This window comes from Nocardia mangyaensis, assembly GCF_001886715.1.
In the GTDB taxonomy this organism is placed as follows: domain Bacteria; phylum Actinomycetota; class Actinomycetes; order Mycobacteriales; family Mycobacteriaceae; genus Nocardia; species Nocardia mangyaensis.
Genome location: NZ_CP018082.1, coordinates 3,046,876 through 3,103,280, shown reverse-complemented (window position 1 = coordinate 3,103,280; position 56,405 = coordinate 3,046,876). Strand labels below are relative to the sequence as shown.

The window sequence follows — 56,405 nt, the reverse complement described above, 5'->3', positions numbered from 1 at the left end:
TCCCTCGCGCAACTGCTCCATGCCTCATCGAACCTATTAGGCTATGCAGGACAAACAGACCTCGCGTCGTTGGCTCTGCTGCGCGCCGATGTGCTCGCAGCCGAGAGCGGTGACAGCCTGACCCGAGCTGCGATTAAGGGCTCGCAATCATGGCTGCTAGCGAAGAACAGCATGTACGACGATGCCGTTGCCTACGCTGAGCACGCTGCCGCCGAAATAGAGCCCCGACTGTCCTCGGCTACGCCCCGCCAAATTGCCATCTGGGGAGAGCTGCTCTGCTACGCCGCTTTCGGCGCATCCCGGGCAGGAGACTACCGGGAAGCGCAGCGGTTCCTACGCCTGTGCGACGCCGCCGGGAGCCAACTCGATGACGTGTACACAGGCAGGCCCGAGGTCTCCAACGTGTTCGGGCGCACGTCCGCCGCCAGCTTCGGAGTCATCAATGAAACCGTCGCCAGTCGCCCGCGCGAAGCCCTGAAGCTCGCCGCAGCCGTGAGCGGCGGAGGCACCGGAATACCCCCAACCCTGCAAAGCCGTAGGCTGCTCAACGTTGCCCAGGCTCACATCCACAATCGAGAGGACGACGCCGCAGTCGATACCCTCCGCGATGCATACATGATGGCACCGGAATTCGTTTCCCGAATTCCACTATTCCGAGCGCTGACCAACGACCTCAAAGGTCGGCGGGGCCTGCAAAGGCTCGAACTCGCAGCGCCGCCGGACATATCGAAACTCTCAGACGACCTGTAGGAATCCAACTTTGATTGTCAATCCCGCCGCTTTCACAGTCCTCTGCTTCGGCGACTCCAACACATTCGGTCAGCCCGACGAGGGTCGCGGGCGGCTACCATCTGACGCGCGCTGGACCGGGAAGCTCCAGCAGATCCTCGGAACCGATTACGCTGTAATCGAGGAGGGGCTAGGTGGTCGCACAACCGATTTGGACGATCCCGACCGCGATGACAGGAATGGCCGGAAGTATTTTCAGCCGTGCCTGCGCAGTCATTCACCGTTGGACATGGTGGTGGTCATGCTAGGAAACAATGACCTGAAAACAAAATTCGGCCGGGGAATAGAGGATGTTGCCGCAGCGCTCGAAGGGTATATCGACAACATAGAGGCAACGGCGTGGACCCGAAGCGGCGGAGTACCTACCGTTCTCCTGGTAAGCCCGATCCATCTCGACGACAGCCAACCAGCGTTCACCGAAGAGAGTTCAGAATACGACGCCGAATCAGTACGCAAATCCCGCGACCTTGGTGTCGCGATACACCGCATTGCAGAAAGACGCGGAGCATTGTTCGTGGACGCAGCGTCAGTAGCGCGCCCGGGCCTCGACGGCGTCCATCTCAGCTCTGACTCGCACGAACAGCTTTCCAAGCTGATCGCCCAAACGATCTTGGGCTGAGACAGTTTCAACTGCCAGGTAGGGCTGCGACGCTCTCGCCCCTAATCGATGGACGGGGGCTGCCGTTCGTGCTGCCCGCCACGAATCCGCCCGATTGGACGATTCGCGCTGGTCAGGTAGTACGCACCAATAGAACGTCAGCCGGTACCGGCGCGAAGGCCAGCGATGTGTCCTTTTTCGAGGACGCAACTGGCCCCGGTACCCCGTGTCCTGCCGCTTCTCCAGGAACCCTATGTCGGAATGTCCCGGAAGTTCGGCGATCGGCCCCTACCAGACGCTGCGCCGCTCCTTCCCGATGGTAATTCCGCGCGGGCTGTATCGGCTGATCGAGTTCAGATGTGCTGGGCTACACCGCAGGACGCGTCCAGTGCAGTCCGGTGTGGTCGAGTTCGGGTTGGTACTGGGCTTGGAAGGGGACGCCGGAGGCGATGCTGTTGGTGAGATCGGCGAGCATGGCACTCAGGGAGGCCCAGGTGGGTGGGTAGTCGTCTGCGGTGTCTTTGCCGAACTCGGTGATACAGCCTTGTAGCGGGCCGGGTCGGGTGTCGCAGATCAGCATGGTGCCGTCGCGTTCTGCGATCGGGATGAATTGCGGGATGAACTGACCGGCCTCGGAGCTGGCCGGCGCTTGCGCGTAGGCATCGGGAGAGGTCCGGCCGTTCACGAGGTCAGGGTCCTCTGCGGCGAGGTCTGCCCAGATTTCGCACTGCATGGCATGAATGTCGATCATGTGGTCGAGGCCGAGCAGTGTCATGCTGGGCAGCAGTTCAGCGGCTCCGCCGCCGTCGTGCAAAGAGAACCATTCACGCAGTTCGGCGGGCCACTCGACGCCTGTGCGCTGTTCGGCATCGACCACGGCTTGTGGATGCGCAGCGGGGCGGACAAGCTGCACCCACGTGTCGGGGCTACTCGCCACGATTGTGTCGCGCAAACGTGCCCACTGGGCGTTTATCGAGGTCGCAAGGGTGGCCGAGACCGGCGGCCGGTTCGTCGGCGAATCAGCCGCGGCAGGCGTTGTGGTGAGCACGCTGTCCGGGTCGGGATGCCGACCGCGATTTGACAGGCGTCGCGCGTATTCGTCCACATCGAATGTGTCGCTGTGCTTGATCTGGGTGAGGGGGGTCCGCTGCGTGGTGGGCCATAGCTGGATCGCGATCGCTACGTCGTTGCGGTTCCGAGCCCGGCCTCGGGCGCTGACCCTGATCCGGTGCAACCCACTGGGCAACGGTAGGAGTGGATCGAGTTCCGGCGGCCGTATGTGAGACAAGGTGGTTCGGGTCAGCATCGCGGAGGTGCCGAGTTCGATCGCCCCTTCCTCGACGGTCTCCCACTCGTCGAGCTCTGACATACTCGGCTCGACGGGGCTCGACCCGATCCCTAGCTGAATGAATCCGTGGGTCCAGCCGACCCATATCTGAGCATTCTCGTTGCCTTTGAAATCCCGCGTGATTCCCAGTAGTGACCCAGCTGCGGCGCTGTCGATCATCGGCGGCCACTCATAGTCGGAGGGTTCGATGTACAGCGCAGCCTCACTGAGTTCGATGGTCTGCCACTGCAACACGGTAGTTCCGTCCTCGACGTTTCGTTCGGTCATTTGCGGTCCATGCTGCGGACGACCCGGTCACCCAACGGCCGTTCCAGATCGATGATGAGGAAGCCACGTTGCCCCGTCAACGGCTCCTGCTGGCACGGCTCCGTCCCTTTGCGCAGCCCGCGAGACAGAGTGACATCAACCGATCCCGGCGTTTCGACAGCGCTGATGTCGTAGCCGTAGCTCGGGCAGTCCCGAAGTTCGAACGGAAGATGCACCGCCAGCTTCGTATCACCATCGTCGAGATCGTAGGACTCGAACGTCATCACCTGAACATTCTCGAGATCGGCCGATCGTGGCAACAGAAGCGGCCTACCTTTGGCGTCGCGGGGTGCTGGCACTGCCACCAGTGCCCACGACGCCTCGGGAACCTGAGAAGGTGTCGCAGCGGGACCCGACGTGGCAGTCACGGCCGTCTGCGTAGCCGGTCCAACCTGCTCGTCTGCCGAACAACCGAGCACGCTGACGCTCAGAGATGCCGCGAGGAGTCCGGCGACGAGGACGCCCGGTTTCGTGTGGAATTTGGCCACTACGACCCCTGTACGTTGATGTGGAACGGATCGCCGTCCCGGATCCGGTTCTTCGTATAGAACCAGCTCAATAGGGATCCGGCGGACGAGTTCTGGCTAGCGGAAATGTTGCACACGCTGAACCCTGAAGTGACGTGAATCGACGAAGGGTCCGCCACGCTATGGAGTCCCGCGTCGTTGATCAAGCACGGCGGGTTCGTGTAGGTGCGACCGTAGGAGTTCAATACCGCTCCTTCTCTGGTCGATGCCATGGGATATTCGTCGCAACTCTTTCCGGTTGGCCGCGGGCCGGTGACGACGCCGCAGGAGGCGCGCCGGTGGTCGTCGATCGCCGACTTCGCTGTTTCTCGGTGGAGTGGATTGGCGCCGTAAGCTCCTGGAAGTCCCGACCGCTGCGCGGCGCTCACGTGAGCATTGTACTCCGGATAGGATTGCGATGATGTGTAGTCCAGCACTGGGACGACGTCGGTGAATGCACATCCCTGAGTGTTGCGAAGGAAGGGTGCAGCGTCACAACGAACCTGGGGCGCGAATGCGAAGGATCCGCCGGGCGCGACATCTGGGGATTCGATTACGACCTGCCAGTCGGAGTCCATGTGCAATGTCTGCGAGGGTTGCGTAAAGACAAACGGATTGGCAGCGAGAGAGATAGTCGTCCCCGTCGATACAAGTTGAGTCACCCGCCGAGACCCTGTATATGCGCACGGCTGGATGCCGATGAAGCAGTTGTATTGGAATGTCAGGGCAGCGCCGACGCCTTTCCCGCTCACTCCGGTGACGGCGAAAATCGAATTCGCGGCCCAGTCTGTCTTGTTATATTTCAAGGAAAGGTTGCGTTCCCACTTTCCCGACACCGAGCCGACTTGTTTTCCATCTTTGTCCATGGCGCGGAATTCGACGGTTGCTTGGTATATGCAGCCATACGTCGAGTTGCCGTGCCAATCGGCTTGTCCAGTAGGGTCGGGACCGATCGACTCGCAAAAGTCTGGCACTCCCGGCGGAGTACTGATATCGGCTGGCGCATTGTTGAACTGTGCAGGTATCAGCCCGCCTACAGTCTGCGTGGGCCTAGCGGTGGTGCGCGTTGGCGGCGGTGTGGACGACCCGGGAGGCTGCGACGTCCCGGGCGCAAGCGCTGGCGTCTTGGTCGCCGATGCGGTGGGCGACTTGCTGACCGTCCCGGAGGGTGACGGACCAGGCGTCGATCTCGGGGGTGTCGTCGCCGTTCCGGACGGCGGAGTAGAGGGATCGCCGGGGACCGCACGCGGATCGACCTGCGCTGGTGCAGCGACTGGTCCACTCGTGGAGATGCACCATGTGGTCTCGGTCGACGGGAGGTTCCCGCCGCGGATTAAAGCCTCGAACGAGTTGCAGTCCAACATTTTCGCAACGTCACCGAGCGGGTCGGCGTTCGCCTCATCCGATGGTTGCGTAGAGTTGTTCGCAGATATCCCTTGAGCCCAAACAATGGGCAGTTTGACCGGGATCTTCGCAGCCGGGATCTTGCCCAGCGCGTGGGCATCGAGTGCACACGGATCGGTGCCACAATTCGGTTGTGCATCCCAGGTGATGTCGTCGTCGCCGGACCAATCGGACGGGAAGCCATACGGCTTCCATATGATGTGACCGTCCTGAAAGTCTTGCTTCATGCCGTCTTCGAACGGGTACTCGTCCGTGACCGGAAGTCCGTAGGTTCCATTTTCATACCCGGCGGCCACCCAGGTTTGCCAAATTTCACCGTTGACAGCGTGAGCCCCTGTACTTCCCGACCAATAGATCTCACCTCGCTGAAAATGATTGCCTCGACTATTCCTACCTCCACCGAACTCCCGTGACGTTGGGTAACCGAGAGAACCGGATTCATATCCCTTCTCGGCCCATTTGTCGAGAATGGCACCACCGATCTGATTGGCGTGTCCCCCGCTGACGTTTGGGTGCCAGTAGATCGCGTTGTGCGTGTTCGAGAAGAACTGATATTTTCCCACACCATCCGGGGCAGTGCGTTCTTCGGTGGTAGCTTCGCCGAAGAACGCAAATCCGCCTGCCTCATTGTATTCCTGCAGAATAGCGCCCTGGATCGGATATCCAGCCTGCGCGGGTACTGGAACCATGATCGTGGCAGCGATCGCTGTTGCGACAGCAGCGATCGCCCCGCCAGTTCGAACGCGATGCCTTCGGAGACCGATCCGACCACATAGACGAGCAGAGCTCAGCACAAAACACCCCCGAGTAGGTTGGGCGGGAACGGCTTGAGAGGCGTAACTCGATTCCCATCAGGGTGGTCCAGCTGGTCCCCCGACTAACCGATCAACACGTAACGATCCGGTCACAGCGGGGCGATCGTGCCGACTCACCCGTTGGGTCATTTCCGTCGGCCGCACAGTTACGGGAAGGCTCACAGATTCCAAATTGCAGCATTTCCGCTGGCCAAATAGTATGCACTAATAACACGTCAGCCGGGGTGGGGGTGTCCTGGTACACCTGGTTGGAACAGGGCCGCGACATCAAGGTCTCGGCTCAGGTTCTCGACGCGATCGCCGATGCCCTGCGCTTGGACGCGCATGAACGCGCGCATCTGTATCGGCTCGCCGGGCTCAATCCGCCGCCCGCCGATCCTCGAGCGGTCGGTCCGCTCGATCCGAAACTGCATCGCCTTTTGGAAGGTTGGTTGCCCCGACCGGCCTACATCTTGGACAGGCACTGGGGTCTGGCAGCGGTGAACAGCATGGCGCGAACCGTCTTCGGGTTCAGCGGCCGCGACCACAATTGTTTGGTGGCGTTTTTCACCAGCAGTCGCTACCGTGCCGCGTTCACCCATTGGGAGCAGGCGGCGCCCGACGTGGTGGCACGTTTCCGCGCGGACGCGGGCAAGCATCCGGCGGACCCGCAATTCCAGCGGCTGGTGACCCACCTCAGTGCGATCAGTACCGAGTTCGCGCGGATTTGGGCCCAGCACGAGGTGACCGAGACGGGGCAGGGCCGCAAGTTCGTCACCCACCCGCACGTCGGCGAGATGGTCTTCGACTACACCCGACTGCCCCTGCCCGACCATCCCGGCCATTGCCTGGTCCTGCACAACCCCGCACCCGGCACCGAGACCGCGGACCGGTTGGACCTTTTGACGCGCGAGCACCGGCCGGTCGGCTGAGCGCGCGGCTGCTCCGTGGTGGTGCCACACCCATGATCAACTCGCTCTGTTGCCGGGCCGGCACCGCCCGCAGGCTGTGTTCATGACTCGATTCAACGACAAGATCGCACTGGTCACCGGCGGAACAAGCGGCATGGGCATGGCCACCGCGCGACAACTGCTCGGCGACGGAGCACGGGTTGTCATCACGGGGCGGGACCAGGGTCGGCTGGACGCGGCGGTCGCGGACCTGGGCGGGCGAGCGCTCGGTGTCGTCGCCGACGTCGCCGACCTGTCGGCGCTGGACGCGCTCATCGATGCGATCCGGGAACGGTACGGCCGGATCGATATCGTCTTCGCCAACGCCGGGGTGGGGGTGTTCAAGCCGAGCGCCGAGATCACCGAGGACGATTTCGATCAGGTGGTAGCGGTCAACTTCAAAGGGGTGTTCTTCACGATCCAGAAGGCGTTGCCGCTCATGCCCGCCGGCGGCGCGGTCGTCATCAATGCCTCGTGGACCCTGCACCGGGGCGTCGACGTGCTGTCGCTGTACTCGGCCACCAAGGCCGCCGCCCACAACCTGTCCCGCACCCTGGCTGCCGATCTCGCCCCGCGCGGTATCCGAGTCAACTCGGTCAGTCCCGGCTACATCGACACCCCCATGTACCCCGAGGCCGAACTCCCGGAGCCGGTGGCCGCGGCGAGCAGAGGCCGAGTCCCGGCCCACCGCTTCGGCCGCGCCGCCGAGGTAGCCGAGGTGGTGGCCTTTCTGGCCTCCGACGCGGCCGGCTATGTCAACGGCCAGGATCTGATCGTCGACGGCGGCCTCGTCAGCTCCATCCCCGCCTGATCGGAGTCGCGCCGGTCGGCGGTGACACACCGCGCGACCGGTGTCGTCGGGGACGTCGAGACATGTTCACCCGGCCGACACGGGCACCCTTACCTGAGGGCTACCCCTTCACGAGTTGTGACAAAAGTGTGACGGCAGTGTCGCCGGTGAAGTGCGCCCGGAAGTGCCGGGCCGGAACTGATTCGCCTGCTGACCCCAGGTATCGACGGGGCCCCACCGGCGTTCGGGCACCGCCATAACGGCGTCGCCGAACTCTGCGAGCCAGAGCTGATTTCGCTACCGTCGCGCTTGTGGCGGCGCAGCCCACGCCACGGACCGGTATCGACGCCGGGTTCGCCTCGAAGGGCCGATAGTTCATTGCGCAACCGGGCACCGTCCCGGTGGAAGGACACACATGGAGAACACACCCGTGCTCGAATCAGCCGGCACCGGCGTGCCGCCGCAATCATCCTCGGTCGCGACCATGATCCAGCTACTGGCCGGCTTTCAGATCTCGCAAGCACTGTACGTGGTGGCCGAACTGGATATCGCCACCCACCTCGACGCCGGGCCCCGGACCATCGATGATCTCGCGGCCACCTGCGGCGCGCGACCCGAGGTGTTGCGCCGGCTCGTGCGGAGTCTGGCCCCGCTCGGGATCTTCCGCGGGTCGGACCAGGACACGGTGGAGACCACGCCCCTCGGCGCCATTCTGTCCACCCAGCGGCCCGATTCCCTCCGAGATATCGCCCGGTACTGGATGGAGACGCACTACCTTCCGTTCAGCGAGCTGCTGAACACCGCCCGGACCGGCACACCGGCGGCCCAGCGGTATCTGGGGCAGCCCTTCTTCGATTGGGTCGTCGCGACCCCCGGCATGGCAGAGTTGCAGAGCCAGGCGATGGCCGGTCTAACCGGCGGGCTGCGCGACCGGATGTTCGAGAACTACCGCCTTCCCGCAGGCGATATCGTCGCCGATATCGGCGGAGCCGACGGCACTATTCTGGCCCGCCTGTTGCGTTCCGAGCCGACTCGCCGCGGAATCCTCTTCGACCTGCCCGAGATAGTCGAGACCGCACGCAAGAAGCTCACAGAGCTCGGGATGACCGATCGCATCGACACTGTTTCCGGGGACTTCTTCGAGTCCGTACCGTCCGCCGATGTCTACGTGCTGGCAGCGATCATGCACGACTGGGACGACGCCTCCTGTATCCGTATCCTGCACTCCATCAAAAGTGCCGCGGCGCCAGGCGCGCGGGTGGTGCTGATCGAGGGTCTCGTTCCACCCGGCGACGAACCGCACGCCACCAAACTGATCGACCTGACCATGCTTGGCATGAACACCGGCAAAGAACGCAGCGCCACCGAGTTCGCGGAGCTCATCGCCGCCGCCGGGCTCACCCTGGATCAGATCGTGTCCACGCCGGAGCAGTACTCGTTCATCGAGGCGCACATCCCGTAACGGATCCCGGCTCACGACAGGGCCGCAACGACCTCGCGGTACGCGCCGATATCGGCGAGCCGCCCGTCCTCGACGGGCCAGGCGACCTCTTCACGGCCCGGAGGTACGCCCAGGCGTGCGCGCGCTCCCGGTCCCGTCGGCCGTGGCCGCGAGTACCTGGCGGGCGAGAGTTGTGTCCGCCAGGTATGTCGCGATCGACAAGGCGAGCCGAAACCATGTTGCGTGCCGGTCATCGCGCGTAACGATAACGCCGGACTGCGGCACTGAGCACCATGACGGATTTCGACGACCTGCGTGCCCTGTTCATCAACTGCACCCTGAAGCGGTCTCCCGAACCCAGCCATACCCAGGGACTCATCGACGCTAGCGCAGCGATCATGGCGAAGAACGGCGTGCGGGTCTCGCAGATCCGCGCGATCGACCACGAGATCGCCACGGGCGTCCAGCCCGATATGTCGGCGCACGGCTGGGCTGTCGATGACTGGCCGGAGCTGCAACGTCAGGTGATGGATGCGCACATACTGGTTTTGGCCGGGCCGATTTGGTTGGGGGACAACAGTTCGGTGATGAAAAGGGTCGTCGAACGGTTGTACGGGAACTCGGGACTTCTCAATGACCGTGGTCAGTACGCCTATTACGGCCGTGTCGGCGGTTGCCTGCTGACCGGTAACGAGGACGGTGTCAAACATTGTGCGATGAACATCCTGTACAGCCTGCAACATCTCGGCTACACCGTTCCGCCGCAGGCCGACGCGGGATGGATCGGCGAATCCGGGCCGGGGCCTTCCTATCTGGACCCTGGCTCCGGCGGGCCGGGTAACGACTTCACCAACCGCAATACCACCTTCATGACGTGGAACCTCATGCACCTGGCTCGTCTGCTCGCGGAGAGTGACGGCATACCTGCCCGCGGTAACCAGCGCACAGAGTGGGACGCGGGTTGTCGATTCGACTTCGAGAATCCGGAGTACCGGTGAGCGCCCCAAACCGAATGCGGGACAAGGCATCATGGGTATCGGCTTCTCTGGCCTGATCTCGGCCGAGCACAGCATTCCATGCTGCTGCTCGCGCGCGGGGCGAGACCGGCACCACACAGCGTCGCTGTGCCGTCCGGAGCCGGCGCCTCTCGTGGCACCCCCGATATCCGTGGTGCCGTTCCCTCCGGCTACACCGTTCGTGCCGATCCAGGAGACCGGACAGCGACGACTCGAACGGAGTCTCGCGTTCGATCAGCGTGACCAGTGTCGGAATGCCGTCAACAGGTCCGCGCGTACGTTCGCGGGCAGCGTCTCGGGCGGTGGTAGTTCGCCGACGAGTGCGATGGTTTGCCGGAACTGCGCGATATAGGTTTCACATCCGTCGCATTCGGCGAGGTGCGCAACGACGCGTTGCTCGGTGGCCGGGTCCAGCGCACCTTCGAGAAATGCCGTGACCAGTTCGACCAACTCGTCACAATTCATCGCTGCACCTCCTCGGTCGCGCCGAAATACCTCTCCAGTCTTCCACGCACGACTGCTCGGGCACGATGCAGGATAACTCGCTGGTTGCCGGGCGAGATGTCGAGCAGCTCGCAAACCTCGGCGGAGGAGTAGCCCTCCATATCGCGCAGCACGAGCAGGACCCGGCTCCGCTCGGGAAGGCCGGACAGCGCGTGTCCGACCACGCGCATGATCTCGGCACGTTCGGCGGCCTACTCGGGTTCCGACCACCGCTGCGGTTCGTGGCCGGCCCGCCAATGGCCCGGATAGGGATCATCGGCCGCACGAAACCGGCCCGACTCGACAGGTTGCCCGTCGTCCGCACCGCCATGACGAGGCTGTCGCGGCCCACCCTGTTCTCCTCGATACGCGCCGTCTCGAGCACTCGATGCCCTGTCCGACCGACTATTTCATCGAAAAGCTTCGGGGTCGAAGGGCTCGCTGTCCGGCCCGGCGGTCGGCGCCGAGTCGGGGGGGACGTGCACAACCGGGGATCCCGGAGCTGTATCGCGCAGCCGAATCCGGGAGATTACCAAGGGATCACGCAGAGCGGCGGACGCCGTCCGGGCGAGGCACCCGTTGAACTCCGGTGTGCCTTCGTACGAGGGCGCGATGGGGTGGGGAGGGTCATGGCCGGTGCTTCCTTCGAGACGGAATCGGATCGCCGAGGCGCGTAACGAATCGGGCGGGTCCGGGGTCGATACGAGTAGTTGCCGACCAATGGTGCCGATCGGCTACCGCGTGACACCACCCGAATGGAGCAGCCCGAATGACCGAGCACAACCGCCCCACGCCCGCGCCGCCACCACCACCTGCCGAGCGAGAACAGAGCCCACCCGGATCCGCGCTGCTGCTACCCGGCGTCGTCGCAGAACAGATCTCGCCCGCGCGTTCGGCAGCCGTGGCGTCCCGGGTCGGCATCGCGCTCGGCATCGCCGTCACGATCTGTTTCGTCACCGGACTGATCAGCCACTGGGTCCAGCATCCGCCCGCGTGGTTCTGGTGGCCGGCCAACCCGGTCTGGCTGTATCGGTTCACCCAGGGCGCGCATGTGGTGGCGGGGGTGGTGGCGATTCCGCTACTGCTGGTGAAGCTGTGGGCGGTATTCCCGCGCCTGTTCGCGCGCCCCCTCATCGGGAACCCGCTGCACCTGCTCGAACGCGGCTCCATCGCCGTACTCGTGGGGTCGATGATCTTCCAGCTGATCACCGGCCTGTTCAATACGGCCCAGTTCTATCCCTGGAAGTTCTTCTTCACCACCACCCACTACGCGATGGCCTTCGTCTCGTTCGGCGCGCTCGCCGTCCATCTCGCGGTCAAACTCCCGGTAGTACGTTCCGCGCTCGCCCGGCCGGACACATCGACCGCGGGATCGCCGCCGGACGAGGCCGGTATCGCCGGCCGCCGCAGCGTGCTCGTCGCCGCCGGCGCCGCGGCCGTCGTCGCCGGGGTGGCAATCGCCGGGCAGACGGTGCCGATACTTCGCCGGATCTCGGTCCTCGCACCGCGTAGCGGCGACGGGCCGCAGGGGCTCCCGGTGAATCGCACGGCGAACGAGGCCGGCGTGTCGGAGCTGGCCCGGTCTGCCGGGTACCGCCTGCAAATCATCGTGGGCGACCGGACACACCGGTTCACCTACGCCGAACTGGTGGCCCTGCCCCAGACCGAAGCCGAGATTCCGCTGGCGTGTGTGGAGGGCTGGAGCGCTTCGGCACACTGGTCCGGTATCCGGGTGCGGGATCTGCTCGCCGCGGTGGGCGAATACCGCGGCGGCGACGTCGAATTCCGTTCGCTCGAACCCAGCGGGCTCTACAACCGCTCACTGCTACCGGAGACCCATGTCGTCGATTCGGCGACCTTGGTCGCGCTCCGGCTCAACGGCGAGGACCTCGACCTCGACCATGGCTACCCGTGCCGCCTGATCGCACCAACCCGGCCCGGTGTACTCCAGACCAAGTGGCTTTCCGCGATCGAGGTGCAGGTATGACGGCCACACGAGTACTGCTGCTACTCAGCGGAATCTGGCTCGGCTGGTACGGGATGACCCTGGTGCTCGAACTGGGCCCGGCCGATCAGATCTCGCTTGCCTGGTGGTTCGCCGCCGGGATCCTGCTGCACGATGCGGTACTCGCACCGTTGTGCGCCGGCCTCGGCCTCGCCGCCCGGCGCATCCTCCCCGTGAGCTGGTGGGCACCGGTCACCGTCGGCGCGGTGTGCACCCTCACACTGGCCGTGCTCTCGATACCCGTGGTGGGACGTGAAGACGCCAACCCGGCGAATCCGACCGTCCTGGACCGCAACTTCGGGATGGGCCTGCTGGTGGCGATCGGCACCGTGTGGACCCTGGTGGCCTTCGATCTCGGCCGCCGGTGGTACCGCGCGCGTCACTGACACCACACTGCCTGCGATCTTCCGCGACCGCTGATCCAGCGGTCGTCGCGTAACGTTTACGGCCCCGGCCGGCACAGTGTGCGGTCACGTTCCGGCTCGGATCGGCCGACATGTGACACCTGCCGTCGTCGAGATTGCGACCCAGACCGGGGCTCCACCGGCTGATCGCTGAGCCATACGCGCAGGGCGGGGCCGTGGGAGGTGCGCAGGTCGGCGAGCCGCAGAGTGACCGTGCCGTCGGGCGCTTGGAGCAGCGCGGCACCCGATGTCGAATGCTCCGGTGACAGGAAGGAACCCGAAGCGATCGTGCGCACCGTTCCGCCGTCCGGTGCGACAACCGCGGTCTCATCGACCCGGACGGTGGTGAACACCCCGCCAGGGCTGGAACAGGTAGAGGCCGACCGCCAAGGCGGCGGCCAGACCCAACGCGAGCAACCCGAGGACGTGGCGCCGAGTGGTCTTGATGGCCATGAGATCGTCCGTTCTGTGATCGAAACGGCACGTCCCTCGTCAGCGGACACGCACTGTGGACGAGTGACTCGACACCGGCGACTCGTTATACCGGCTGTAGTCCGAAACGCGGCTCGGGAACCGCCCAGCTACGGAAGGCGGGACTCGGCCTTCTTCCCTGCGGCGAGTAGGTCCGGCCGCTCGAATCACACTCGAACGTGGTTGACACCCGGTTCGGAACGTACGAGCCGAGGCGAGTCCGGTGCGGGCGGTATCGGACCGAAGGTATCCGCGACGTCCCGGCAAGCGTCGATGACCTGCCCGACCTGTGTATCGGTCAGGGCCGCGTGCAGCGAGAAACGGATCAGCGTGTCCTCATCGGGGGTCGCGGGTGGCCAGAAGAGGGAGCCGAACACGCCACCGGCTTCCAGGCGGTCACGCACCGCGATCGCATGCAACACGGACCCGGTCGGCAGCGATACGAGGTGACCAGCCACTCCCACCAACTCGAAACCCATGGCTCCCAATGCTCTTCGGATTCGCACTCCCACCACCTCTAGCCGGGCACGTCGCGACGCGGCGTCCGTGATCACCGCGAGCGTCGCGGTGAGCGCAGCGATATCGGGGTCACGCACAGCGGAGGAGAACACCGCGGGCGCCGCTCGCATCCGGAAGTAGTCGGCGAAGTGAGGATCGTCGGTGAGTACGAGTCCCGCGCGGCCGGTGAACGCCTTGGCCAAACTCGCGGTGCGATAGGCCACCCGGTCGGTGAGCCCGAGCGCCACCACCATGCCCGCACCCTCCGGGCCGATGACACCCAGCGCATGCGATTCGTCCACGACCAGCAGGCCACCAGATTCCTCGGCCACCGTACACAAGGAAGCCAGTGCGGCGCGGCTGCCTCCGGTGCTGTCGATGGCGTCCACCGCGATAATGCCCGGACCGTACGAGGAGATCAACGCGCGGAGATCATCGAGCGAATTGCGCCGGAAGGAATACACCGGCGCCCCCGCCGCCCGCGCCCCGTAATACAGCGACATATGCGAGCGCGCGTCGATATACACAGGAGTTTCGCGGTCGGCGATGGATTGCAGCAATCCGATATTGGCCTCCCACCCCGATTGGCACAGCACCGCGGTCTGCGTGGACGCGTATGCGGCCAGCGCGTCCTCCAGGTCGGCACGCGCCCGGTGTGCGTTGTGGTCGCGCCAGGGCGAAGGGTCACGCACCGCCGCGCACACTGCCGCCGCGATTCGCGGGTCTCGGCCTATAGCCAGGTAATCATTGCTGTTCAGCACGATGTCACCGGGCGCAGATGGCCTGCTGCGCAGCGGATACCGGCCACACCACTCCCCCGCCACGCACTCACCGTGGAACCGCTCGACGCGGTGCCGAACGCGCTCGGCAACGGTTACCGCCATTCCGGCCTCCCTGTGGTTTCGTTCACTTCCAGCAATGCGCTCCCAGCATTCCCCACAAACCTGTCGCAAGGAACCGTGGAACTGTGACCAAACACTGACATTCGCGGGCCCACAGATGTGACGGAATTATTACCGATGGCGCCGGCGCAGCGGATTCGCTAGGAAATCCGGAAGCGCCGAGCCAGACTCGAACTCATGCGAGTGCTCTTGACCGGCGCGGCCGGCTTCATCGGGTCCCATATCCGGCACATCATGGAAGCTGCCGGACACGAAGTGGTCGCGATCGATCTGATGCTCACGGCCGCACACGGCCCGGCCGTGAATCCGCCGGAAGGTGTCGAACGCATCGATATTCGCGTGCCTGCCGCACTCGACAACCAGCTCACCGGCATAGATGTGGTGTGTCACCAGGCCGCCGTCGTCGGCGCGGGAGTGAGCGCGCAGGACGCGCCGGCCTATGCCAGTCACAACGATCTCGGCACGGCGGTGCTGCTGGCAGCGATGACCCGCGCGGGATGTCGGCGTCTCGTACTTGCGTCATCCATGGTGGTCTACGGCGAAGGTCTCTACTGCACAAGCGGTTTCGAATCCCGGGTTCCAGCACCGCGCATCAGGGCCGACCTCGACCGCGGCTTCTTCGAGCACCGTGACCCACAAACCGGCGAAGCCCTCGGCTGGGAGCCGGTGGGCGAGGACACGCCGGTTCGCCCACGCAGTCTCTACGCGGCAAGCAAGGTCGCGCAGGAACACTACGCCGCCGCTTGGGCAACCGCGACCGAGTCTGCCGTCACCGCCCTGCGATATCACAACGTGTACGGCGACGGAATGCCTAGGGACACACCGTATTCCGGGGTCGCCGCACTGTTCCGCTCGGCACTCGCGGCCGGCCAGTCCCCGCGGGTCTTCGAGGACGGCTGCCAGATGCGCGATTTCGTGCACGTCCGCGATATCGCCGCGGCCAACCTCGCCGCCGCCGAGCGCCCGATGCAAGGGTTCGTCGCGTTGAATATCGCCTCGGGACGGCCCATCGCCATCGGCGAGGTCGCCAGGCTACTCGCCGCGGCACACTCCGGTCCCGACCCGGTCGTCACCGGGGAATACCGGCCCGGCGATGTCCGCCATATCGTCGCCAGCCCGGAACGCGCGCATCAGCTCCTCGGATTCACCGCCTCAATCGGCCCCGAGCCCGGATTGGCCGAATTTGCCCATTCGCCGCTACGCGCCACCGCCGGTGCGGGCGCGCCGGCCTGGTGAGCGTCAGTGCCTACCGGCCAGTTGCGGCAGGCGGATCTCGAGGCGGGCGCCCGATTCCTGATTCGTCGCGGTGATGGTTCCGGAGTGCACCGACAGGAGTCCGGCGGCGATGGCCAGACCCATACCGCCGCCCGACGGCGCACCGACACCGGGTGAGCGTGCCGCGGTACCCCGGTATCCCGCCTCGAAGATCCGCGGTAGATCACCGGCCGCGATGCCGGGCCCCGTATCTTCCACCCGGGCCCATGCCTGACCGTCGTCGGCACCCGCGGTGATTTCGATGCGGCCGCCGGGCGGTGTATGCGCGATCGCGTTGCCGACGAGATTGGTGAGCACTCGGGTCAGTGCCTGGTCGCTACCCGCCACCATGATCCGGGTCGGCGGTTGCCGGGCTGACAGTGTCAGCTGGGCGCGCCGCGCTGCCGGTTCGTTCGCCGCGCACACTTCGTCGACGAGTTCGCGCAGATCGATGGGCTCCAGGTGTAGATGCAGCGCCCCGGCGTTGATCTTCGCCATCTCGAACAAATCGCCGACCATCGCCGAAAGCCGCGTGGTGTCGCGCACGATCTGCCGCCCGTACCGCGCGATATCGGCCTCGGCGTCCACCACACCGTCGGCCAATGCCTCGCCCATCGCACGGATACCGGCCAGCGGCGTACGCAGGTCATGACTGACCCACGCGATCAGTTCCCGGCGCGAGCGCTCGGCGGCACGCTCCTGCTCGAGCATCTGCTTCTCCCACACCAGCCGGCGGGCCTGTGCCTGGCCGAGCAGAACCGCCGCCGGCACCGTCACCGCGGTGACCACGGCGAGCACCACCGCGACACGGCCGAGCTCATCGGTGAACATCAATCCGCTCACTGCGACGAAACCCGTCAAGGTGGCCAGGGCTGGGATCAGGACCAGGATCACCAGCGTCGCGCGCAGCATCCGATTCCGGAGCAGCCGCAACGTCAAGGCACCCGCCGCGACAACCGGCAGGGTACCGACCAGCGCGAGCCCGATCAGGCCGAAAGTGTCGTCAGGCATCCCTTCACGCCCCGCCCTCGACCCGGCCCCAGGCATAACCGCGACCCCACACCGTATCGATCCGGTGGGCATCGCCGAGCTTGGCGCGCAACCGCTTGATGTGCACCGTAACCGTCGACTGGTCGCCGAAAGTCCAGCCCCATACCCGCGCGAGCAATTCGGTGCGGCTGAATACCCGCTGCTGGTTGGCCAGCAGGAAGGCCAGCAGGTCGAACTCCCGCGCGGTCAGGTCGATAACGGTTCCCCGGATGTGGACGGTTCGCGCGGCACCGCGCACTTCGAGCGGGCCGCTCCGGAGGACCATTTCACCGGCCGGTGCGATGGCGTGGCTACGGCGCAGCACCGATGCCACCCGCAGCGCCAGTTCCCGTGGGCTGAACGGTTTGGTGACATAGTCGTCGGCGCCGGCGCGTAGCCCGACCACCCGGTCGTCCTCCTCGCCGAGTGCGGTGAGCATGATGATCGGAATATCGGGCCGGGCACCGCCACGGACGCTCAAGCACAGGGCGATGCCGTCCGGTGGGGGCATCATCAGATCGAGAATCGCGAGATCGATATCATCGCCGCTCAACGCCGCCGACGCGGTTTCGCCGTCGGCCGCCTCGACAACTTCCATTCCGTCCCGTTCGAGGTAACGCCGCACCACCTCGCGGACCACCGGGTCGTCGTCGGCAATCAGGATGCGCATAGGTCGATTCACCAATTCGTCAGGATCAGATGGGCTATCAGCAGTGTGCCTACGACCTGCACCGCCAGCCACCGCCGCGCCGTCCGCACGGGCAGCAGTGCTGTGCAGGCCAGCACCCAAATGTCGAACGGCAGCCAAATCCGCTCGGTCTCGGCTTTGCTCAGCAGGCTGATATCGGCGACGAGCAGGGCGAGCAAGCCGGCGGCAGCCATCAACGCGGCAGGATCGACTCGTCCGCGCCAGTCACGCAATGCCGCTGCGGCGCTTCCCGAAAACCGTGGCGACCGCGGCAGCCCGAGATTACCCGACAACCGCGTGGCCCCCGCGGCCGAGGCCAGGCCGACTGCGCACACGGTGGCCGCCAGGTTGCCCCAGACCCAGTACGACGCCGGCCGCGTGGTGGCGATGCCCTGGTAATAGCGCTCGACGACAAGGTGGTAGCCGTCGAGCCACCAGAAACCGGACAGTGTGAACAGCGCGACCACTGTCAATGCTCCCACCGCCGCGGGCCACGCACCGCGTACACCGCGCAGCATGAGCACCGCGGCGGCGGGGATCGCCATCAGTATCAAGCCGTAATTCAGATAGACGCTGTACCCGAACAAGATGCCTGCTCCGAAGGCGACCGCCGGTCGGCGCCGGCCGGGCTCGACCGCGAGGGCGAGCAAGGCGACCGCCCAGGCGCTCACACCCGTGAACAGCGCATCCGCGGAGACCGCGAGCCAGATCGCGGCCGGTGCCAGCGCGAGGAACGGTGCCACGGCGCGCGCCCGCTCCGGCGCGCCGAGCGCCCGGATCGCCACCACCACCGCCACCGCCGCACTGCAGCCGACTGCGGTACACACCAGCGCCGCCCAGGTACCGCCGCCCAACCCCGCCCGATCCAGCAGCACGAACGTCAGGAGCGCACCCGGTGGATGCCCGGACACGTGGGTGGTCCAGGAATCGGGCTGGAAGTCGAGGATCCGGTCGGCGAAGCCGCGCAGCATCGCACCGATACTCGATACGCCACCGACCTCGTGGAGGTATTCGTGACCGGTCGTCAACCGCCCGGCGAAACCGCGCTGCCAGCCGTCCACCATGGCCAGCGCGAACGACCAGGCCAGTGCCGTCAGCCAGACCGCCGGCAACAGCCAACGCCACGACATTCGTCCTGCGAGGCCGGGCCCGTACACCGTGACCAGTACACCGATCGCGATCGCCGGACCCGTACCCCAGCCCCAATGCGGCTCCCAGGAGCCGAAGATCGGGGCAGCCGCCGCGTAGAGGCTGTCCCGCCACCGGTCGTCCGCGAGATGAGGAACCACGAAAGCCAGCGCCACCAGGATGGCGGCACCGAGCGCGCCGTACAAATCGATACGCCCGGTCCGCGACCGGCGCACCGCAGGGTCAGTGGAATTCCGCACCGCCTCACGGTATGTTCCGCTACCCGCGCCGCACACCCGTGAACTCGCGGCGTCACAGTTTCGTCACCGGTTCCAGCGGCCCGTTTTCGCCGGATCGATCCTACGGTCGAAAGTGTGAACGGTGGAGAGAACACACAGCGGGTGACCGTCGTGCTGCCCTGTAGAAACGAGGCGGGTGCCCTGCCGAGCGTCCTCGCGGCGATTCCGGCCGGTTACGAGGTGATCGTCGTGGACAACGGTTCGACCGACGCGACCGCGACCGTCGCGAAGGCCGGTGGCGCCCGCGTGATCACCGAAACGAGACCGGGCTACGGCAGCGCCGTCCAGGCCGGGGTGGATGCGTCGGCAACGGAGCTGGTCGCGGTACTCGACGGCGACGGCTCCATGAACCCCGCCGAATTGCCTTGTCTCGTAGCCGATCTCACTCCCGGGGTCACCATGGTCGCGGGACGGCGCCGGCCGGTGCCCGGCGCCTGGCCGTGGCACGCCAGGCTGGGCAACCGAATACTGGCGAGCTGGTTACGCCGCCGCTACGGCCTCGAGGTGTACGACCTGGCCGCGATGCGCGTTGTCCGTCGCGCAGAGCTGGCGCGGCTGGGTCCGCTGCATCCACGATCGGGCTATCCGCTGGCCCTACTGGCCGGTGCCGCATCGGCGGGTTGGCGAGTCGTCGAACGCGATATCAGCTACCGTCCGAGAAGCCACGGTGTCTCCAAGGTCTCGGGGTCGCTGATGGGTACCCTGCGGGCCGCCCGCGACTTCTGGAGTGTCCGGTGAACCGCCGGGGCATCGTGGAGACAACAGTGCTCGTGGTCGCGAAAGCGCCGATCGCGGGATTCGCAAAGACCAGGTTGACACCGCCGCTACGACCCACCGACGCGGCGAAGCTGGCCGCCGCCGCCTTGCTCGACACCCTCGCCGCGGTACGCGCCAGCGGCGCACGCCGCGCGGTCGTGGCCTGGACGGGCGAACTCGCCGACGCCCAATATTCGGCCGAAATCGAGCGCGAACTGGTCGACTTCGAGGTTGTGCCGCAGCGAGGGCGAACGTTCGGCGAACGTCTGGCCAATGCCCACACCGATGCTGCCCAGTTCGGCCTGCCTGTACTCCAGATCGGCATGGACACCCCGCAGATCACACCGGAACTGCTCGCCGGCGCGGCCGGGCATCTGGTGTCCGGCCGGGACGCGGTTCTGGGCCCGGCCACCGACGGCGGCTGGTGGGCGCTGGGACTCACCGACCCGCGCGCGGCCCGGCTGCTCACCGACGTCCCGATGTCGACCCACCGCACCGGCGAACTCACCCGAGAGACGCTTGCCGCCAACGGTTTCGACATCACGCTGCTATCCACTTTGACCGATGTCGATCATGTCGACGACATCGCGACCGTCGCCGCCGTATCGAGTGGCCTCTTCGGTGCCGTGGCCGCCGATCTGATGATCGCGTCGGGCACCGGGCCGTAGCCGGCCGCCCCCTGGACCAGAGCGAGGAGAGTCCGTGAACACCGACGCCCTCCCTGCCGACGAGGTCTTGGTCGGCAGGTTGCGTGGCGGCGATGACACCGCGTTCGCACTGGTCCTGGACACATGGTCGGCGCCCATGCTGCGACTCGCGCAATCGTTCGTCTCCACCCCCGCCTCCGCCGAGGAAGTCGTTCAGGACACTTGGATCGCGGTCATTCGCGGCATCGACGGCTTCGAAGGCCGCGCCGCGCTCAAGACCTGGGTGTTCCGCATCCTGGTGAACACGGCGAAGAAGCGAGGCATCAAGGAACGCCGGACCGTCCCGTTCACCAGCCTGCTTCCCGAGGCCAGCGGCCCGGCAGCCGATGCCACCCGCTTCCGGACCGTCGACGACCCCTACCCCGGACACTGGCGCACCGGCCAGGAGCCGCGAGGCCGATCGGAACCCGAAACCGAGGCCGAGCGCGCCGAAATGCGCGCGGTCATCGCCGCGGCGATGACCGATCTGCCCGACCGTAGCCGGACCGTACTGATACTCAGAGACGCGGAAGGCTATTCCTCCGACGAGGTCTGCGCGCTGCTCGGCATCACCGCGGTGAACCAGCGGGTGATCCTGCACCGCGCCCGCGCCACCGTCCGGACCCGCCTGGAAACCTACTTCACCACGACCGGGGAGGTGTATGCCCGGCGCTGACCTCCCTCACCCCGGCGGCCGAACGAGTACGAGCGCGTAGTCACCGCGCGAGTCCGTCCACATCCGATCTATTTCGAGATCGACCGCAGTGAACTCGGATTCGAGCTCTCCGTGCCCGAACGTCGCGACCGTCTCGGTGCGGATCTCGGAGCCCGCGGCCAGCTCGACCGTCATATCGAGCGCGTCTATATCGACCCGGTGCCCGCACCTGGCGCGCAGCCCGAGTTCCAGCTGCGACAGATCCGGATTCCATGCCACGGTCGGATCGAACAGTTCGGGCGCGAAAGTCGCGACGAATTCCCGGTCGACGACGTGCAGGATATTCCGGGTGAAGGCGGCATTGACCCCGAACTCGTCGGTACGGGCCGCGACGAGCCGCTGTGGGTCATCCACCATATCGACCCCGACCAGCAGGGCATCGTCCCATTCCATCGTGTCACGCAGCCGACGCAGCACATCGGAACGCTCGCCGGCGGCCATACCACCGAACATCCCGCCGAGCAGGGCGATCAGCCGACCGCCCCGCGCGGGCAGCAGGTGCAGCTCACTCGCGAAATCGGCCACCAGTGCCCGTATCGCCAGCCGAGGACTGTGCCGCGCGATCGCAGCAGCGCCCGCGACCAGAGCCGCCCGGCTCTGCTCCACCGGGACATAGACCTGCAGCGTGGCGGCCAGCCCGGCGACCAGCATGCGCGACACCTCCGGCGAACGTGGCCCCAGTTCGAGCAAGGTGACCGCACCGGTCGCGCCCGCGATCGCCCCGGCACGGGCGGCCAGGATCTCGGATTCACATCGCGCCGAATAGAATTGCGGCAACCTCGCCATATCCTGCCGCAACCGGATGCCGCGGTAGTCGAATAGCAACCGGGACGGCAGCCGGCGTTGCCGCGCGGACAACCCCGCGGCAACCTCGCTGCGCAACAGGCCACCCTGCTCGGTCGCGGTCAGCAATCGGTCGATCAACAGCATGCCCAACTCTCCAGCTCTCACCGTGGCCGCGCGGCGAACATCGCGGCCGTTCGATCCTCGGTTCCATCGAGCCGCAAACCGTTACACAGTGTGGGCCGTCCACCGCGGCGCGACCGTGGGTATCACCGCGAACAAACTGTCCACGGAGCAAGCCGCGGCGCGGGCCGATCACGAAAGTCGGGATGAGTGCGGGACTGCCCCTGGTTCGGTTGACTCCTGACCTGTGAGGATGCGTCTTCGCAGTGAAAGGATCATCGACATGCCCAAGCCCTATCCCGAGAAGTTCCGCCGCGGAACCACCCGCGACGAGTCCGCCGAGCTGCGCGAGGCACGCAAGCGGATCAGGCAGCTGGAGCAAGAAGCCAAGACCATTACAGACCTACCCGCTGGTCCTCGACCTGGCCGCTGACAAGATCCCTGTCACGGTGACCTGCCGGGTACTCGGATTCTCCCCGCAAGCGTCCTACAAATGGAAGAAACAGCCCGTCTCGCAACGCGATTGGGATGACGCGCATCTGATCAACGCCGCCTACGACATCCATGCCGACGACCCGGCGTTCGGCTACCGATTCATCGCCGACGAACTACCCGCCCGCGGCATCCGCACCGGCGAGAGCCGCGTCGCCAGATTGTGTTCACAGCAGCGGATCTGGAGCCTGTTCGCCAAGAAGCGCGGAGTGAACCGCAAGGCAGGTCCGCCGGTCCACGACGATCTCGTCGGGCGTCGATTCACCGCGGCGACAGCGGATTCGGTGTGGCTGACCGATATCACCGAACACGCCAGTGAGGGCAAGCTGTACTTGTGTGCGATCGAGGACGTGTTCTCCAACCGGATCGTCGGGTACTGGATCGATTCACGGATGAAAGCGTCGCTCGCGGTGTCGGCGTTGAACCACGCGGTCGCTCTCCGCTCGCCCACCGCAACGGTCCTACATTCGGACAGGGGCAGTCAATTTCGGTCTCGGAAGTTCGTGAACTCGTTGTCGAGCAAGGGGTTACCAGGATCGATGGGCCGCGTCGGAGCATGCGGCGACAACGCCGCGATGGCGTCGTTCTTCGCGCTGCTGCAGAAGAACGTCCTCGACCGGCAACGGTGGTCGACCCGCGACGAACTCCGCCTAGCGATCGTGGTCTGGATCGAGAGGACCTACCACCGCACCCGCCGGCAACGCCGACTCGGCAGACTCACCCTGATCGAGTTTGAGACAATAGACCAGCCCGCGCTGGCGGCCTGAATCACCACACCCGCGAGTCAACCGAACTCGGGGCAGTCCCAAGCGCTGGTGAACGCAGGGTTGTAGCGATCACGGCGACAGACGTGGCGATCCCGAAGCTGCGGTCGGGTAGCTACTTCCCGGACTGACTGCTCGAACGCCGCAAACGTGCTGAACCGGCCCTCACCAGCGTGGTGGCGACCTACTATCTGCTCGGGGCGCGCGCGGCCGTATACGCCGCCGCCGCGGCAGCCGCACGGCGACGCGTGCACAGCGCGCTCGCCCAGCCTGCCGACGGGCCGGGGACACCGCTCCGCTGAGCCGGAGTCGCCGTTTGCGGCCATACTCGTGCCTACGTGCGCACCCGAGAGGGGGTCGGAATGGCTACATTGGGCGAGTTGGTCGCTCATGCGGGCCTGCGACCGCTGATGCCCGAGGTGGCCGAGCGGGCCCGGCTCGAACCGGTGCACGGGGTGTGCGCGTTCGACACGATGTCGTCGGACGAACCGATGAGCGCCCGGATCGTCTACATCCGGTCGCGCGTTTGGACGTCGCTCGATGCGCTCGCGGAGACGGCGGACATTCTTCGATCGGCGGGCGCGGTGGCTGTCCTGGTGGACGACGACGATCGACTCCTGCCCTCCGAATTCGTCACCGCCTGCGTCGAGCACGCGCTACCGGTGCTGCTTCTGCCGAAAGGGGTCCCGCTCGAGCGGATCGCCTCCGGGCAAGCGCAGCCCTCCGCGGCGACCGCCATTCGGGAAACCGTCGACGGGTTCGCCGCCGACAGCAGCATCAAAGTCTGGCTGGTATTGCAAGGGTGCGTCCTCGGTTCGTCCGCGACTGATCTGGATCTCGTGGGCAAGATCGTCGCGCGCGCACCCGAGACCGTGCGTGGCGGCTCGAATCCGCCCGCCGCGATACACGCGGTTCTCCCCGAGTCGGGCATCGACCTCGCCCTCGCCAATCCCGAACGCACACGACTGAATCCGGGGCGCTTCGCCCAGCTCGTCGGTGACCTCGATACCCAGATCAAGTCGGTCGAGGTGGCCCGATCCGCCCGCCGGGAATCCGAGGACGCGCTGATCCGGGAACTGCTCGAGGCGAAGGTCGCCTCTGCGGCGCTCGAGCCGTGGGCGCGCTCACTCGGCCTGATTCCCGGCGCGCGCGTGCGAGCGGTCGCGGTGGTGATACCAACATCGGAGACCGAGAACACACTGGTCACCGCACTGCGGGACCTCGGGCTGCACACCGGCGGTACCAGCGTCTGCGGCAAACACGGCAACGGCGCGTACGCGTTGATCACCATGGAGGACGCGACAACCGGCACCGCGGCGGATTTCGACCAGAATCTGGCCGTGCTCCGCGGACTGTTCGCACATCGGTACGGACACGACCTCTCCATCGGCACCAGCTCGTGTCTGGTCGGCTCCGGTGACGACCTGGTGCGCGGACTGATCAATGCCAGGCACCTGGCCGACCGCCACGCCCGCTCCACCGCGCCCGCGGCACCCAAGATCGCGCTGCCCGCGCCGTTGAGCACGACCCTGCTGGCCACCGATCCCGCGATGGCCCAATCATTGCACCGCGTGCTGCTGCAACCGGTGCTCACCTACGACGAGACCAAGGGCTCGCACTATCTGGAGACGCTGCGCACATTCCTCGCCCTCGACTGCCAGTGGGCAGCCACCGCTAACGAATTGGGCATCCACATCAACACTCTGCGCTATCGGCTGACCCGCATCGAGCGGCTCACCGGCCGCGGAATCCAGTCCATGGCCGACCGCGTCGACTTCTATCTGGCATTGTCACTGCGCGAATCACAACGCCGCGAATAGCGGATCGCGGCTGAGCCACCAAGGCTCGGGCAGCCGCGGTGCGAATTCGGCGACTACATCGTATTCGCCGCCGACGGCCCGGCCGACATACGACGGATGCGCGCTGTAGTGGTTGCTCCGGAAGCAGAACGGCAGGCCCTCGGGATTTCCGTCGAACCGAATGCCGAGCAGCGCCTCGGCGATCCCGGCCGCGTCAGTCGTGCGGGCCACCTCCGCGGCCAGCCGCACCGCGTGCACCGCGTTGTAGGCGCCGACCTGCGCGGCGTGGGCGCGGCGTTGGCCTCTGACCTCGAGCAGGGCTCGCCGATAGGCCCTGTTGGCGTCGGAGTCGATCGCGGAGAAATAGGTACCCACCATGTAGTGCCCGTCACCGACCTCGGGCGACATGTGCTCGAGGTCGATGGGCGTGGTGACCGTCGCGGCGATCGGCAACGTGCCGGAATCGAAACCGGCACGGTGGAATTCGGTGTAAAAGGCGGTGGTCGATTCCAGGCCGACGATATTGGAGATGACCACGTCGGGTCGCACCCGCTCGATGTCGCGCACGACATCGGCGAAGGAGGTCTCACGGAGCGGCACATAGCGATTTCCGACGGTTTCGATGTCCCAGCGCCCGCCCAATCGCTGCACCGCCTCGGCCAATACCCGCGGATAGATGTAGTCCGAGCCGACCACGTAGACGTGGCGGCCGAGGTTGCCCGCGATCCACCCGAGGTAATCGGCCAGATATTGATTGGGGGCCGCCCCACAATAGAATACTCGGTGATCGGTTTCCTCACCTTCGAAATAGGTGGGATACATCAGCAGCGCGCGATGGGCGTGCACCGCCGGAATCATCGCCACGCGGCTGGCAGAGGTGTATCCGCCGACGATGATGTCGACGCCTTCCGTGCGGCACAGATGATCGATTCCGGCCACCGACAGCCCCACTTCGGAGCGATCGTCGAACACCGCGAATTCGAGTTCCGCGCCACGCACACCGCCACCGGCATTGATCTCGTGCACAGCGAGCGCCGCGCCGTCGAAAATGGATCGTTCCATCTCCGACTGCGGGCCCGTGAGCGAATACAGCAAGCCGATCTTCACCATCGCTCCTCTCGGCGGCGCGAGCCTCCCCCGTCTGCCATCAGGCCAACTCTACGCCAGATCCGGTGTCGCACTGATCGAGTGACCGAACTCCCGACACGACCGGGCGACCGGGTTGCGATCCGGTGACCATGCGTTTCGCCCAGGTGTCGGACACGTGCACGTTACTCGACGCGCGCACCCGTTCGCGCTGGTGAACAGCATCGGAGCAGGCGCGGGGGTGTACGAACATCCAGTCCCGGCGCGCTGCGCGCTGGCGGTCAGTCCAATTGCTCGGCGCCGCCGTTCCCGGTTTCGTAGGTCGTGTTCGGCGAGAGCATCCGAGGAGGACACCATGACCGAGGCCATCAGCAGGCCCGCGAAGATTCGCACCGCAGTAGATATCGGCGGCACCTTCACCGACGTTTTCGTCCAGGGCGCGGACGGAAAGATCATCACCGCGAAATACCCCACCCAGTCCGACCCCATCGAAGGCGTCCTGGCCGGGATGAAACAGGCGGGCGTCGATTGGGCCGATGTGGAATTCTTCTCCCACGGCACCACCATCGCCACCAATGCGCTGATCACTCGTAAATTCCCCAAGATCGCGCTGGTGACCACCGAGGGATTCCGCGACGTGATCGAAATCCGGCGCGGCGACCGCGAATCCTGGGATCCGTATCAGGCCGTCGCGGAACCGTTCGTGCAGCGCAGGCATCGGCTCACGGTGCGCGAACGCATCGGCTACGACGGCAAGGTCCTCGAAACCCTCGACGAGAACCAGGCCCGCGATGTCGCGCGAATCCTGCGCCGACGCGACATCGAAACCGTCGCCATCTGTTTCGTCAACTCGTTCACCAACCCCGAGCACGAGGAGCGGATGGCCGAGATCCTCGCCGAGGAACTGCCCGGTGTCGCGATCACCACGTCGAGCGATGTGCTGCCGGAGATCTTCGAATACGAGCGGTTCTCCACCACCGTCGCCAACGCGGCACTGGTGCCGATCATCGGGCCGTATGCCCGCACGCTCGAAGCCCGGCTCGAGGAGAACGGCTACGCCAACGACGTGCTGCTGCTGCATTCCGGCGGCGGTGTGATGACCCCCAAGATGGCCGAGAAGTACGGTGCGCGCCTGGCCGCCTCTGGCATCGCCGCGGGTGCCATCGCCAGCAGGCACATCGCGCGCATGTGCGGTTTCGAGAACTCCATCGGTTTCGATATGGGCGGCACTTCCACCGATGTGTCGCTCACCGAGAACGGGATGCTCGGCACCACCAATACGTGGAGCGTCGAATTCGGCTACCCGATCTGCTTCCCGAGCATCGAGGTGCTCACCATCGGGGCCGGCGGCGGCTCCATCGCCTGGCTCGACGAGGCGGGCTCGCTGCACAACGGCCCGCAGTCCGCGGGCTCGGAACCCGGCCCGGCTTGCTACGGCGTCGCCGACAATCTGGCGACCAACACCGACGCCAACCTGGTACTCGGCACGGTCGGCACGAAGCTCGCGGGCGGGGTGAAGAAGCTCGACGAGTCGATGGCGCGGGCGGCGATCGAAAAGATCGCGACCCCACTGGGGTTGGACGTGGAGACGGCGGCGCAGTCGATCATCAAGGTCGCCAACGCGAATATGGCCGATGCGATCCGGCTGATCTCGATCCGCAAGGGGCACGACCCGCGCGACTTCGCGCTGGTCGGTTTCGGTGGCGCGGGCCCGCTGCACGCCGCGTACCTGGCCAAGGACCTCGGCATCCCGACCGTGATCATCCCCCCGCATCCCGGTGTCACCTCGGCGATGGGCTGCATGCTCGTCGACATCCAGCACGACCTGACCAAGATGTACCTCGCCGACGCGGCGGCAGCCGATCTGGGTCATCTGAACCGGTCGTTCCGCGACTTGGAGACCCAGGGTAGGCAGCGTCTCACCGCCGAGCACGTCGACGACGCCGACATGATGTTCGAGTACTACCTCGATATGCGCTACCTCGGGCAGTGGCGGGCCATCGCGGTGCCGGTGTCTGGCCCGCTGAGCAGCCTCGACGAGGTCATCGCGACGTTCCACGCGACGCACCTGAAGGAGCACAACTTCGCCGACGAGGCCGCGGGCGTGGAGATCTACCGGGTGCTGGTCCGGGCGATCGGGGTGACCCCGCGCAACGACGTGGTCCCCGCCGTCCCGATCGACCCGGCCGATTTCACCCCGGTGCCTGTCGAGGTCCGCGAGGTGCTGTTCCCCGACGAGTCGGCCCGGCTGCGGACCCCCATCTACCACCGCGGCGACCTGCCCGCCGGTGCCGTCCTGGTCGGACCGTGCATCGTCGACCAGCTCGATTCGACCACCGTGGTGCCGCCACACACGACCGCGCGGGCGGACGAATGGGGCAACCTCGTGCTCGAGCAGACCGCGTAATCCCTTATCTCCCTATCGAATTCATTGAGGTGAACCATGCCAACATCACTTGATCCGGTGACCTTCGAGGTACTCAAGAATGCCTTCATCAACACCGTCGACCAGATGGCTGAGCAGATCCTGCGGACCTGCTACTCCTTCGTCATCTATTCGCGCGACTTCTCCTCGGCCCTCTGCGACACCGAGGGCAACACGGTGATGCAGGGCACCGGCGACATCGCGGCCCACGTCGGCACACTGCACTACACCGCCAAGGCCGTCATCCGGCAGTTCGAGGGCGATATCCACCCCGGCGACGTTTTCATCATCAACGATGTTTACGAAGGCGGCAGCCACTTCAACGACACCCGCATCATCCGGCCGATCTATTACCACGGGGAGCTGCTCGGCTATGCGCAGGCCAACGGGCACTGGGCCGATGTGGGCGGCGCGACGCCGGGTTCGTTCAACGTCAAGGCACTCGACCACATGGGTGAGGGCCTGCGCATTCCGCCGACCCGGCTCTGGAGCAAGGACGAATTCCTCGAGGACGTCGCGTATCTGATCGCCAAGAACACCCGCAATCCGCGCGACATCATCGGCGACATGCAGGCCCAGGCCGAGGCCACCCGTGTCGCCGAACGCGAGATCCAGCGCCTGTGCGACAAATACGGCGTCGAGACCATCAAAACCGCAATGGCCGAGGTGCAGGACTACGTCGAGGAGCTGACCCGCGCGAAGATCTCGTCGCTGCCCGATGGTGTCTGGTACACCGAGGACTACATCGACCAGGACCCCGCGCTCGGCGAGGGCCTGATCCCGGTGACCATGAAGATGACGATTTCCGGCGACTCGGTGCACTACGACCTGAGCGAATCGCACGCGTCGATCTCGTCGATGCTCAACGCCGGGTTCGGCGGCTCGTTCGCCGGCATCGTCGCGGGCACGAAGATGCAGTTCCCGGATATCCCGCTCAACTCCGGCTTCTACCGCGTGGTCACCGCCGATCTCGGTCCGCTCGGTTCGGTGGTCAATGCCGACTGGCCCTCGCCGTGCGCCGGATTCTGTTCGGGACCGTTCGAGAAGATCATGAGCTCGGTCTTCGAGATCTGGTCCGACATCCAGCCCGATCGGGCGATGGCGTGCACGTTCAATCTCGAGTATCTGCTGGTCGGCGGGCGAGACGGGCGCGAATCCGGCAACCCGAATTTCATGTGGTACGACTGGATGATGGGCGGCTGGGGCGCCCGCAACGGCGCCGACGGCTACAACGCCTCCGCCGCGGTGTTCGGTGTCCAGTACGGCACCCAACCCTTCGAAGGCCAGGAACGCCTCGCACCGGTACTCACCTCCCGCCACGATCTGGTGCCCGATTCCGGTGGGCCGGGCAAGTTCCGAGGCGGCCTCGGCGCCGAGAAGGGCGGCAAGCTGTGGGCGAGCAACAACACGGTGATGTCGTACTGCTGCGACCGGGAACGCTCGGTGACCTGGGGCCTGTGGGGCGGGCTACCGTCCATCCCGCACGGCGTGTGGCTCAACAAGGGCACCGACCAACAGCAGTATCTCGGATCGATCTTCGCCGCGCTGCCGATCAAATCCGGTGACGAGTTCACCCGCCCCTCCGCCGGCGGCGGCGGGCTCGGCGACGCCCTGCAGCGCGACATCGACGCCGTGCTCGAGGATGTCATCGACGGGTACGTGACGATCGAGCGGGCCGAGAAGGACTACGGCGTCGTCATCCGCGAGGTCGACCCCGAAATCTTCGAGTACGCGGTCGATCTCGAGGCAACCGCCGCCGCGCGCGACTACATCCGCGCCAACCGGCACGCCTGGATGGCGAAGGACCCCGCCGAGGTGTCCACCGAGTATCAGACCGGGCTGATCAACGAGATGGACTGCGTCCGCCAGTATGGCGTGATCCTCGATTGGGGCAGCGGCGAGGTGCTGCCGAACACCACCGATCAGTTCCGGGCGATGCTGCGCCGCCGCACCATCGTGCACTGGACCGACGACCCGGCCATCCCCTACGTCTTGGGCACGCTGACCGCCGAACCCGCCGCGGTCTGAAACCTGTTGTCGCGGATGCCACGACGCGGTGGCATCCGCGGCACCCCCGCTCCCGACTCCCCGGCCGGCAACGGCGCCAGCACCCCCGCTCGAATCGAAGGAAGACTCGATGTCCGTTTCGCCGCCGCTGCGCACCAGCGACATACCCCCACTCGTCACGTCAACCACCGACGACCCCAAGGTCCTCGAACACGCTGCCGCCGAAGACTATTCGTTGCACATCGTCCCGCTGTCGTGGCGCAGCGGCAGACTGTCGATCTCGATGGCCTGGTTCGGTCTGATGAGCGCGATGTTCTGGGTGGTCGTCGGTAGCACCGTCACCCTCGCCGTCGGCACGATCGACACCTTGATCGGCATCGCCGCGTCGGCCGTCAGCTATGGCGTGATCAACTCCGTCGCCGCTCGCTACGCCGCCAAGACCGGCACCAGCGTCTCGCTGTTCTCTCGTGCCCTGTTCGGCAGGGCCGGTTCGGCTTTCGCGGCCGCGCTGTTCGGCATCACCATCACCTATTACGTGGTCGCCGAGGGCGCGATCGTCGCCGCCGCGCTGCACGCGTATCTGCCCGCGGTGCCGATCGCGGTGTGCGCGCTGATCGTCGTCCTCTACCAGGCGCCGCTGGCCATGCGCGGGGTGACAACCTGGCTCGACAAGATCAACGGATGGCTGCTGCCGCTGTATCTGCTCGGGCTGGTCGGCTCGGTGGCGTGGACCATCGCGGAGTACGGCTACTCCAACGACTGGCTGACCTATGAGCCCGCCGCTGCCGCCAGCTCTGGCGTCCCCGGCTGGTGGTTCGCCTACACGATCTACATGGGTGTGTGGGTCGTCACGATGATGGCCTGGGACTTCGCCCGCTTCGGTAAGCCCGCCGACGCGGTGTTCAACGGGCGGGTCACCTTCGGTACGCCGTTCTACGTGATGACGCTGTTCGTCAACGCTGTCGTCGGCATGTTCCTGGCGCACACCATCGAGATCGAGGGCCCGCTCAACGAGGAGTCGGCCATTCTCGGGATCATCGCGATGATGGGCTTCTGGGGTCTGCTGTGGGTGCTCATCAGTCAGACCCGGGTCAATACCGGCAACTTCTATCTGGCCTCGACCAACCTGCAGAACTTTTTCGTACGAGCACTGAAGATCACGCTCCCCCGGGTGTTCTGGCTGGGTGTGGTCGCGGTGGTCGTCTACGTCATGATGCTCACGAATGTCCTGACCTGGATCCTGCAGGCACTGAGCTACCAGGGCGTGATCATCGTCAGCTGGGTGGCGATCGCGATGACCCACATCGCCCTGACGTCACGCAGCGGTTCGGCGCTGGGCACCGCGGAGTTCCGGCCCGGCCGGGTGCCAGCGGTCAACCCCGCGGGAATGACCGCCTGGTCGGTCTCGTCGGCTGTCGGCATCGCTCTGGTCGCCTTCGGTGGCGCGTCGGGCACGGTGTGGGCACCACCGGTGAGCTGCGTACTCGCCGCAGCCATCTACGCTGTCGCGCTCCGTATCTCGAAGCCCGGCTGGTTCGTCCTCGACCGTCCGCACGACCCGCGCACCGAGGTCGAGGATCCCTGGGAAACACGCGTGCGGTGCCATCGTTGCGAGGATTCCTACATCGCCTATGAAATGGACCGTGACCCGTCCGCGGACCACCAGGCCATCTGCTTGGCCTGCGCGTCGAATACGCCCAGTTTCCTCCGGGCCGCCGAAGCCGAAGCAGGCTCGTAGTCTCCACGACATCCGATCGCCCCCGTCGCACCCTGCGACGGGGGCGATCGACGTCGATCAGGACTCGTGGTTGTCCGGGTAGGCGGTGACCGCGAGGAACTTGATCGGGAGCCTGACCAGATCGTTCGGGCCGTGAATGCCCTCGCCGTCGAGCAGCAGCGAATCGCCTGGTCGCAGAGTGTATTCAGCGTCGCCGTGTCCGTAGACCATCACGCCCTCGAGCATGTAGAGCAGTTCAGTGCCCGCGTGCTGGAAGCGCGGAAAGATCTCGCTGGCGTTGGTGAGGGTGACGAGGACGGGTTCGAGGCGCTTGTGTTGGCCACGCAATGCCCCGAGTAGTTCGTAGTGGTGACCGACGCGGGTTCCGCGGCCGACGATCACCGCGCCGTGCCCTGATTCGACATACACCGCTTCGCGCTCGGTGTCGGCGCCTCGGAACAGCGAGGTGACGGGGACGTCGAGGCCAGCGGCCAGGCGCGCGAGAGTCGAGAGACTGCACGAAGTCTGGGCGTTCTCGATCTTCGACAGCATCGCCTTGGAGATGCCGACCTTGTCGGCCATGTCGCCCACCGACAGCCCGGCGGCCTTGCGCAGCGCGCGCACCTGCCGGGCGATCGCCTCCTCGAGATCGTTGCCGGTGGGCGCGGTCCCGGTGACCTCACGCTGGACGGGAGCGGGGTCGCCGGTGTCGCGAACTTCCTGGACCAGTCGGGCTGTCATAGCGTCGATCATAGCCGACCGAAGTTTCCTCTGAGGAAACCCTTGCGCACGCCGAACGCCCCCTCTCGGTGATGGACCGAAAGGGGGCGGGCGCGAGGTCGCGGGTCAGCGGACGGGCGCCTCCACCGCATCGGTGGTGATCGCCTCGGCGGCTTCGACCGCCTCGGCTTCCGCGACGGGAACCGACGCGACGGGAATCGTCTCCATCGCGTACGCGGACTCGCCGTGGACGGCCACGTCCAGACCCTCGGCCTCCTTCTCGTGATGCACGCGCAGACCCATGGTCTTGTCGAGCGCCTTCGCGATCAGCCAGGTGACGATGAAGCTGTACGCGAGCACCGCCACCACCGCGACCGTCTGCCGCCACAGCAGGTCGACCCCGCCGCCGTAGAGCAGCCCCGCCACCCCGTTGGGTGCCTTGGGATCGGCGATGAAGCCGATGAGCAGCGTGCCGAGAATGCCGCCGACCATGTGGATTCCGACCACGTCGAGCGAGTCGTCGTAGCCGAGCCGGAACTTGATCGAGACCGCGAGGCAGCACAGCGCACCCGCGGCACCGCCGATAAGCAGCGCGCCCATCGGCGAGACGGCCCCGCAAGCCGGGGTGATGCCGACCAGCGCGGAGATCAGGCCGGAACTGGCGCCCAACGACGTGGCATGACCCTCGCGCAGCTTCTCGACCAGCAGCCACGCGCAGATACCCGCGCACGCGGCAGCCAGCGTGTTCAGTACGACGACCGCGGCGCTGTTGCCGGCCGAGAGCGCGGACCCGCCGTTGAAGCCGAACCAGCCGAACAGCAGGATGCCCGCGCCGAGCATGGTCAACGGAAGACTGTGCGGTCGTGGCGGATTCGCGAAGTTCCCACGCTTGCCGAGCACGAGCACCAGGGCCAGGGCCGCGACACCGGCGTTGACGTGGACCGCGGTGCCACCGGCGAAGTCGACAGCGGCGAGCTTGTTGGCGATCCAGCCGCCAGTGATCGATCCGTCTGCGGAGTCGAACGCGAAAACCCAATGGGCGACAGGGAAATACACCAGCGTGGCCCATACCCCGGCGAAGACCATCCAGGCGCCGAACTTCATCCGGTCGGCGACGGCGCCGGAGATCAGCGCGACGGTGATGGCGGCGAACAGCAACTGGAACCCGGCGACGAGCGCGGGCGGGAGCGCGGGAACCTCCGGCGCTGTCAGCATCGACGCGAGACCGAGCGCCTCGAGTGGATCACCGAGCAGCCCGGCCCCGCCGAGCGAATTGCCCAGCACGGCAGAGTAACCGAACAGCACCCACAGGATGCCGACAACGGCGAAGGCGCCGAATGTCATCATCGCCATGTTGAGCGTGTTCTTCGCGCTCACCATGCCGCCGTAGAACATGGCCAGGCCGGGAACCATCAAGCTCACCGCGGCGAAGGCGGCGAGAATCCAGGCGGTATCCGCCGCGACTATTGCTTCTTCCATTGTTGTCTACCTCAGAGGGTCATGCGGCAGGAGTCTGCCATTGAGAATCTCGGTCCACCAGTAGTGGACCATCCCGTTGGTTTCGAGAGGTCGACCTACGGTGACGTCCTTGTTAAGTGCTTCATGGCGTCACACCACCGAAGGTGGCGAGCCAGCGCAGCGCCGGGCCACGAGTGCGCTCGAGTCCCTTGTACTCGGTCATGTCGTGGGGCAGGTCCTCGAGCACCCGGTACAGCCGGTCGGCCCAGGCGTCGACCGTCGCGATCGCCGCGAACGGCAGCAGGTAGGTACGGATCAGGAACATCACCGCACCCGAGTGCGGCAGCCGGATCAGGTGCTGCACTTCGGTTCTCAGGAACAGGCGGTCGCCCACTTCGTCGAGTGGACCCTCGGCGAGGGTGCGGCGGTCGCGGCCCCACTCGCGGTAGGTCTCGGTGGCGGTGTCGAGTTTGCCGTCGACCGTCAGCGACCAGTTGGTGCGCCGGAAGCTCTGGCCGGGCTCGAGCCGCATCAAGAACTCGTGCGCCCTGGTGATGACCTTCTCGCTGTGCACGCGCGGCACCGGCCCGTGGATCTGCAGGAAGCTCATCCCGATGTCGAATCCGAACGACCAATTGGCCGCGAAGGTGACAACACCCGCGTCACCCCAGAGTTGGCCTGCCCGCTGATCGAGCAACACAACATCTTCTTGGATCTGGCCGCAGATGTAGTCCAGTGGGGCGGTGGGCAAGGTGGCCGGGTCGCCGAAGGTGAAGGTATCGTCGATGCCGAGCAGGTCGTTGCGCCACCGAAACGTGTTGTCATCCGGAGATATTCGATCCAGACGCATCGTTGCCGGGTAGTCGGCGGCCAGCTCGCGCATCAGCGTCAGCATGGCGTCCCAGCACGCGGGCACCATGTGTGGCAGGCACTGCGATCGGGAGGGATCCGCGGCGAGGATGCGCGCGCGTTCGTCGAGTTCGCTGCGATAGCGACGGTCGATGTCGACGCGGCGGTCACCCCACCCGCCCGCGGCCGAAGCGTTGCGCCGACCGGTCGGTTCGAGGTTGGTGCTGTATCGGTACTGGTCGCGCGGGAACGGAAATGGGTAGTTCTCGATGTCGGCGTTGCGGTAGATCATCACAGTTCCAGTTCCACTCGGTCGCCGACGGCGCGGGACACGCACGGCATCATCGCGTCGCCCGCGGCTCGCTCGTCGTCGGTGAGATAGGTGTCGCGGTGATCGATCCCGCCGCCGCGGACGGTGAGTTTGCATTCGCCACACACGCCCTGCCTGCACAAGTTGGGCACCGCGATGCCGCGGGCCAGCAGCGCTTCGAGCAGCGAAGTCTCGGCGCCGACGGGAACCAGCGCGCCGCTGCGTCCGAGGCGTGCGGCGAACGGCGCACCGCCCGCCGCGGCGGCGGAGGCGAACGGCTCCGCGTGCAGACGTTGCCGGTGCCAGCCCGCGTCGAGCGCGGCCGAGGTCACCGCCTCGATCAGTCCTTCGGGTCCACACACGTACAGGTGCGCACCCAGCGGAACGTCGAACAGGCGAGCTTTCATGTGCGCCAACAGTTCCGGCCCGCTCCGCAGGATCGTCAGCCGGTCGCGCGCCAGCGCGCGCAGGTCCTCGGCATGGGCGTCGGCGCCCGGGCGGTGGACGTAGACCACCTCAAAGGAGCGCTGCCACATGACCGCCGCGCGAACATGCGAGACGATCGGCGTGACACCGATCCCGCCGGCGACCAACACGTGATGACGGGCATCGGCCACTGGGGCGAAGGCACTGCGCGGCCGCGAGGCGACCACATCGTCGCCGACCCGCAACGAGTGCACCCACGCCGACCCGCCACGACCCGCACGGTCGTGACGTACCGAGATGGAGTAGTGCCGGGGTTCGACCATCGGACCGGTCAGCGAGTAGGAGTTCCGTTCACCGTCAGCCCAGCCGACCGCCAGATGGCTACCGGGCGCGAAGGACGGCAGCACCCCATCGCCCGCGAGCCCCAGGGTCACTTCGCGAATCCCTTCGCACAGCGTCCGCAGCCCGGTGACCCGCAGCGGCAACTCGTTCGGCCCCGCGGTCGTCATGACAGGTTCTCCGCATCGGCGCTGTACCCGAGGTAGGCGTGGCGGCGGCGGGAGAAGTGGTAGTAGACAACCAATTCGACGCCGCACCCACCGCAGGTCATCGTCTCGTCGATCCTCGCTCCGGTAGCCGTCGTCGAGCGGCAGTGCGCGCAGAACACCTCGCGCGTTCCCGCATCGAATCCGTCGTCGGCACCGAGGACGACGGTGATCAACTCCTCGTCGATCGCACCGGCAGCCACGATGCGGGCACGAATCCGAGCGACTCCCGCGCCGTCGCCGACGACGAGGAAGCGCCACCCCGTCCGCGCCGAGGCGAGCGCCGCATCCACATCCACGACCCGCGTATCGACCACCGTGCTCGGCGCCGGAATCCGCGCACGATGTGTCGCGACATCGGCAAGCGCCCGCACATCGGTGACAAAGACGAGGTAACACGGTGTGCGCGAATCGAACTCGACACTTCCCACCGACCGTGCCGACCACCGCGGCACGCTGGTGTTCGCCATCGACACCGCCATGACTACGGCGCGAACGAACGGTGACCGACGAAGAAGGCCAGCGCCCGGTCGGGGGTCATGAACCGGATGCGAGATCCCTTCGGGAAGAAGATCGCATCCTTCGGCCCGGCCGTCTCCACCTGCCCGGTGTCGAGATTCTCCAACCGGAACTCCCCTTCGAGGACGACCTTCATCTCGTCGTAGGCGTAGTGGTAGTCCAGCGGCGCATCGGTACTGCGCAGCTCGAAGTACCCGGCCGACATCTCCGAGCCGTTCGGGTTCGAGTAGACGTCGTCGATGTAGCCCTGCGTACCGGGGTACTCAGCGGTCGGCATCTGCGGCAGGTTCTGCCAGAACTCGGTGGTCACCCGGAACGGGGCGACGGATTCGGTAGCGGTCATCGGAACTCTCCTCGACTCGGCTGGACAAGCAGCTTGTCCAGCCGCTGTGGTGAAACTTCAACTATTGATAGGAAACCATTGACCGCATTTCCTGCATGTTAATTCTCATGAATGAGCACCTACCCACAGGAAACGTCGTCACCAGAACCATCAACCACCCTCGGCGACATCCGCGATTGACGGGGGCGTAACACGGTGGACATCCAGGAGCTGTTTCATTACATACAACACCGAATCGCAACAGGAAACATTCAGGAGAATCGGGAACCACTGTGAAGGAAACAGCCGAGTACGTCATCGTGGGTGGCGGACTGGAGGGGCTCGCCATCGCCTGGTCACTGGCCGATCGTGGCGAGACCGATGTCCTCGTGCTCGAGCGCGACACGCTCTGCTCCGGCATGACGGGCAAGTCCAGCGGCGTGGTCCGGTGCCACTACGGCAACCCGTCGCTGGCCGCGATGGCCTGGTACGGCATCGACATCTTCAGCCGAGCGGGCGAGATCTTCGGCGACGACATGGCCTTCCGACAGTGCGGATATGTCGTCGGCGTGGCCGAGAACAATCTCGCGCCGCTGCGAGCCAATGTCGCCATGATGCGCGGGCTCGGCATCGACGTCGACGTCATCGGTCATGACAAGATGGCCGAACTGTGGCCGGGGCTGCACCTGGATGACTTCGCGGCTTTCGCCTATGAACCGCTGGGCGGGCGTGGTGAGGCTTACATGTCGGGGATGGCTTTCGCCGCCTCGGCACGCAGGCTCGGAGTCAGAATTCGTCAATCCACCGCGGTCGCGGAACTTCTTGCCGACGACACCGGCACGGTCTACGGCGTGCGGCTCGCCGACGGCGCCGAGATCCACGCCGGAACAGTGATTCTGGCCGCCGGTCCGTGGACACCGGCGCTAACCGCCGGCGTCGGTGTCGAGGTCGACGTCAAAGCCCAACGCGCCCAACTCGTGCTGGTCGACCAGGGCGAACCGACGCCGGAAGTGCCGGTGCTGTCGGACCTGTCGGGACTGCAATACCTCTGCCGCGAACCCAACGGTGAACTGCTGGTCGGCAATTCGGATCACCAGACACCGGAGTACATCGATCCCGACAACTTCGTCAACCGCGCCGACGAGGCCACCTTCGAGAAGACCATCGTCACACTCGACAAGCGCCTGCCCGACATGCCCGACCCGCGCATCACCAGCTCCTACGTGGGCGCCTACGACGTCACCCCCGACTACAACCCGATCATCGGCCCCGCGCCCGTAGCCGGGTTGTTCCTGGCGACCGGGTTCTCCGGCCACGGATTCAAGATCTCCCCCGCGGTCGGCGAACTGGTCGCCGACCTGCTCACCACCGGAACAACCACGCTGCCCGACGTCGATCCCCGCGACTTCCGGTACAGCCGATTCGCCGAGAACGACCTATTGCTCAGCCCCCATCCCTACGAAGGCGCGGGCGAGATGCGATGAACCGGCCCACCACCTTTCGATCATCCCCACCAGGAGCCCGACATGGCCATCGATACTGCCGAAGCCTTCACCCCGATCGCCTCGGACACCCAGCCGACGCTGACCGAACTGGTCCACAGCACCGGCACCACCTTCATCCTCGCCCTGTTCGTCACCCTGTCGGGCAAACCGTGCGCGAAACTCGTTCCCGCGCAGGCGGTCGGGCAACTCGAGAAGGACGGTGTCGGATTCGCCGGTTTCGCCGCGGGCGGCATGGGGCAGCAGCCCAAGGATCCCGACCTCGTCGCGATGCCCGACGCGTCCTCGTTCACCCCGATTCCGTTCATCCGCCCCGGCCTCGCGCTGGTGCACTGCGACCCGCACGTCGAGGGCGAGCCGTGGCCGTACTCGCCGCGGATCATCCTGCGCGAGACGTTGCGCCGCGCTGCCGATCTCGGGTTCACCGTCAATGTCGGCGCCGAGATCGAGTACTTTCTGGTCAACCGTGGCACCTCGGGTGAACTCGTCACCGCCGATGCGTCCGATCGGAGCTCTCAGCCCTGCTACGACGCTCGCGACGTGACCCGCATGTACGACCATCTCACCGAGATCTCCACCGCGATGAACGCGCTCGGGTGGGGGAACTACGCCAACGATCACGAGGACGGAAACGGTCAGTTCGAACAGAACTTCGACTACGCCGATGCCATGACCACCGCCGATCGCGTGATCACCGCGCGGTATCTGCTGTCGGTGGTCGCGGAGAAGCGGGGCATGCGGGCGACTTTCATGCCCAAGCCGTTCGCCGACCGCACCGGATCCGGCATGCACATGCACCTGTCGCTGTGGCGCGAGGACGGCGCGGCCTTCCCCGATCCCGCGGACGAAAAGGGTCTCGGATTGTCGTCCACCGCATACGGTTTCATCGCCGGAATCCTCGATCACGCCTGTGCCCTGCAAGCCGTGATCGCCCCGACGGTCAACTCCTACAAGCGCACCGGTGCCACCACCACGAGCAGCGGCGCCACCTGGTCGCCGCGCTTCGCGACCTACGGCGGCAACGACCGCACCCACTATCTGCGGGTGCCCGACTGCCATCGCGTCGAACTGCGAGGCGGCGACGGCTCGGCCAATCCGTACCTCGCGGCCGCGGCCGCCATCGCCGCCGGTCTCGACGGGGTGCAGCGGGCCCTCGACCCCGGCGCACCCGGCAGCGGCGACAGCAAGAGCGACAGTCTGCCGATGACGTTGCTGCACGCCATGGACGCACTCGACCGCGATCCCGTCCTCACCGGAGCACTCGATATCGCCGGGCCAGGGGTCGCCGAGTACTTCGCGCGACTCAAACGCGAGGAATTCTTCGCCTGGCACAACACGGTCACCCCCTGGGAGATCGACCAGTACCTGACCGCCTTCTGACCGACCACGAAAGAGGAGCACACCATGTGTGGAATCGTGGGTTTGCACCTGCGTGACCGGACGCTGTATCCCGAGCTGGGAGCACTGCTCAGCGGCATGCTCGACCAGATGTGCGACCGGGGACCCGATTCGGCGGGCATGGCCATCTACGGCGACCCGATCTGGTCGCCCGAGGGGCACGCGACGATATCGCTACTCGAAACACCACTCCCGAGAGCCGACCTGGCGGCCGCGCTCACCAGCCGACTCGGCGTCGAGGCCACCGCGTTCGACCTCGCTCCCACCGCGGTGGCGCACGCGCCGGTCACCGCCGAACAGCTCCACGATGCCGTCCGCGCGATCGCACCGACCGCCCGGGTGATCGGCTTCGGCACCGACGTCACCGTCCTCAAGGGAATGGGCAACCCCACCGCGCTCGCCCACCGGTTCGGGCTGCCGAACGCATCCGGGTGGCAGGGTGTCGCCCACACCCGGATGGCCACCGAGTCGGCCGTCACCGCCGAGGGCTCGCACCCGTTCTCCGTCGGACCCGACCAGTGCCTCGTCCACAACGGCTCGTTCTCCAACCACATGAGCGTCAAGCACACCCTCGAACGCGAAGGCATCGTGTTCGACAGCGAGAACGACACCGAGGTCGGCGCGCGTTTCGTCGCCGGACAACTGGCTGGCGGCGTCGATCTGGAGAAGGCGCTGCTGATGCTGAACGAAACGTTCGACGGTTTCTACACGCTGCTGGTGTCGAACAAGGACTCCTTCGCTGTGGTCCGCGACGCGATCTCGTGCAAGCCGGCCGTGATCGCCGAGACCGACCGCTGGGTGGCGATGGCCTCCGAATACCGCGCCCTGGCAGACCTGCCCGGCATCGACTCCGCCCGAATCTTCGAGCCCGAACCGGAAGAGGTCTACGTATGGCATCGGCAATGACCGACACCGCCACCACCTTCGATCTGCGCACGACCACGGTACGCAGCACCAACAAGGCACTGCAGGCGGCCGGCGCGCCCGCCCGCTCGGTGATCACCGCACCGCGCGGCGCGCACGCCCTGGCCTGTGGGCTCGACAGCGACATCGACGTCACCATCGACGGTCATGTCGGCTACTACTGCGCGGGCATGAACCAGCACGCGACGGTCACCGTCGCGGGCAATGCGGGCGTCGGGGTGGCCGAGAACATGATGTCGGGCACGGTCCGCGTCCAAGGCGATGCCTCGCAGTCCGCTGGTGCCACCGCGCATGGCGGTCTGCTCGTGATCGAGGGCAATGCCGCCGCGCGCTGCGGCATTTCGATGAAGGGCGTCGACATCGTCGTTGGCGGCGATATCGGCCATATGAGCGCCTTCATGGGCCAGGCCGGTCGACTCGTCGTCTGCGGGGATGCCGGTGAAGCACTGGGTGATTCGCTCTACGAGGCGCGCATCTACGTGCGGGGCACCGTCGCGTCACTGGGTGCGGACTGCATCAAGAAGGAGATGGCAGCCGAGCATCTCGCCGAGCTCACCGAATTGCTGGCCGCCGCCGGGATCGATGCCGACCCCACCGATTTCACCCGCTACGGCTCGGCCAGGCAGCTCTACAACTTCCACGTCGACAACGCCGCGACGTACTGACCTCGCCAGGAGACGATCCCATGACCTTCAACCCGCCCCTGCGCGAATCGGCGACCTTCGACCGCGGCGTGATCGCCGAGATCCAGCGCGCCGCCGAGACCGGCATCTACGACATCCGTGGTTGGGGCGCCAAACGCAAGCTCCCCCACTTCGACGACCTGCTCTTCCTCGGCGCGTCGATGTCGCGGTATCCCCTGGAGGGCTATCGCGAACGCTGCGGCAGCGACGTGGTGCTCGGCGATCGCCACGCCGAATTCCCACTACACCTCGACATTCCGATCACCATCGCCGGAATGAGCTTCGGCGCGCTGTCCGGGCAGGCCAAGGAAGCCCTCGGCCGGGGCGCCAGCGAAGTCGGCACCTCCACGACCACCGGCGACGGCGGGATGACCCCCGAAGAGCGTGGTCAGTCGAAACACCTGGTGTATCAGTATCTCCCGTCCCGCTACGGGATGAACCCCGATGACCTACGCAAGGCCGACGCCATCGAAATCGTGCTCGGACAGGGTGCCAAGCCCGGTGGCGGCGGCATGCTGCTCGGCCAGAAGATCACCGAGCGGGTCGCCGGCATGCGCACACTGCCCCTCGGCGTCGATCAGCGCAGTGCCTGCCGCCACCCCGACTGGACCGGGCCCGACGACCTCGCCATCAAGATCATCGAACTGCGCGAGATCACCAACTGGGAAAAGCCCATCTATGTGAAGGTCGGCGCGACCCGCACGTATTACGACGTCAAGCTGGCGGTGAAAGCAGGCGCCGACGTGGTGGTCGTCGACGGGATGCAAGGCGGCACCGCCGCAACCCAGGACGTGTTCATCGAACACGTCGGGATCCCCACCCTGGCCGCCATCCCCCAGGCGGTGCAGGCGTTGCAGGAGATGGGTCTGCACCGCAAGGTGCAGTTGATCGTCTCCGGTGGCATCCGCAGCGGCGCCGACGTGGCCAAGGCCATGGCACTGGGTGCCGACGCGGTCGCCATCGGCACCGCGGCCCTGATCGCGTTGGGTGACAACAGCCCTCGCTTCGCCGAGCAGTACCGCGAACTCGGCTCCGACGCGGGCTTCTACGACGACTTCCAGGCCGGTCGCGACCCCGCGGGGATCACCACCCAGGACCCTGAGCTCGCCAGGAACCTCGACCCCGTCGAAGGCGGCCGCCGACTGGCGAACTATCTGCGGGTGCTCACCATGGAGGCGCAGACCCTCGCCCGCGCGTGCGGCAAGTCCCACCTGCGCAACCTCGAACCGGAGGATCTGGTGGCGTTGACGATCGAGGCCTCGGCCATGGCGCGCGTCCCGCTGGCGGGCACGACCTGGATCCCCGGCCGGTCATGACAGACACCTTCGACGCCATGTGGGCGTCCATCCTCGACGTCGGCCGCGAGCCGTCGACCGGCGGCTACCGGCGCTTCGCCTGGAACGACGCGGACATGACGCTACGCGAATGGTTTACCGACGAGGCGAACCGGCGCTCGATGACCGTCGAGGAGGACCGCAACGGCAACCTCTGGGCCTGGTGGCTGCCTGCCGGGTGGACCGGCGAGCCGCGTGACGCCTTCGTCACCGGTTCCCACCTGGACTCGGTGCCCGACGGCGGGGCGTTCGACGGGCCGCTCGGTGTGGTCTCGGCCTTCGCCGCCGTCGATGTCGTACGGGCGCGTGGCATCGTGCCGACCCGTCCGGTCGCCGTGACCGCGTTCACCGACGAGGAAGGCGCGCGCTTCGGAGTTGCCTGTATCGGTTCACAATTGACCTGCGGTGCCCTGAACCCCGAACGGGCACTGCGCCTTCGCGACGCCGACGGAATCACCCTCGCCGAGGCGCTCACCGGCGCGGGTCGCGATCCCGCCCACCTCGGCGCCGATCCCGCGCTCACCGAACGCGTCGGCGTCTACGTCGAACTGCATGTCGAACAGGGGCGCGCGCTCGATCTCATCGATGCGCCCCTCGCGGTGGCGTCGTCGATCTGGCCGCACGGTCGATGGCTGTTCACGTTCACTGGCGAGGCCAATCACGCGGGCGCGACCCGGCTCGTCGACCGGCGGGATCCCATGCTCACCTTCGCCTCGTCGGTCCACACCGCGCGGGCAGCCGCCGCGCTGCACGATGCGGTCGCCACGTTCGGCAAGGTGCGGGTACTTCCCAACGGCGCCAACGCGATTCCCTCTGAGATCAAAGCCTGGCTCGACGCCCGCGCCGCCGACGAAGCGACGCTGACCGAACTCGTCGACCACATCACCCGCGAGATCCACGGGCATGCCGCGGCCGACCGGATCGGCTTGCGGTCGGAGGCGGAATCGATCACGCCGATCGTCGAATTCCCTTCCGACACCCGTGAGCGGCTGCAATCAGCGCTCGGCCACCTCGGCGAGATCCCGGTACTGCCGACGGCGGCCGGGCACGACGCCGGAATCCTGTCGGCCAAAGTTCCTACCGCCATGCTGTTCGTCCGTAATCCCACGGGAGTCTCGCACTCCCCCGTCGAATACGCAGAGCCCGCCGACTGCCACACCGGTGTCGACGCGCTGGCCGATGTCATGGCCGAGTGGGTGTCCTGAGATCGTCGCTCGCCAGGTCATCTCGGGCGGCGGCACATCCAGTTGACGACACTCATGAGGTCGGGCCGAAGGTCGGGGTCGTCGGGCCGCGCGCGCCGCCGTGCAAACGCCCGGGCGGCTGGCTGTCACCGAGGTCGCGCCACCGCGACTGTCAGCATGGCGCCGGACGTAGCACGCGCGCACCAACCGCACCGAAGCATGCGCAGGGCGGTAGTCGGCGCAGTGTTGGCGGCGCTACTCGTGGGTGCGACAGCGATCGGGGTCGCCGCGATGAGCAGTGAGAAGCCAAGTAGCCCAAGTATTTCCACCGAGACAGCAGCACCTCTGAATCCGCCCGGCACGATCCTGGCGACCATCGCGACCGGGGCAGGCGCGAAGAGCGTCGTGATCGATCCCGCCGGCTTCGCCTACGTCTCGAACGGAACCGACGGTTCGGTTGCCGTGCTCGATACGAACAAGCGGGTCTTGCTCACGACGACGAATATCGAAGCGGGGCCGATCGGGGCTGGCAGTCGATACGTCGACACAGTCGGTGTATGTGGCGAACGCGCGGAGCGCCGCACTGTCGGTCATCGACACCGGCAGTCGGGCTGTTCGCGGACGCCGAACTCGACATCATCGCATTGACAGCTGTCGTCGATCCAGCCGCAAATACCGTGTACTCGACAACACACGGCAATGGCGACAAGATCTTCGCGGGCGACACCACGACCAACACCGTACGGGCGTCCACGGCGATCGACTGCGGCCGCAGCTTCGCCTTCGGACTCGCCATCGACGCAGAACTGGGGATCGCGCTAGTACTGCAACGGCGTTGGGGCGGTCGGTGCTGGTAGATCTGTTGCGTGGTGTTGGATCATGTTGTGGCCGAGTTGGATTCGTTGATATCGCGGATTGCGGGGCGGTTCACCAGGTGCCCCGGTCGCTTCGCGAGGATCCGCCGCGATGTGCGGTTAGCGTCGCCATTGGGGTCGATGAACCTCCTGCGGTTGAGACCGAGACAGTCGATGATCCGAGTAACGGTGCGGCGACTGACCTGCACTCCGGTCTCGTTGATTTCGAACGCGATCCGGGAAGCTGACCATTTCCGCTCCCGACGCCAGAATTCGATCTCCTCAATCACACCTGGCGGAGTCGCGGTCGGTTGGCGGCGTGGGGTGGACGATCGGTCAACCAGCCCGGCCTCTCCGTATCTGCGCGATCGATTCACCCACTTCGATGCGCGGGAGATCCCCATCTCGGCGGCCACATCCGCGATCGGCCTCGTGCGACAACGTTCGACGAGTCGTCGACGCCCCTCGACCGATAGCGGCGCGTTCGCGTGAGTCACGATCCGACTGTCAGGTGGAGCATGTAGGCGGCCGACGCTACCGCGAGAAGCAGGTACAGGCTAGGAAAGGCGAGGTTGTAGAAGACGCGGGCACGGATGTGGGCGACGACGGCACCGATGAAGAACAGGACCAAACCGGTGCCGGCAGCGACGCCGAGCCAGGGCGCCACGGTGAGACCAACGACCAGACCGATAGCTCCGGCCAGCTTCAACGTCGCGAGGTAGGGCAGAACGCGGTTGGGGAGATGTACTTCGGAGGAGTTCTTCAGCACGAACTCCGCCTTGGCGTAGTCGGCGACAGCGATGGAGGCGTTCGCCGCAATGCACACGATCGTGGCGACGAACAGGGCCGTCGTCATGCGCTGTACCTGCCCACGATGGTGCACGATCTTGGTACCGGGTAGTCGCCGGTCCGGCTGGGTAGCCAGTCCCGGAAGGCCGCCGCGGAGGGAATCGACGGCAGCGGGTTTTCCGCTCCGTCAGAGAGCTCGAGAATAGGGGTGAACACCGGTTGGTCGGTCTCCCGCAAAGCCGTGTAATGCATGCCCTGCGGGGCTGTGGCGCGCACAGCGGAGAACACTGCTCGGATCTGTTCGGCGACTGCGGTGGCTTGTTCGGGACTGGTGCGGAATCGGACTATCTGTACGCTCATCAGCGAGTGTCTCCTCTGGGGGTGGACGGTCGGATGTGAGATTGGTGGTCTCGTCCGTCCGACGTCTCGCGCCCTGGAAAGGTGACCTCTGGTGGTACTGATCGTGGAGTTCGAAGCGGCCCGGCCGCAGCTGACGGCGATGGCGTTCCGGTTGCTCGGATCCATCCATGATGCGGAAGACGCCGTGCAGAGCACTTGGATCAAAGCATCGACCGCAGAAGCCGAGGAGCTTCGTAACCCGGCTGCCTGGCTTACAACCGTGCTTACCCGCGTGTGCCTCGACCAGCTACGAATGCGGAACCGTCGCCGCGAAGAGCCGCTGCTCGCGGACATGGTTCCTGCAGAGGCCCTTGCGGCGGACGAACGCTACCTCACGCGGGAGAACGTCTCCCGCGCATTGATGGTGGTCCTCGATCTCCTGACGCCCTCGCAGCGCGTCGCGTACGTTCTCCACGACCTGTTTGATGTCCCGTTTCGTGAAGTTGCCCAGACTCTGGACACCAGCCCGGGCAACGCGAAGAAGCACGCCAGCCGGGCACGCAAGCGAATCGAACAGCCCGAGCCCGCGTCGACGACAGCAATGACTGTCGACAGTGCAGTCGTCGACGCGTTCCTTGCCGCAGCTGCCGGTGGCGATATCGACCGGATGGTTGCCCTAATGACCGACGACTGTGCGCGTGTCGTCGATACCGCGCTCATCCCTCCGGATACTCCAACCCTCGTTACCGGTGCCCGCACTGTCGCCGAGGAGACGAAACTGTTCGCCGACCGAATCCGCGCCAGCACATCGATGCTCGTCAACGGTCGCGCGATGCACGTCATCGCCCCGGGCGGTCACATACTCGCAGTCATCGACATCACCACTCGTGACGGTCGTATAGCCCGGATCGACGTCACCCGAGCATCGATGCACTCGGAGCTCGTACTGCCGTCAGCAATGTCCTGACCCGCAACAACTAGACCACACCGGACAGATAGCAGGACGGCCAGAACCCAACTCGCTGGGTCAAAGTCAGTGTCGTACCACCGCGAACCTGTGGATCACCCCGATCGGCGCGACTGCTCGAACAGCTCCTTGAATTCGGTATCGCGTATGTTCCGCCCGACCCCGGCGAGTTGGTCGGCGAACGCGGACTGGGCCGCGGCGATCAGATCCGCTGATACGTCTGGTGTGGCGTCCATGATCTCGAGCAGCGCGTCCTGCACGTCACTGTTGAGCAAAAAGTGGGTCCGGCTGCGGCCCCGCTGGGCTTCACCGAGTGCCCATTCGAACTGGCGGCGCAGCTCGGCGTCGGTGCGCGGCTTGGAAGATCGGCACATGCTCGTGGCGTCCTCGGTGACATTTGATGGGCGGGGCGTACAGAACTCGCGGGATAGCTGGGTTCACCCTGGTCCTGCCAACGAGCCCTCCCTTCGCACAACAGAAGTTCCCAGATTGGTCCAGAAGCTGCCTAATGTTTTTGTCAAGCGGCAGTAGCGGTTGCGCGGTAGTCGGCCCGGTAGGGCTGGCGGGTATGCAGCAGTGCGTGCAAGACGTTGACGCGGCGTCTGGCCAGCGCGATGAGGGCTTGATGATGGCCGTTTGCCTTCGGCGCGTTTTCGGGCGTAGAAAGCTTTGCTGGCCGGGTCGGAGCGGATCGCGGCCAACGCGGACTGGTAGAAGACGAACTTCATCGTCTTGCTGCCCGCGGTCGCGCGTCGCAGGTAGTGCATCTTGCCGGACTGTTGCAGCACCGGCGCCAGCCCGGCAGCGGAGGCGAGCTGGTCAGCGCTGGCGAGCCGGGCGAGATCGCCTGCCTCGGCCAGGAATTCGGCGGTCAGAATGGCCTGTCACTGACAGACCCACGATCGGTCGATGTTTCGGAGCATCGTGCAGCCCCTCGACACCACTGCGGCAGTGACATTCCACGCAGCCCTGACCAGGTTCGCTCTGAGAGCCTGGGGTTCCGGTTCATATCAATGGACCGGCTGGAGGGGCTGGATGATCACCGGCCGTAGTCTTCCGAAGAATAGACCCCTCTCCGAACCAAGTCGGAGAGGGTCTTCACTGTTGGGCTGAGATGGCCATGTCGCTAATGGAGGCGTATTCGGCGCGCGCGGGCGGGTCTGGTTTGAGGATCTCAACTTTGAAGTCGCGGGCCACTGCAGTGCTGACGCAGCGAATGAGAAGGTCTATGCCCGCCAGGGCGGGATGGGTACGTGCCTTGTCATCGAGTGTTTCAGCGATTCGCACCGCCAAGACCTGAGAGTCGGGTTGGCGAATCCGATTCTCAGAATTCTCCGTCCGGCCCACGCTCCGGCGCTGTCGGGCAGGCGAGAGAGCCGTTCTGCCGTCTCCAGCAGCCCCAACGCTTCTCCGACATGGTGTGCGAGCTGCTCGATCAGCAGCACGCGGTGGCGCTAGGAGTACTCGAGGTCGGTGTCCAGGCTCGCAGTGCGACTGGCGAGCTGTTTTGACCAACCCGCCATCGAGAATGGAGCATCACGAAGTGCGGCTGGAGGACCGGGATGCGGTCGTCGCCTCGCTGTGGCGCAGCGCGTCGATCCAGCGCGTCAGCCGTCGTTCGAGGGAGGCTCGGTCCTCGCGAGTATCAACAGGCTCGCGCACCCATCGGGCGACGGCCGATTCCATGAGTGCGATCGAACCGTAAGCGAGCTCCTCCAGCCCGTCGATCGGCGCGAACTCCGGTCGGCTGCCGAACGCGGCCACCATGATCTTAGCCATCGTCTGGTGGGCGGGCAGCGCGACCGAGCGCTCGTCGTAGTCGGTCCACATCCTGCTCAGGAACCTGTATAGCTCCGGCTCGTTGACACAGAATTCGACGTAGTGGTGGATCGCCGCGGCCATCATCTCGATAGTCGGGAGTTCGGCGGCGATCGCGGCGCCGAAGTCGGCCAGGTACTGCGCGGTGATGGTGCGTCCGATCTCGCGGTACATCCGCTCAGGACTGTCGAACATGCGGTACACGCTGGCGCGTGTCAGCCCTGCCCGTTTGGCGATCTGCGTCACGCTCGCGCCCGGCCCGGTCTCGCGGACTTCCGCGATCGCCGACTCGATGATGTGGGCGCGACGTTGGAGTTTGTGCTCGTCCCACCGGACGAGCCGACCGTCGGTGGATTCGGCGGCAGTAGGTCTTGGATTCATGGTCCTACTGCGCCCCGGCTTTCGGTCGAATTCCTGTGGTCGATCGAGTGTATCGGTCTGCTCGTGTCCTCGACCGTCATGAGGAAGCCGGTCGCCGCGGCAGGTTTGACAAGTTTCGGCCAAATTCTCGACTTGTGGGGTGTGCTAGCAGTACTCTCGCATCCTAGTTACTGATTCAGGTGTATCGGATACTTGAACCGATCCCCTCGGAGCACAGGAGCGATGAATGTCTAGGTATCGGAGGACGAGGGGGCGTGCGGCGCTGCTCGTACGGTTGTTGTCCGCCGCGGTGGTGTTGGCGGTGTGTGCGACGATCGCGGCCCCCTCGGCGATCGGTGACCCAGGCGGGGAATTCACCGGGATCGACGGCGGTGCCTATGCAGCCCAGTGGAACGCCGCGGTCGACGGCCCGCAGCCGTACAACGGGATCACCGCCGACCTCGCGGTTCCTATCACCATGGATGACGGGACCGTCCTCAAGGGCGACATCATCCATCCGGCGATCGACGGCCGTGTCGCGGATGGCCGCCGCCCTGTGATCCTGCAAATGCAGGGATACGGCAAGTTGCCGATGCTGGTGGCACAGGCGGTGCTGTACTCCGCGGACAGCTTGGGTATCAAGCAACCGCTCGCAGATTGGGTGGCGTCGCTGAATCTGCCGGGTGTGGGGCTGGACGGGGTGTTCGAAATCCTCCAGCAGGTCAACAGCGGGGCAATGGAAGCCGCCGTACAGGACTGGGCGCTGGCCGAAGCGGGCTACACCCTCATCCAGGTCGACCTGCGCGGAACGGGGACCTCCGGCGGTCAGTGGCAGCTGTTCGGTGATCGTGAGAAGCAAGACATCGCCGAGGTGATCGACTGGATCACCCGGCAGCCCTGGAGCGACGGCAACGTCGGGGCCATGGGCTTGTCGTTCACCGCGATCGCCGCGCTGGAGGCCACCGACCTCATGCCACCAGGGCTCAAGGCGATCTTCGCCTACGTGGGCAGTACCGACATGTTCACCGACATCGCCGGCAGCGGGGGTGGATTCGGGTCAGCGTTCCTGATCCCGTGGTTGCTGGGAGTCAACACTCTCAAGATGATCCCGGACGTGACCTCGCTGATAGTGGGCAAGTTCGATCCGGACCAACAGCTGCAGTGGTTCAAGGACCGCCTGGCCGATCCCTTCACCCTGCTCAGTGCTGTCATCAACGGCTACACGGCGTTGACCCCTGAGCAGCTCACCGCGGAAACCCGCAATCTCGTCGACCCGAACTCCGGTTTCAGGCGCGGACTCAAGACCGATGTCAGCAAGGTTCGGGTACCAACCTTCATGGTTGATGCCTGGTACGACCTGTTCGGCACCACCGCCGTCAGCACCTTCAACGCGATCCCGTTGCCGGAGGACCAGAAGAAGCTGATCATGGGCGACGGGTATCACATCGGAGCCGGAGTCGGCGGGTTCGGCAGCCCAGGTATGCCACCGCGGTTGGACGTACTGCAACGCGCCTGGTTCGACCATTGGCTGCGCGGTATCGACAATGGAATCGATAAATACAGTCCACTCACCGTCAAGCAACAAGGTGGCGGCTGGACTACCGTCCCGGACTTCCCGCGCACGGAGGCGACCTATCGACGCCTGTACCTCGACGACATTCCCTCGGGAACCAGCCCGCACGCCAGGTACGACGGCGGACTCTCGGAGACCGCACGCCAGTCGGGGGTACGTGACCTGACTGTGGCACCGGGCTTGCTGAGTATATGCAGTCGCGGCACCGCACGCATCACCGGTGGCGCCACGGCGGTCATCGATGCCTGCACCAAGGACTCCCGCATCTGGGAGTCCGAAGGATTGACCTTCACCACCAACCCGGTCACCGAACCGACCATCGTGTCCGGACCTATCAACGTGCACCTCAACGTGGTGCACGATGCCAGCGACGGGTACTGGGTGGCCACGGTCAACGATGTGGCACCCGACGGCACCTCACGCGAGATTTCCGGCGGTCAGCTGGTGGCCTCGCTGAACCAGATCGATGACTCGATCAGCACCAAATCAGCTAACGGTGACTACACCGAGCCGCGCTACTTCCTCGACCTGGACAAGCGAGTTCTTACCGAGCCGGGTGTTCCAGTGACCCTGGACATCGCCATGACGCCGATCGAGGCAGTTCTGCAACCCGGACACCGACTGCGCATCAACGTCTACGCCAGCAACTTCCCCAAGGGTCTCCCCCCGAGTTTGGTCCTGGCCGCCACTGAACTCAAGCCCGAGCATCTGCGTCTGGACCCTGCCGCACCTAGCTGGGTCAACATGCCCCTCACCCGGTCGATCCCATGATCGGGCCCTGCTTCGCTCGGCTGGTCAGGCCGGATCGTCTGCACATGCTCGCCGCCCGCGCCAGTTGTCCTTGCGAGCTTGTGCGTGTGTCGGGAACCCACCGGATCAGTGAGGAGTTTCGCGACCCGGGTCCGGCGGGCACGCATGATCCGCAAGGGCGGCTGGCACGATCGCCGCTACATCTGCAACCCCGCCGAGGGGCGGTGCTCGGTCACGAGGCGAACCGAACTCAGCGAGTCCCTGGACGCGGTGCTCACGAGCACTGCACAGGACCTGGTCGACTTCTCAGGGAGGCCAGCAGGAAGGACGGGCGACCGGTGTTCGCGCACTCGCGTTATTCCGGCGTGCACTGGCCGAGCTGGTCGAGCCGCGACACACCGACCGGCTGTGATGCGGGCCATGACAGCGGGGGCGGTATCGAATGAACCTCTCGCGTAGGGCACCGGGTGCATACGGCACCGTGCCACGGCTGGCCGCGCTGATCGGGACTGCGTGCGTGATCGCGGCGGCGACGATCGATGGGATCTCAGGGCAGTCCGGTGCCGAGCCGACGCCGCAGTGCCCGGTCGAATATGTCGTGGCGATACCGGGAACCTGGGAACCCGCTGCCGTTGCCGAGAACAACCCCGATCAGGGCATGCTGGGCGCAGCGGTCGCTGGTCTTCCCGCTGGGATCGTTGCCGACATCGTCGCCTATCCCGCCACCGGGTTCCCATGGGAAACCGAGGTGTACGGGGTATCCAAACGGATCGCGCGCGACCGCGCCGCAGCGCTGATCGAGACGATGGCGCTGCGCTGCCCGAACACAAGGATCGGCTTGCTCGGCTACAGCCAGGGCGCCGACGCGGCCGGCGACCTAGCTGCCGAGATCGGCGCCGGCGGCACTGCCATCGACCCGGCCCGGGTCGTGGCAGTGGGTTTGCTGTCCGACCCTCGCCGGGCTGCCGACGACCCGCTCGTGGGTCCCGCGGTACCGGGCGAAGGCGCGGCCGGGCCGCGGATCGGCGGCTTCGGGCAGCTGACCCCGGTCGTGCACACGTTCTGCCTGACTGGGGATCTGTACTGCGCGACGCCGACGCAGGACTTCGTGACCCGGCTGGCGGGATTCGCGGTCCGCATCTCCGAGGCCGACCCTGCTCGCGCCCAGGACTATCAGCGCGAATTCGGTCACCTGTGGGACGCGCTGTTGCGCAGCGGAGGACCGCAGGAGGTCCTGCAGCAGCAATGGGCCCACAACCAGCAGTGGGTGCAGCGTTTGTCGGATTTCCATGCCTCCGGCGTGCACCTCCGCTACGCCACCGAGCCGGTCGCCGACGGCATGACTCCAGTGGAGTGGACCCGGCGCCATCTGCTCGCGTGTGCCGAGCGACCAATGAGTTAGGGGTGTGATGCCACACGCACGTCCGAGCGTGCCCACGCCGTGGACCTGCACATCGAGAGACCTCGGCGCCCGAAACCACTCTTGCCTGGAAAGCGAGAAAGACAATGACCGCCACTGCCACCGATTTCCACCATGTGGGCCTGATCACCCACGACATGGAATGGACCATCGCCACCTACGAGCGCCTCGGCTTCTCCTTCGTCGCGGTGCCCCAGCCCAGAATGAGGCTGGAGACAACCGTCGAACCCGATGTGTTCGGCACGCGATATCGCACCGCGATCTTCGAAACGAACTACCTCGAGGTCCTCCCGCACACCGACCCGCAGGCATGGGGGTGGATATCCCAGGGCGGTGGGGGCTACAGCACAGACAACATTCGCGGCCGCTACGAGGGCATGTGCCTGATGCATCTGGCCACCGACGACATCGAATTGCTGCGAGATCGTTTGACCGCGCACGCGGTGCCCTGCGACGACATCAGAAGATACCAGCGCGACATCGACACTCCTGTCGGCCCGCAGTTGATGCAGGTGTTGGCATTCTCGTTTCCCCATCCGGGCAACCCCGAAGGCCTGATCGAGTTCGCGCAGCACCTGACTCCCGAACTGGTGCTGCAATCACGGCACACGAGCCACCCCAACGGGGCTCGCCGGATCAGCGAGACGATCGTGTGCGCCGGCGACCCGGAGCGCTACGCCCGCAAGTACGACCTATATACCGGCCAGCGATACGGCATGGTCGATCCTCATTACTTCCTGGTCGATTTCGGCGACGATACACGCATCTCCGTGTTTTCCCCGCAGCGGATCGGCGCCTTGTATCCGGGGTGTGACACCCCCGATCCCGGACTTGTCGGATTCGTGACCGAGGTGACAAGCCTTGCCGCCACCCGCGCGCACCTGACCAGCCATCATGTTCTGTTCACCGAACGGCACGGGCAGTTGGTCGTGGATCCGCGCGACTCCGGTGGCAACATCGTGATCTTCAGCGAGCCCCTGGAATGATCCCGCTCGGCAATCGCCGCCCGATCATAGAGTCCTCGGTTTCACCGCGGCGAGCGCCCACAGCAGATCGACTTTCGGCGATGCCGTGCCCGCGGTGGTGCTGGCCGTGGTCAGACCGCGTATCCGAGCGGATCCCCCGGCGAACACGGCATCAGCTGCCCCGGACAATCGAGCCTGAGCGGCGGCCCACCGTCGAGCACCGCGTCCCGATCTTGACGCGCGATGGCCGCAATCGCGGTCGATCACACCCCACCGCGCAAAATCTAGGAGCTCTATCATGACCACAACCAATGGAGACTCTGAAATACTCTGCATCACACCACAGCTGGTCGTCCGCGATGCGGTCGCTGCCGCCAGGTGGTACTGCGACGCCCTGGGTGCTGCGGAAAGGGCTCGCATCGCACTTCCGGACGGCAGGGTCTTGGTGATCGAGCTCGAATTCGGGCAAATGCCCGTGTGCGTGGTGGACGAGTTCCCACACTTGGGGATCACCTCGCCGCTCACACTGGGCGGCACCTACTGTGCGTTGCATCTGGCCACCGGCGAACTGGCTGTTCTGTGGCAGCGGGCTGTCCACGCCGGGGCAGTGGTGTTTCGCCCGATCCGGAACAACCAGTGGGGCCACTACAATGGTGAGATCCTCGATCCGTTCGGGCATCGATGGGCGTTATCGCAGCATGTCCGGGATATCTCTCCCCAAGAGATCGCCCGTGTGGCTGCCGACGCGCTCCCTCTCGACGCGTGAGAAGTCGCCCAGGATTCCTGGGTCCGAGGGCGGGGGGATGGCGGTGAGCGGGCCGTGGATGCGGTCGCTGGTGCGGGTCGCTTCCCCGGCGAGGTCGGCGTCGAATCCGACGAGGGCACCGGAGCTCGGTGAGGGTTCATCGCTGGCGTCGGCCTTGGACCGGCAGGGGAGAGATCGGCGGTTCGACCCATAGACAGCCCGGGCCGGTAGCGATGTCATGGCCGCAAGCGCGCCTGACAGTGACCGACAGGACACCGATGCTGTTCGGTTGATCGGCCACGATCAACAACCCGGCCGCGGGTGGGTAGCGAGCTGGTCGAATACTGGCCGGAGTGCGTCGGCGATATCCACGCGTGTCATGTACACGACGCAGTATCAGGACAGCTCTCCCGCCGCAGTCACCGGAACCTACATCGAGCCCCAGGGGCCATGGCAGGGCTCGGGGCCACGGCCCACCGTCGTCATCTGCCACCACGGTCGAGCAGATCGAAGAACAAATCCTTCTGCGCCGGTGTGTATTTCGGACCAGCCATCGCCACCATCTCCTACAGGCGTTGCGACGGCTGCTGGAATCCAAGGGACGCCACGCGAGGCACTGTGCCTACACCCGTGATCGAATCCCCTGAGCTCCGGCCCGGCGTGCGGGTATCCGGCCGAGTCGGCCGACAACGAAGTCAGAGGACGCCGCTACCGTCCACCGTCAGATCTCTCTCTGCTCGCCGCCGTGGTCCGGGGCAGGTGACTGGATCAGAAATCTCAATTCGGTGCGCCGTTTGACGTGCAGCTTCCGGTAGACCTGGGTGAGATGCTGCTCGACCGTGCTGATCGTGATCCCGAGTTCCACCGCGACCTCCCTGTTGCGCATCCCCCCGGCGGCCAATTCGGCGACGCGGCGCTCGGCGGTACTGAGTTGCTCAGCACCCCCGCCCGCAGCGTCTTCGATCGCGACGACCGTCGGCTCCGTCGCACGCGGAGCACTCGCGGTGGTTTCCTTGATCAAACGGGTCGCGGTGCGGCGCAGCGATTGGGCGCGCCGAGGTTGTCCGAGCGTGTCGTAGGCGACCCCGAGTTCGCCGAGAGCACGCGCGAGTTCGTACCTGTCGCCGTGGTCACGGGCGATGGCCGCGGCCGACCGCAAGACCCGCACCCGGTTCTCACCCGTGGTCGTCAAGGC

Annotated in this window: 53 protein-coding genes and 5 pseudogenes (2 of these 58 only partly in view); 31 read left to right on the top strand and 27 right to left on the bottom strand. The window is 65.8% G+C overall.

The genetic code is table 11. The annotated features are described in order from the left end of the window. Both BOX37_RS13925 and BOX37_RS13920 read left to right on the top strand, forming a co-directional pair. Positions 1–750, top strand: the 3' portion of a protein-coding gene (locus BOX37_RS13925; RefSeq protein WP_156910395.1) for a hypothetical protein. It extends 555 nt beyond the left edge of the window; 750 of the gene's 1,305 nt are visible here — the last part of the coding sequence; its start codon lies beyond the left edge, outside the window; its stop codon occupies positions 748–750. Positions 751–760: 10 nt separating this feature from the next. Further along, on the top strand, positions 761–1,408 hold the full coding sequence (locus BOX37_RS13920) for a GDSL-type esterase/lipase family protein (protein WP_071928018.1): 648 nt from the start codon (positions 761–763) through the stop codon (positions 1,406–1,408). 346 nt (positions 1,409–1,754) lie between these two features. Here BOX37_RS13920 and BOX37_RS13915 read toward each other — a convergent pair whose 3' ends face one another. From BOX37_RS13915 to BOX37_RS34910, 3 genes are read right to left on the bottom strand one after another with little or no spacing between them, the layout of a single operon-like run. Beyond that, on the bottom strand, positions 1,755–3,002 hold the full coding sequence (locus BOX37_RS13915; RefSeq protein ID WP_071928017.1) for an SMI1/KNR4 family protein: 1,248 nt from the start codon (positions 3,000–3,002) through the stop codon (positions 1,755–1,757). Beyond that, a complete protein-coding gene (locus tag BOX37_RS33975; RefSeq protein WP_156910394.1) occupies positions 2,999–3,529 on the bottom strand; it encodes a hypothetical protein in 531 nt (176 codons plus the stop codon). Before BOX37_RS33975 ends, BOX37_RS13915 begins: the two co-directional genes overlap by 4 nt. Next, positions 3,529–5,640 (bottom strand): NucA/NucB deoxyribonuclease domain-containing protein, encoded by a 2,112-nt coding sequence (locus BOX37_RS34910; protein WP_071928015.1) that lies wholly within the window; start codon positions 5,638–5,640, stop codon positions 3,529–3,531. The genes BOX37_RS33975 and BOX37_RS34910 overlap by 1 nt, the downstream gene beginning before the upstream one ends. A 356-nt stretch (positions 5,641–5,996) precedes the next feature. Between BOX37_RS34910 and BOX37_RS13900 the strand changes: the two genes are divergently transcribed. From BOX37_RS13900 to BOX37_RS13885, 4 genes are all read left to right on the top strand, one after another. Further along, positions 5,997–6,677: a helix-turn-helix transcriptional regulator gene (locus BOX37_RS13900; protein WP_240505339.1), complete on the top strand. Its 681-nt coding sequence runs from the start codon at positions 5,997–5,999 to the stop codon at positions 6,675–6,677. Positions 6,678–6,759: 82 nt separating this feature from the next. Further along, complete coding sequence (locus tag BOX37_RS13895; RefSeq protein ID WP_071931481.1) at positions 6,760–7,506, top strand: SDR family NAD(P)-dependent oxidoreductase; 747 nt, start codon at positions 6,760–6,762, stop codon at positions 7,504–7,506. 394 nt (positions 7,507–7,900) lie between these two features. Next, positions 7,901–8,947: a methyltransferase gene (locus tag BOX37_RS13890; protein ID WP_084759635.1), complete on the top strand. Its 1,047-nt coding sequence runs from the start codon at positions 7,901–7,903 to the stop codon at positions 8,945–8,947. A gap of 272 nt (positions 8,948–9,219) precedes the next feature. Then, the gene (locus BOX37_RS13885; RefSeq protein WP_071928014.1) at positions 9,220–9,924 is read left to right on the top strand and encodes a flavodoxin family protein; all 705 of its coding nucleotides are present in this window, start codon (positions 9,220–9,222) and stop codon (positions 9,922–9,924) included. 252 nt (positions 9,925–10,176) lie between these two features. Here BOX37_RS13885 and BOX37_RS13880 read toward each other — a convergent pair whose 3' ends face one another. Continuing rightward, positions 10,177–10,392, bottom strand: coding sequence for an anti-sigma factor family protein (locus BOX37_RS13880; protein ID WP_338039857.1), 216 nt, complete (start codon positions 10,390–10,392; stop codon positions 10,177–10,179). 11 nt (positions 10,393–10,403) lie between these two features. Beyond that, positions 10,404–10,622 (bottom strand): annotated as a pseudogene (locus tag BOX37_RS33965) (RNA polymerase sigma factor); the annotation flags it as partial. A 572-nt stretch (positions 10,623–11,194) separates the two neighbouring features. On the opposite strand from BOX37_RS33965, the gene BOX37_RS13870 reads away from it, so the two are divergent. After that, positions 11,195–12,412, top strand: coding sequence for a molybdopterin-dependent oxidoreductase (locus tag BOX37_RS13870; RefSeq protein WP_084759633.1), 1,218 nt, complete (start codon positions 11,195–11,197; stop codon positions 12,410–12,412). After that, positions 12,409–12,816, top strand: coding sequence for a hypothetical protein (locus BOX37_RS13865; RefSeq protein ID WP_071928011.1), 408 nt, complete (start codon positions 12,409–12,411; stop codon positions 12,814–12,816). Before BOX37_RS13870 ends, BOX37_RS13865 begins: the two co-directional genes overlap by 4 nt. Before the next feature lie 345 nt (positions 12,817–13,161). Here the strand turns inward: BOX37_RS13865 and BOX37_RS35795 are convergent, their stop codons facing one another. Both BOX37_RS35795 and BOX37_RS13855 read right to left on the bottom strand, forming a co-directional pair. Next, on the bottom strand, positions 13,162–13,287 hold the full coding sequence (locus BOX37_RS35795) for a hypothetical protein (RefSeq protein WP_276207252.1): 126 nt from the start codon (positions 13,285–13,287) through the stop codon (positions 13,162–13,164). A gap of 185 nt (positions 13,288–13,472) precedes the next feature. After that, complete coding sequence (locus tag BOX37_RS13855) at positions 13,473–14,687, bottom strand: aminotransferase class I/II-fold pyridoxal phosphate-dependent enzyme (RefSeq protein ID WP_071928009.1); 1,215 nt, start codon at positions 14,685–14,687, stop codon at positions 13,473–13,475. A 195-nt stretch (positions 14,688–14,882) separates the two neighbouring features. Between BOX37_RS13855 and BOX37_RS13850 the strand changes: the two genes are divergently transcribed. Then, on the top strand, positions 14,883–15,941 hold the full coding sequence (locus tag BOX37_RS13850; RefSeq protein ID WP_071928008.1) for an NAD-dependent epimerase/dehydratase family protein: 1,059 nt from the start codon (positions 14,883–14,885) through the stop codon (positions 15,939–15,941). 3 nt (positions 15,942–15,944) lie between these two features. Here the strand turns inward: BOX37_RS13850 and BOX37_RS13845 are convergent, their stop codons facing one another. Genes BOX37_RS13845 through BOX37_RS13835 form a run of 3 tightly spaced genes read right to left on the bottom strand, consistent with a single transcriptional unit; the run spans position 15,945 to position 19,064 of the window. After that, positions 15,945–16,970, bottom strand: a complete 1,026-nt coding sequence (locus BOX37_RS13845; RefSeq protein ID WP_071928007.1) for a sensor histidine kinase — start codon at positions 16,968–16,970, stop codon at positions 15,945–15,947. 4 nt (positions 16,971–16,974) lie between these two features. Continuing rightward, positions 16,975–17,658, bottom strand: coding sequence for a response regulator transcription factor (locus BOX37_RS13840; protein ID WP_071928006.1), 684 nt, complete (start codon positions 17,656–17,658; stop codon positions 16,975–16,977). An 8-nt stretch (positions 17,659–17,666) separates the two neighbouring features. After that, complete coding sequence (locus BOX37_RS13835) at positions 17,667–19,064, bottom strand: hypothetical protein (RefSeq protein WP_240505338.1); 1,398 nt, start codon at positions 19,062–19,064, stop codon at positions 17,667–17,669. 114 nt (positions 19,065–19,178) lie between these two features. Here BOX37_RS13835 and BOX37_RS13830 point away from each other — a divergent pair, with 114 nt between their 5' ends. The 3 genes from BOX37_RS13830 to BOX37_RS13820 are packed head-to-tail and all read left to right on the top strand — an operon-like array spanning position 19,179 to position 21,221. Next, positions 19,179–19,841, top strand: coding sequence for a glycosyltransferase family 2 protein (locus BOX37_RS13830; protein ID WP_071928005.1), 663 nt, complete (start codon positions 19,179–19,181; stop codon positions 19,839–19,841). Positions 19,842–19,852: 11 nt separating this feature from the next. Next, positions 19,853–20,527, top strand: a complete 675-nt coding sequence (locus tag BOX37_RS13825; RefSeq protein ID WP_071931477.1) for a TIGR04282 family arsenosugar biosynthesis glycosyltransferase — start codon at positions 19,853–19,855, stop codon at positions 20,525–20,527. Positions 20,528–20,561: 34 nt separating this feature from the next. Continuing rightward, entirely contained in the window at positions 20,562–21,221 is a 660-nt protein-coding gene (locus tag BOX37_RS13820) for an RNA polymerase sigma factor (protein WP_071928004.1), read from the top strand. Between the two features lie 6 nt (positions 21,222–21,227). Here BOX37_RS13820 and BOX37_RS13815 read toward each other — a convergent pair whose 3' ends face one another. Beyond that, positions 21,228–22,190, bottom strand: a complete 963-nt coding sequence (locus BOX37_RS13815) for an L-histidine N(alpha)-methyltransferase (protein ID WP_071928003.1) — start codon at positions 22,188–22,190, stop codon at positions 21,228–21,230. 304 nt (positions 22,191–22,494) lie between these two features. On the opposite strand from BOX37_RS13815, the pseudogene BOX37_RS13810 reads away from it, so the two are divergent. The 4 genes and pseudogenes from BOX37_RS13810 to BOX37_RS13805 all read left to right on the top strand — a co-directional run. Next, positions 22,495–23,425: pseudogene (locus BOX37_RS13810) on the top strand (IS3 family transposase); the annotation flags it as partial. A gap of 80 nt (positions 23,426–23,505) precedes the next feature. Then, a pseudogene (locus tag BOX37_RS34905) lies at positions 23,506–23,622 on the top strand (transposase); the annotation flags it as partial. Continuing rightward, the gene (locus BOX37_RS35790) at positions 23,596–23,724 is read left to right on the top strand and encodes a hypothetical protein (RefSeq protein WP_276207278.1); all 129 of its coding nucleotides are present in this window, start codon (positions 23,596–23,598) and stop codon (positions 23,722–23,724) included. The pseudogene BOX37_RS34905 and the gene BOX37_RS35790, both read left to right, overlap by 27 nt. A gap of 60 nt (positions 23,725–23,784) precedes the next feature. Next, on the top strand, positions 23,785–25,242 hold the full coding sequence (locus BOX37_RS13805; RefSeq protein WP_071928001.1) for a PucR family transcriptional regulator: 1,458 nt from the start codon (positions 23,785–23,787) through the stop codon (positions 25,240–25,242). Here BOX37_RS13805 and BOX37_RS13800 read toward each other — a convergent pair. Further along, positions 25,225–26,331, bottom strand: coding sequence for a transporter substrate-binding protein (locus BOX37_RS13800; protein WP_206045825.1), 1,107 nt, complete (start codon positions 26,329–26,331; stop codon positions 25,225–25,227). The genes BOX37_RS13805 and BOX37_RS13800 overlap by 18 nt on opposite strands. Positions 26,332–26,662: 331 nt before the next feature. On the opposite strand from BOX37_RS13800, the gene BOX37_RS13795 reads away from it, so the two are divergent. From BOX37_RS13795 to BOX37_RS13785, 3 genes are all read left to right on the top strand, one after another. Continuing rightward, a complete protein-coding gene (locus BOX37_RS13795; RefSeq protein WP_071928000.1) occupies positions 26,663–28,714 on the top strand; it encodes a hydantoinase/oxoprolinase family protein in 2,052 nt (683 codons plus the stop codon). Positions 28,715–28,750: 36 nt separating this feature from the next. Continuing rightward, positions 28,751–30,760 carry a hydantoinase B/oxoprolinase family protein gene (locus BOX37_RS13790; protein ID WP_071927999.1) on the top strand — a complete coding sequence of 670 codons (2,010 nt, stop codon included), beginning with the start codon at positions 28,751–28,753 and terminating at the stop codon, positions 30,758–30,760. Between the two features lie 109 nt (positions 30,761–30,869). After that, on the top strand, positions 30,870–32,477 hold the full coding sequence (locus BOX37_RS13785) for a purine-cytosine permease family protein (RefSeq protein WP_071927998.1): 1,608 nt from the start codon (positions 30,870–30,872) through the stop codon (positions 32,475–32,477). A 57-nt stretch (positions 32,478–32,534) separates the two neighbouring features. Here BOX37_RS13785 and BOX37_RS13780 read toward each other — a convergent pair whose 3' ends face one another. The 7 genes and pseudogenes from BOX37_RS13780 to BOX37_RS36130 all read right to left on the bottom strand — a co-directional run. After that, positions 32,535–33,197: a helix-turn-helix domain-containing protein gene (locus tag BOX37_RS13780; RefSeq protein ID WP_071927997.1), complete on the bottom strand. Its 663-nt coding sequence runs from the start codon at positions 33,195–33,197 to the stop codon at positions 32,535–32,537. Between the two features lie 105 nt (positions 33,198–33,302). Beyond that, positions 33,303–34,655, bottom strand: coding sequence for an ammonium transporter (locus BOX37_RS13775; protein ID WP_071927996.1), 1,353 nt, complete (start codon positions 34,653–34,655; stop codon positions 33,303–33,305). Between the two features lie 121 nt (positions 34,656–34,776). Continuing rightward, positions 34,777–35,775: a heme-dependent oxidative N-demethylase family protein gene (locus tag BOX37_RS13770; RefSeq protein ID WP_071927995.1), complete on the bottom strand. Its 999-nt coding sequence runs from the start codon at positions 35,773–35,775 to the stop codon at positions 34,777–34,779. Further along, complete coding sequence (locus tag BOX37_RS13765) at positions 35,775–36,728, bottom strand: PDR/VanB family oxidoreductase (protein ID WP_071927994.1); 954 nt, start codon at positions 36,726–36,728, stop codon at positions 35,775–35,777. Before BOX37_RS13765 ends, BOX37_RS13770 begins: the two co-directional genes overlap by 1 nt. Beyond that, positions 36,725–37,234: a dimethylamine monooxygenase subunit DmmA family protein gene (locus BOX37_RS13760; protein WP_156910393.1), complete on the bottom strand. Its 510-nt coding sequence runs from the start codon at positions 37,232–37,234 to the stop codon at positions 36,725–36,727. Before BOX37_RS13760 ends, BOX37_RS13765 begins: the two co-directional genes overlap by 4 nt. Before the next feature lie 14 nt (positions 37,235–37,248). Further along, entirely contained in the window at positions 37,249–37,626 is a 378-nt protein-coding gene (locus tag BOX37_RS13755; RefSeq protein WP_071927992.1) for a cupin domain-containing protein, read from the bottom strand. A 57-nt stretch (positions 37,627–37,683) separates the two neighbouring features. Further along, positions 37,684–37,731, bottom strand: a pseudogene (locus tag BOX37_RS36130) (Trm112 family protein); the annotation flags it as partial. A 167-nt stretch (positions 37,732–37,898) separates the two neighbouring features. Here BOX37_RS36130 and BOX37_RS13750 point away from each other — a divergent pair. From BOX37_RS13750 to BOX37_RS13720, 7 genes are all read left to right on the top strand, one after another. Beyond that, positions 37,899–39,089: an NAD(P)/FAD-dependent oxidoreductase gene (locus tag BOX37_RS13750; protein WP_071927991.1), complete on the top strand. Its 1,191-nt coding sequence runs from the start codon at positions 37,899–37,901 to the stop codon at positions 39,087–39,089. Between the two features lie 42 nt (positions 39,090–39,131). Beyond that, positions 39,132–40,487, top strand: a complete 1,356-nt coding sequence (gene glnT / locus BOX37_RS13745) for a type III glutamate--ammonia ligase (RefSeq protein ID WP_071927990.1) — start codon at positions 39,132–39,134, stop codon at positions 40,485–40,487. Between the two features lie 24 nt (positions 40,488–40,511). Further along, positions 40,512–41,411: a class II glutamine amidotransferase gene (locus tag BOX37_RS13740; protein ID WP_071927989.1), complete on the top strand. Its 900-nt coding sequence runs from the start codon at positions 40,512–40,514 to the stop codon at positions 41,409–41,411. Further along, positions 41,408–42,094: a GltB/FmdC/FwdC-like GXGXG domain-containing protein gene (locus tag BOX37_RS13735; protein ID WP_420811597.1), complete on the top strand. Its 687-nt coding sequence runs from the start codon at positions 41,408–41,410 to the stop codon at positions 42,092–42,094. The genes BOX37_RS13740 and BOX37_RS13735 overlap by 4 nt, the downstream gene beginning before the upstream one ends. A gap of 20 nt (positions 42,095–42,114) precedes the next feature. Beyond that, a complete protein-coding gene (locus BOX37_RS13730; protein WP_071927987.1) occupies positions 42,115–43,428 on the top strand; it encodes an FMN-binding glutamate synthase family protein in 1,314 nt (437 codons plus the stop codon). Then, positions 43,425–44,651 (top strand): allantoate amidohydrolase, encoded by a 1,227-nt coding sequence (locus tag BOX37_RS13725; protein ID WP_071927986.1) that lies wholly within the window; start codon positions 43,425–43,427, stop codon positions 44,649–44,651. The genes BOX37_RS13730 and BOX37_RS13725 overlap by 4 nt, the downstream gene beginning before the upstream one ends. A 270-nt stretch (positions 44,652–44,921) precedes the next feature. Beyond that, positions 44,922–45,278 (top strand): YncE family protein, encoded by a 357-nt coding sequence (locus BOX37_RS13720; RefSeq protein WP_156910392.1) that lies wholly within the window; start codon positions 44,922–44,924, stop codon positions 45,276–45,278. Positions 45,279–45,555: 277 nt separating this feature from the next. Here BOX37_RS13720 and BOX37_RS13710 read toward each other — a convergent pair. The 3 genes and pseudogenes from BOX37_RS13710 to BOX37_RS13700 form a co-directional block, all read right to left on the bottom strand. Beyond that, positions 45,556–45,981: pseudogene (locus BOX37_RS13710) on the bottom strand (helix-turn-helix domain-containing protein); the annotation flags it as partial. After that, positions 45,978–46,340 carry a DoxX family protein gene (locus BOX37_RS13705; protein WP_071927982.1) on the bottom strand — a complete coding sequence of 121 codons (363 nt, stop codon included), beginning with the start codon at positions 46,338–46,340 and terminating at the stop codon, positions 45,978–45,980. The gene BOX37_RS13705 and the pseudogene BOX37_RS13710, both read right to left, overlap by 4 nt. Further along, positions 46,337–46,633, bottom strand: a complete 297-nt coding sequence (locus BOX37_RS13700; protein WP_071927981.1) for an antibiotic biosynthesis monooxygenase — start codon at positions 46,631–46,633, stop codon at positions 46,337–46,339. The genes BOX37_RS13705 and BOX37_RS13700 overlap by 4 nt, the downstream gene beginning before the upstream one ends. 91 nt (positions 46,634–46,724) lie before the next feature. On the opposite strand from BOX37_RS13700, the gene BOX37_RS13695 reads away from it, so the two are divergent. Next, positions 46,725–47,579, top strand: coding sequence for a sigma-70 family RNA polymerase sigma factor (locus BOX37_RS13695; protein WP_071927980.1), 855 nt, complete (start codon positions 46,725–46,727; stop codon positions 47,577–47,579). A 95-nt stretch (positions 47,580–47,674) separates the two neighbouring features. On the opposite strand, the gene BOX37_RS13690 is transcribed toward BOX37_RS13695, so the two are convergent. From BOX37_RS13690 to BOX37_RS13675, 4 genes are all read right to left on the bottom strand, one after another. Continuing rightward, positions 47,675–47,953, bottom strand: a complete 279-nt coding sequence (locus BOX37_RS13690; RefSeq protein WP_071927979.1) for a hypothetical protein — start codon at positions 47,951–47,953, stop codon at positions 47,675–47,677. A gap of 63 nt (positions 47,954–48,016) precedes the next feature. After that, a complete protein-coding gene (locus BOX37_RS13685) occupies positions 48,017–48,454 on the bottom strand; it encodes a transposase (protein ID WP_420811623.1) in 438 nt (145 codons plus the stop codon). A 223-nt stretch (positions 48,455–48,677) separates the two neighbouring features. Continuing rightward, on the bottom strand, positions 48,678–48,872 hold the full coding sequence (locus BOX37_RS13680; RefSeq protein WP_156910391.1) for a hypothetical protein: 195 nt from the start codon (positions 48,870–48,872) through the stop codon (positions 48,678–48,680). Between the two features lie 243 nt (positions 48,873–49,115). Next, positions 49,116–49,778, bottom strand: a complete 663-nt coding sequence (locus BOX37_RS13675) for a TetR/AcrR family transcriptional regulator (protein WP_071927976.1) — start codon at positions 49,776–49,778, stop codon at positions 49,116–49,118. Positions 49,779–50,004: 226 nt separating this feature from the next. On the opposite strand from BOX37_RS13675, the gene BOX37_RS13670 reads away from it, so the two are divergent. The 4 genes from BOX37_RS13670 (at position 50,005) to BOX37_RS13655 (ending at position 55,231) form a co-directional block, all read left to right on the top strand. After that, positions 50,005–52,101: a CocE/NonD family hydrolase gene (locus tag BOX37_RS13670; RefSeq protein WP_071927975.1), complete on the top strand. Its 2,097-nt coding sequence runs from the start codon at positions 50,005–50,007 to the stop codon at positions 52,099–52,101. A 421-nt stretch (positions 52,102–52,522) separates the two neighbouring features. Beyond that, positions 52,523–53,482 (top strand): cutinase family protein, encoded by a 960-nt coding sequence (locus tag BOX37_RS13665; protein WP_084759627.1) that lies wholly within the window; start codon positions 52,523–52,525, stop codon positions 53,480–53,482. Between the two features lie 104 nt (positions 53,483–53,586). Continuing rightward, positions 53,587–54,486 (top strand): VOC family protein, encoded by a 900-nt coding sequence (locus BOX37_RS13660; protein ID WP_071927974.1) that lies wholly within the window; start codon positions 53,587–53,589, stop codon positions 54,484–54,486. A 277-nt stretch (positions 54,487–54,763) separates the two neighbouring features. Further along, the gene (locus tag BOX37_RS13655; protein WP_071927973.1) at positions 54,764–55,231 is read left to right on the top strand and encodes a VOC family protein; all 468 of its coding nucleotides are present in this window, start codon (positions 54,764–54,766) and stop codon (positions 55,229–55,231) included. Between the two features lie 700 nt (positions 55,232–55,931). On the opposite strand, the gene BOX37_RS13650 is transcribed toward BOX37_RS13655, so the two are convergent. Next, positions 55,932–56,405, bottom strand: the end of a protein-coding gene (locus BOX37_RS13650; protein WP_071927972.1) for a LuxR family transcriptional regulator. The gene runs 1,470 nt beyond the window's last position; 474 of the gene's 1,944 nt are visible here — the last part of the coding sequence; its start codon lies beyond the right edge, outside the window — the gene reads right to left on this strand; it ends in the stop codon at positions 55,932–55,934.

Excerpts from the sequence above, each read along its gene's own strand:
- BOX37_RS13915 (WP_071928017.1), bottom strand. The coding sequence starts at position 3,002 with ATGACCGAACGAAACGTCGAGGACGGAACTACCGTGTTGCAGTGGCAG.
- BOX37_RS34910 (WP_071928015.1), bottom strand. The coding sequence starts at position 5,640 with ATGGTTCCAGTACCCGCGCAGGCTGGATATCCGATCCAGGGCGCTATT.
- BOX37_RS13895 (WP_071931481.1), top strand. The coding sequence starts at position 6,760 with ATGACTCGATTCAACGACAAGATCGCACTGGTCACCGGCGGAACAAGC.
- BOX37_RS13890 (WP_084759635.1), top strand. The coding sequence starts at position 7,901 with ATGGAGAACACACCCGTGCTCGAATCAGCCGGCACCGGCGTGCCGCCG.
- BOX37_RS13885 (WP_071928014.1), top strand. The coding sequence starts at position 9,220 with ATGACGGATTTCGACGACCTGCGTGCCCTGTTCATCAACTGCACCCTG.
- BOX37_RS13870 (WP_084759633.1), top strand. The coding sequence starts at position 11,195 with ATGACCGAGCACAACCGCCCCACGCCCGCGCCGCCACCACCACCTGCC.
- BOX37_RS13865 (WP_071928011.1), top strand. The coding sequence starts at position 12,409 with ATGACGGCCACACGAGTACTGCTGCTACTCAGCGGAATCTGGCTCGGC.
- BOX37_RS35795 (WP_276207252.1), bottom strand. The coding sequence starts at position 13,287 with ATGGCCATCAAGACCACTCGGCGCCACGTCCTCGGGTTGCTCGCGTTG.
- BOX37_RS13855 (WP_071928009.1), bottom strand. The coding sequence starts at position 14,687 with ATGGCGGTAACCGTTGCCGAGCGCGTTCGGCACCGCGTCGAGCGGTTC.
- BOX37_RS13850 (WP_071928008.1), top strand. The coding sequence starts at position 14,883 with ATGCGAGTGCTCTTGACCGGCGCGGCCGGCTTCATCGGGTCCCATATC.
- BOX37_RS13845 (WP_071928007.1), bottom strand. The coding sequence starts at position 16,970 with ATGCCTGACGACACTTTCGGCCTGATCGGGCTCGCGCTGGTCGGTACC.
- BOX37_RS13840 (WP_071928006.1), bottom strand. The coding sequence starts at position 17,658 with ATGCGCATCCTGATTGCCGACGACGACCCGGTGGTCCGCGAGGTGGTG.
- BOX37_RS13815 (WP_071928003.1), bottom strand. The coding sequence starts at position 22,190 with ATGCTGTTGATCGACCGATTGCTGACCGCGACCGAGCAGGGTGGCCTG.
- BOX37_RS13805 (WP_071928001.1), top strand. The coding sequence starts at position 23,785 with ATGGCTACATTGGGCGAGTTGGTCGCTCATGCGGGCCTGCGACCGCTG.
- BOX37_RS13800 (WP_206045825.1), bottom strand. The coding sequence starts at position 26,331 with ATGGTGAAGATCGGCTTGCTGTATTCGCTCACGGGCCCGCAGTCGGAG.
- BOX37_RS13795 (WP_071928000.1), top strand. The coding sequence starts at position 26,663 with ATGACCGAGGCCATCAGCAGGCCCGCGAAGATTCGCACCGCAGTAGAT.
- BOX37_RS13790 (WP_071927999.1), top strand. The coding sequence starts at position 28,751 with ATGCCAACATCACTTGATCCGGTGACCTTCGAGGTACTCAAGAATGCC.
- BOX37_RS13785 (WP_071927998.1), top strand. The coding sequence starts at position 30,870 with ATGTCCGTTTCGCCGCCGCTGCGCACCAGCGACATACCCCCACTCGTC.
- BOX37_RS13780 (WP_071927997.1), bottom strand. The coding sequence starts at position 33,197 with ATGACAGCCCGACTGGTCCAGGAAGTTCGCGACACCGGCGACCCCGCT.
- BOX37_RS13775 (WP_071927996.1), bottom strand. The coding sequence starts at position 34,655 with ATGGAAGAAGCAATAGTCGCGGCGGATACCGCCTGGATTCTCGCCGCC.
- BOX37_RS13770 (WP_071927995.1), bottom strand. The coding sequence starts at position 35,775 with ATGATCTACCGCAACGCCGACATCGAGAACTACCCATTTCCGTTCCCG.
- BOX37_RS13765 (WP_071927994.1), bottom strand. The coding sequence starts at position 36,728 with ATGACGACCGCGGGGCCGAACGAGTTGCCGCTGCGGGTCACCGGGCTG.
- BOX37_RS13760 (WP_156910393.1), bottom strand. The coding sequence starts at position 37,234 with ATGGCGAACACCAGCGTGCCGCGGTGGTCGGCACGGTCGGTGGGAAGT.
- BOX37_RS13755 (WP_071927992.1), bottom strand. The coding sequence starts at position 37,626 with ATGACCGCTACCGAATCCGTCGCCCCGTTCCGGGTGACCACCGAGTTC.
- glnT (WP_071927990.1), top strand. The coding sequence starts at position 39,132 with ATGGCCATCGATACTGCCGAAGCCTTCACCCCGATCGCCTCGGACACC.
- BOX37_RS13740 (WP_071927989.1), top strand. The coding sequence starts at position 40,512 with ATGTGTGGAATCGTGGGTTTGCACCTGCGTGACCGGACGCTGTATCCC.
- BOX37_RS13735 (WP_420811597.1), top strand. The coding sequence starts at position 41,408 with ATGACCGACACCGCCACCACCTTCGATCTGCGCACGACCACGGTACGC.
- BOX37_RS13730 (WP_071927987.1), top strand. The coding sequence starts at position 42,115 with ATGACCTTCAACCCGCCCCTGCGCGAATCGGCGACCTTCGACCGCGGC.
- BOX37_RS13725 (WP_071927986.1), top strand. The coding sequence starts at position 43,425 with ATGACAGACACCTTCGACGCCATGTGGGCGTCCATCCTCGACGTCGGC.
- BOX37_RS13720 (WP_156910392.1), top strand. The coding sequence starts at position 44,922 with ATGAGCAGTGAGAAGCCAAGTAGCCCAAGTATTTCCACCGAGACAGCA.
- BOX37_RS13705 (WP_071927982.1), bottom strand. The coding sequence starts at position 46,340 with ATGACGACGGCCCTGTTCGTCGCCACGATCGTGTGCATTGCGGCGAAC.
- BOX37_RS13700 (WP_071927981.1), bottom strand. The coding sequence starts at position 46,633 with ATGAGCGTACAGATAGTCCGATTCCGCACCAGTCCCGAACAAGCCACC.
- BOX37_RS13690 (WP_071927979.1), bottom strand. The coding sequence starts at position 47,953 with ATGTGCCGATCTTCCAAGCCGCGCACCGACGCCGAGCTGCGCCGCCAG.
- BOX37_RS13675 (WP_071927976.1), bottom strand. The coding sequence starts at position 49,778 with ATGAATCCAAGACCTACTGCCGCCGAATCCACCGACGGTCGGCTCGTC.
- BOX37_RS13670 (WP_071927975.1), top strand. The coding sequence starts at position 50,005 with ATGTCTAGGTATCGGAGGACGAGGGGGCGTGCGGCGCTGCTCGTACGG.
- BOX37_RS13665 (WP_084759627.1), top strand. The coding sequence starts at position 52,523 with ATGAACCTCTCGCGTAGGGCACCGGGTGCATACGGCACCGTGCCACGG.
- BOX37_RS13660 (WP_071927974.1), top strand. The coding sequence starts at position 53,587 with ATGACCGCCACTGCCACCGATTTCCACCATGTGGGCCTGATCACCCAC.
- BOX37_RS13655 (WP_071927973.1), top strand. The coding sequence starts at position 54,764 with ATGACCACAACCAATGGAGACTCTGAAATACTCTGCATCACACCACAG.